Here is a 55,221-nt window from a genome sequence, read left to right on the forward strand (position 1 = left end):
TCGCGTCATCCGATGCTGGCCTCCACTCCAGCCAGCATCTTGAATCACAAAACCGACTGATCCGGAATCCCCTTCGATTCCGTCAAATCAGGAACCGCTCTAGCGCGCCGATCCACCTTCTCCCACAGGGGGAGAAGGGGACGCGCTCCTATCGCCGGGTCTGATAATCCGCCGGTGCGGCGCATGGCCGGCGCCCGGACGTGCACATCCGTCTTGACGCAAGCCCGAACTGCGCCGCACAATCGCTCGCAGCAGGCGAAGGGAGGCCAGTCGCCTGCGGGAGGATATACCCATGACGGAAGCGATCAGGCTCTACTGGGGCCGGTTCGGACATGTTTCTGTCCTGAACGTCGCCAGCGACTTCGTCACCCACGCCCATGTCGAGGCGCATATCATCATCTGGCTGGAAGGCACCGCCGGCGAGATGACCATCGGCCGCGAGACGGTACGGCTTGGACCGGGCACCGCCGCCGGCATCAATTCCTTCCAGCCGCACAGCCACGCTCTGTCCCGCGACGGCACGCCCGGCCTGTTCCTCGCCTTTTACATCGATCCGGACTGGGCACGGAAACGCCGCGAGCTGCCTTCCGCCGCGCCGCTGTTCTCCGCCCCGGCAATCACGCTCGAGCCTTGGCTGCACAAGGCAGCGGCTAACCTCCTCGACCATCTCAGCGACAATGAGAGGATCGACGACATCGCCAATTACGAGATCGAGCGCTTCATCGACAGCGTGCTCGATGCCGCCGATGCCTCCGCACCGCAGACCGTGCGCACCCGCGTCAGCACCATGCAGGATTTCCGCGTCCGCAAGGCGATCCAGCTGATGAAAGCCAATGTCTGCGAGCGTATCTGCTTCGACGACGTGGCGCGCAGCGTCGGCCTGTCGCGGCCGCATTTCTTCGCGCTGTTCAAGGAACAGACCAATCTGACGCCCAACGTCTATTGGAACACGCTGCGCATGGAGGAAGCCGTGCGGCAGTTGCAGTGGTCGCAGGAGCCGCTGATCTCGGTCGCCTGCAATCTCGGCTTCACCACGCAAGGCAATTTCTCGCGCTTCTTCCGCGACCATGTCGGCGTCCCGCCGACGCTTTACCGCGAGGCGGCGCGGGCGATCAGCTGAGCGCCCGTTTTTCAGACTATTTGATAGGCGTTCAAGACGCATTGATAAGCGCCGCCGAGCCTGCCGCCCTACCCTCCCAAGCAGCTGATGTGCAAGGGAACGATCATATGGCGAAAGTCACCATCTCCAGCGTCATCGACGCACCGGTCGAAAAGGTCTGGGCCCGCATACGCGACTTCAACGGTCTGCCGACCTGGCACCCGCGCATGGTCGAAAGCCATATCGAGGACGGCAAGGATGCCGGCATGATCGGCTGCGTGCGCAATTTCCAGCTCGCCAGCGGCGCCCGCCTCCGCGAAAAGCTGCTCGATTTCTCCGACGAGAATTTCCTCGTCAGCTACGCCATCCTGGAGACGCCGCAGCCGCTCACCAACCATAAGTCGACGCTGCAGTTGCGGCGGGTGACGGACGGCGACCGCACCTATGCCGAATGGACCGCCAGCTTTGACGCCGCTCCCGAGGAAGCCGATAAATTGGCCGAAGGCATGGGCGCCAACGTCTTTCAGGGCGGCTTCAACGCCCTGAAGGCCCATTTTGCCGGCCAGAGCCAGGCGTAAAGGGAGCGTTCCATGACGCTTGCATTGCAGACTTTCCCGACGGTGAAGGACGCCGGCGCGGCGCTGAAAGCCGCCGGCACCCGCTATCTCGGTGGCGGCACGTTGGTGGTGCGCGCCGTCAATGAAGGCGACGTGTCGATCTCCGGTTTCGTCAGGTCGACCGACCCGGCGCTGTCGGCCGTCGCCGTTTCCGATAACGAGGTCCGCATTGGCGCTTCGGTGACCATGGCGGCGATCGCCCGCCATCCGGATCTCGCCCCGCTGGCCCACGCCGCGCGCGCCGTCGGCGGCCCGGCGATCCGCAACATGGCAACGGTCGGCGGCAATCTCTTCGCGCCAGCGCCTTACGGTGATTTCACCGTTGCGCTGCTGGCTTTGGGCGCAACGGTCAGCACCAGCGACGGCGAGCTGCCGATTGAGACATTCCTGGCAAAGCGCGAGAGCAATGACGCCATCGTCACTGCGGTTGGCTTCACGCTTCCGAAGGAAGGCGGCTTTCGCTTCCTGAAAGTGTCGCGGGTCAAGCCAAAGGGCGTCTCGGTGCTGAGCATCGCCACCGTGCTGGAACAGGCGCCGGACGGCACCGTGTCGTCCGCGCGGATCGCGCTCGGCTGCACGGCCGACCGGCCGATCCGTGCCAGGGCGGCGGAGAAAGCCTTGATTGGCCGGAAACTCACCAGCGACGGCATCGCACCGGCACTGGCTGTTGCCCGCGACGGCACTTCGCCGCCAACCGATCCGGTCGCCAGCGCCTGGTATCGCAACGAAGTCCTGCCGGTCCATCTCGGCCGGCTGCTGCTCGCCTGAAAGACCGTGGCGCGTATGTCCGCCTGGCTGCGGCGCAAGGAGTAAAAAGATGGCAAAGGTCCCGATTCAGTTCACGCTCAATGGTGCGGAGAAAGCCGAGTTCATCGACAGCGGCACGACGCTGCTTCATGCGTTGCGCGACAAGATCGGCGACACCTCGCCGAAGGGCGGCTGCCACCAAGGCACCTGCGGCGCCTGCTCGGTCATCATCGACGGCGAGCTCAGGCTGTCCTGCCTGACGCTGGCCGAGACCTGCAATGGCGCAACTATCGCCACGACCACGGGGCTTTCGGAAGGCGGCGTGCTGCATCCGCTGCAACGCGCTTTCCTCGATGCTTTCGCCACGCAATGCGGTTTCTGCACGCCGGGCATGATCATGGCCGCCAAGGTGCTGCTGGATCACACGCCGAACCCCAGCCGCGAGGATGTGGTCGAGGCACTGTCCGGCAATATTTGCCGCTGCACCGGCTACGAACCGATCATCCAGGCGGTGCTGAGCGCCGCGCGCTCCAATTCGCAGAACGCGGCTTGAGGGAGTCAAAAAGATGGAACTCCGCAAGAGCTACTTTGCCGACCAGCGCAAGGACGATCTGCACGAGATCGGCCAGCCGCGGCCGCGTTCGGATTCGCCCGGCCATGTCACCGGCAAGACCGCCTATTTCGCCGACCGCAATTTTCCCGGCATGCTGCACCTGAAGATGGTGCGCAGCCCGCATCATCACGCCCGCATCCGCAGCATCGATACGTCAGAGGCGGAAAAGCACCCCGGCGTCGTCAAGGTGCTGACCGCCAAGGATGTGCCGCACAATGTCTACACCATCCTGATCCTGATCCAGATCGGGCCGGAGGACGAGACGGTGCTGGCCGACGGCAAGGTGCGCTGGAAGGGCGAGGCCGTGGTGGCGGTGCTGGCCGAGACCGAGCGCGCTGCGCAGGAAGCCGCCGCCAAGGTCAAGGTCGATTACGAGGTGCTGCCGGCCGTCTTCGACATGGACGAAGCGCTGAAGCCCGGCGCGCCGATCGTCAACGAATATCACGGCCGGAATTATTACCTCTACGACAGCGGCGAATGCCGCAAGGTGCGCTTCGGCGATGTCGAGGCAGGCTTTACAGGAGCCGACCACGTGCTCGAACAGACCTACCAGTCTTCACCGATCGAGCATGCGCCGACCGAGACGACAGGCTGCATCGTCGCACCCGAGGGTAACGACCGCTTCACCTGCTACACCAACACGCAGGCGATGTTCTTCACCCTCGATAACGCCTCGATCATCCTGCAGATGCCCGGCAACAAGCTGCATTTCGTCGGCGGCACTGTCGGCGGCGGCTTTGGCGGCAAGGTCGACGTCATCGTCGAGCCGATCGCCATCCTTGGCGCCAAAATAACAGGACGACCGGTCTGTTTTATCTACAGCCGCGAGGAAGAGATGCAGATTTCCTCGCCGCGCGCCGCCGAGAAAGTCGTCATCAAGGACGGCGTCATGAACGACGGCCGCATCGTCGCGCGCAAAGTGAACGGCTACACCGACGCCGGCGCCTATTCGCGCCATTCGCCCTACGGCGCGCAGAAGGGCGCCGGCCATTATCCCGGCCCCTATACGATCCCGAACGTCTGGATCGACACCTACTGCGTCTACACCAACCGCACCCCGTCCTCGGCGATGCGCGGCTTCGGCGTCACCATTGGCGATTTCGCGCTGGAAGTGCAGATGGACAAGCTCGCCCGGCTGATCGGCATGGACCCGCTCGAATTCCGTTTCATCAACGCCTATCGCGATGGCGACATGAAAGCACATCGGCAGCCGACCGAGGGTGCTGCGCTGATCGAGTGCATGCAGGAAGCCTCGCGCGCCGCCAACTGGCCGGTAGCGGAAAAATTCATGGCGATGTCGTCTTACGCGAAGGGAGCTTGAGATGGCGATCAGGCGCGGACGCGGCGTCGCCGCGATCAACTATCCGACCGGCATGAATCTCGGCGGCGACCCGACCCAGGCGCTGGTCCATTCGACGCCGACCGGCAATTTCATGGTGACGCTGTCGAGCGTCGATCTCGGCCAGGGCATGAAGCAGATCATGGCGCAGATCTGCGCCGAGACGATCGGCGTGCCGACCGACCGCGTCGTCGTCGACACCGCCGACACCGACACCGGCCCGCATTGCATGGGCACCTTCGCCTCGCGCGGCACGCACCGCGCCGGCAATGCGGTTATCCAGGCGGCCAGGGAAGCCCGCCAGGTGATGCTGGAAGTGGCGGCCGAGGAGCTGGAGGTGAATGCGTCCGACCTTGAGACCGACGGCCAGGGCAACATCCTGGTCAAGGGCGCGCCGCAGAAATCGATCTCGATCTTCGATGTCGCGCTGTCGGCGCATTTCAAGCGCGGCCGTTCGATTTCCGGCCGCGGCATGTTTTTGATCCCGCGCTCCTATCCGGAAAGGGAAACCGGCGCGATGAAGCCGTCGACCTGCTACGCCCACGCCTGCACGGTTGCCGAGGTCGAGGTCGACGACGAGACCGGCGAGGTCACCGTGCTGACCGTGAAGAACGTCTTTGAGATCGGCCGCGCGCTGAACCCGAAAATGGTCGAGCAGCAGCTCGTCGGAGGCTCGTGGATGGGCATCAGCCATGCGCTCTACGAAACGACCGAACCCTATTATCCCAATCGCGACCATGGCGGCACCGACTTCAACCAATATCTGATGCCGGGTCCTGGGGATCTCGCTCAAACCGATATCATCGTGCTGGAGAGGCCCTCGGCGGACGGGCCGTATGGCGCCAAGGGGCCGGGCGAAATGTGCGCCAACCCGCAGATCCCGGCGGTCGCCAATGCCGTCTTCGACGCCGTCGGTGTGCGCATCGATACACTGCCGATCACGCCGGAGCGCATTCTGCGGGCGCTGAAGGCGCAAGCCCCGAACTGAGTGCCGGAAATGCCCAAGAGAAGCGCCCGGACTTCAAGCGCAGAGACAGTCGCGACCTCGCCGGAGGCGGTGGCGTCCCGGCTCGCCACCTCGCGCTATCTCGCCGATGAAAGCCTGGCCACCGCAATCTTCCTGGCAATCAGGCTGGGTAAGCCGCTGCTGCTCGAAGGCGCGCCCGGCGTCGGCAAGACCGAAGCGGCGAAGGCGATAGCCGAACTGCTCGGGCGCGATCTGGTGCGGCTGCAATGCTATGAAGGCATCGACGCCGCACATGCGCTATACGAGTGGAACTACCAGCGCCAGCTGCTCGCCATCCGCCATGCCGGCGAGCACGAGGTCGACATCTATGACGACCGTTTCCTGATCGCGCGGCCGCTGCTGCAGGTGCTGAAGGCGCCGGAAAAGCGCGTGCTGCTGGTCGACGAAATCGACCGTTCCGACCATGAATTCGAAGCGCTGCTGCTGGAGTTCCTGTCCGATTTCCAGATCAGCATTCCCGAGCGCGGCACCATTCGCGCGACGGCGCAGCCGATCGTCATCCTGACCTCGAACCGCACCCGTGAACTGGCAGAAGCGCTGCGGCGGCGCTGCGTCTATCACTGGATCACCTATCCCGACGCCATTCGCGAGGCCGAGATCATCATGCTGCGCGCCGGCGACGTCGCCGAGGCCACGGCCCGCGCCGTGGCTTCCGCCGTGCGCGACATCCGCGCGCGTCCGCTGGCCAAGCCGCCAGGAATCGCCGAGTCGGTCGAATGGGCCAACGCCGCCACCATCCTCGAAAAGGGCGGCAGCCCCTGGCCGGAAGCCTTCCGCCGCGCCATCGGCGTGCTGATCAAAGACGAGGAGGATCTATCCTGCATCGCGCCGGAGCTCGGCAAGATTGTCGAGGAGGCGCTGGCGTGATGCACGATCGAAGCGCGCTAGCGCGATACCCCAGGGCTAGTGCGCGACGCTGGCGGGACAGCGCCCCCCTCTGTCCTGCCGGACATCTCCCCCTCAAGGGGGGAGATTGGCAGCTTGGGCGCTCCGCTCAATTCTGCAACGTTGAAGATTGGCGAAAGCCGGCGAGATGTCTGATCTCCCCCCTTGAGGGGGAGATGTCCGGCAGGACAGAGGGGGGCGCGAAGGAATGATGCGTCCGGAAAGTTTGCCCCGTGCGACCACGCCGTTCCTCGGCTTCGGCCGGCTGCTGCGCCGCTACGGCTTCCCGGTGGCGCCCGAACAGGTCTCCGGTTTCATGCAGGCCGTAACCCTGCTCGGGCCCCGCTCGATGGCCGACATCCGCGAGGCCGCCCTCGCCACGCTGGCGCCGCCGCCCGACCGCCGCGACGAATTCGAGGCGCATTTCCGGAGCCATTTCTATGGGGACGCCGCGGCGCTGGTCGAAGGCGAGGCCGACGAGGAAACCCCCATCAAGGACGATGGTGCAACGAGCGAAGAGGAAATCGAAGTGCTCCGCCAAGAGGAAGGCGGCGAACTGTCTTCGGCAAGCGAACAGTTGAGCGTCCGCGAGTTCCATCGCGACAGCGACGGGCTTGCCGCCTTCCGCCGCAAGCTCGCCACCGCTTTGCCCGCGCGCCGCTCCTTCCGCACCGTACGCACGCATGCGCGCGGCAAGCTCGATCTGCGCCGTTCGCTTAGGGAGATCGTCAGTGCCGACGGCGATATCCCCTCGCCGCTGCTGCGCCGGCGGCAGACAGTGCCGCGCAAGCTTCTCATGCTGATCGACGTGTCCGGCTCGATGAAGCTCTACACATCGGACTATCTCAAGCTGGCGCACGCGGCGGTGCAAGGCGCCGACCGGGCGGAGGTCTTCACTTTCGGCACACGGCTGACCCGTATCACCTCGGCGCTGCGCATTCGCGACCGCAATCAGGCGCTGGCCCGCGCCGCTGCCCAGGTCGACGACTGGGACGGCGGCACCCGTATGGGACCGACGCTGCTCGCGTTTCTATCGGTGCCGCGCTTCTCCGCCTTTGCGCGCGGGGCGGCAATCGTCATCCTGTCGGATGCGCTGGAGCGCGGCGACCATACCGAGCTGGAGACCGCGATACGCCGGCTGAGCGCCCGCGCCTTTCGGCTTTCGCTGGCGACGCCATTGGCCGGCGATCCGCGTTTTCGGCCGGCCACGGCAGCACTTCGCACCATCCTGCCGGTGCTCGACGATCTGGTCGACGGCTCCTCGATCGCCGGCCTCACCGATTTCATCCTGTCGCTCGCCCGCCCAGCCCCGGCGGCCGCGGCAATCTGGAAAAGGGTTTTGTGATGCAGAAAGCGATCGACGCGCATTTCCACATCTGGCGCCGAGAGGACCAGCCCTGGCTGGTCGGACCGATGGTGCCGCGCATCTTTGGCCCTTACGAGCCGATCCGCCGCGATTATCCGATCGAGGAATTCCTCGCCGACCAGCAAGGCTCGGGCGTCGAGAAGGCGGTCTATGTCCAGACCAACTGGGCCAAGGAGGATTTCGAGAACGAGGTCGCGTTCGTGCAGAAGACCGCGGAAGAAACCGGCTGGCCGCACGCCATCGTCGGCTATGCCGACATGACCGTGGACGACGTGCGTTCCCAGATCGACCGGCTGATCAAATACCCGCTGCTGCGCGGCGTGCGCATGCAGCTGCACTGGCACCAAACGTCGGCCTTCCGCTTCGCCGCCTCGGCCGATCAGGTCATCGACCCCAAAGTGCGGGCCAATGTCGCGCGGCTCAAGCATTACGGCCTGTCCTTCGACCTGCAGCTTTTCCCCGCCCAGATGAAGGATGGGCTGACGCTCGTCGGCGAGAACCCCGAGACCAATTTCATTCTCACCCACGCCGGCATGCTGACCGACATGGAGCCCGAAACCACCGAGGCCTGGAAGGCAGGCCTGCGCACGCTGTCAGCGGCGCCCAACCTCTATGCAAAGCTGTCCGGCCTCGGCACCTTCGTCCACCACAACGACCCGGCGCTGATCGCCTATATCGTCGACAACGCCATCGACATCCTCGGCAGCGGCCACCTGATGTTCGGCTCGAACTTCCCGATCGAGAAGCTGTGGACCAGCCATGCCGAGCTGATCAGGGCGCACCGGGAGGCGGTGGCGAAACACGGCGCGGCCGCCGAGGCCGATATTTTCTGGAACACGGCGGAGAAGGTATATCGGCCGGTGTAGCGCGCATCCCTTCTCCCCTTGTGGGAGAAGGTGGATCGGCGCGTAGCGCCGAGACGGATGAGGGGTGCTGGAAGAAACTCGGCGGAGAAAATCCCAGCGATTTGAAGCACTTACGTCTCCAAGGCCGCGATCCGTCCAGCACCCCTCATCCGACCGAGCTTCGCTCGGCCACCTTCTCCCACAAGGGGAGAAGGGAAGGCGCCGCGCCGCGCCTCACCTCACTTGACCTCGAACTGCGGATCGACCGGGATCTGCAGCGCGGTGACCATCTGGTTGGTCTGCCCGGCCAGCCCGATGATCGAGACCAGCTCGCCATGCTGCGCGTCGGTCATGCCCTTGGCGCGGGCGGCAGCCGTATGCGAATGGACGCAATAGGAGCAGCCATTGGCGGTCGAGACGGCGATGTAGATCATCTCCTTGGTCAGCGGATCGATGGCGCTGTCGGCGACCATCACCGCCTTGAGCTGTTCCCAGACCCGCTTCAGCGACGCCGGATCATTGGCCAGCCCGCGCCAGAAATTGTTGACGAAGTCGGATTTGCGCGTCGCGCGGATGTCGTCGAATACCGCCTTGACCGCCGGGATTTTTTCCACCTCGGCATCGCTCAGAAGTTTCGTCGTGGCCATGGCTTGGTCCTTTCGTTTGGATCGTTATGCGAGGTCGTTGAATCAGGTCGGGAGAAAAGGCGGCTAACCGCCTTGGATGAATCAGCAATTGACGCGCTGAGGCAAGACCGTAAGGCTGGCCGAGGCCCCTCACCTTCGTCATCCCTGGGCGAAGCAGGAGCGAAGCTCCGTCGCGGAGACCCTGGGATGACGAAACGACGGGCGCCTCGGCCAATCTCCAAAGTGTACGATCCGCCGGCGCAAAACCGTCCAAATGTCGACCTTCCGCGCCCGGGAACCTAATGCACCGCCGCGTACATGATCTTCTCCTCCGTCGCTTCCACCGGCGAGAACTCCTCGACGATGCGGCCTTGCCGGCAGACCAGGATGCGGTCGGACAGGTTCATGATCTCCGGCAGGTAGGACGAGATGACGACGACGGCGAGGCCCTCGTCGGCCAGGCGGTTGATGATCTGGTGGATTTCGGCGATGGCGCCGACATCGACGCCGCGCGTCGGCTCGTCGAAGATGACGATGCGCGGCTTCTGCACCAGCCCCTTGCCGATCACCACCTTCTGCTGGTTGCCTCCGGAAAGCTCGATCACGCGCGCATTATCGTTGATCGCCTTGACGTTCAGCGTCCTGGTCCATTCGGCAGACAGCGCCCGCATCTCCTGCGCGTTGATGACCCAGCTCTTTTCCCGCCCCGCCGCCAAAAAGCCGCCGAACAGGTTCTCGGCGACGTCCATCGTCTCGAAAATCCCCTCGCTCTTGCGATCTTCGGTGACATAGACGATGCCGTCCGCCACCGCCTCGCTCGGCACGAGATAGCGCACCGGCCGGTCGTCCAGCTCGATGGTGCCGCCGCGCAGGAAATCGCGCTTGTAGATGCCGGAGACGATCTTGAATGTCTCGGTGCGGCCTGAGCCGATCAGCCCGAAGACGCCGGTGATCTGGCCCTCGAAGATCGAGAAGGAATTGTTGCGCACGACATTGCTCATCGAGATGTCCTGCACCGACAGCACCTTCTTGCCGGCCTTGCGCAGCCTGGTCTCGTCGCGCTGGCTGTAGAGCTGCCCCGAAAGCGTGCGCCCGACCATCGCCGCGACGATCCTGTCGCGATCGAAAGCGGCGGTATCGTCGGTGATCACCAGCTCGCCGTCGCGCAGGATGGTGATGCGGTCGGCGATATCAAGCGCCTCCTCGAGCGCATGGCTGATGAAGACGATCGACACGCCCCTTGCCTTAAGCCGGCGGATCAGCGCGAAGAAGTGCCGCTTTTCCTCTGGCGTCAGCGTCGCCGTCGGCTCGTCGAAGATGATGATCTCGGCATTGTGGTGGACTGCGCGCGCGATCTCGACCATCTGCCGCTTGGCCGCGCCCAGCGTCGCTACCATGGCATTGGGGTCGACGGGAAAATTCAGCGACTGCAGGAACTGCTGCGCCGAGATATAGGTGCCGCGCAGCCGGTTGAGAAAGCGCTCCGTGCCGAGGTAGAGGTTCTGCGCCACCGTCATCGACGGCACCAGGCTGGTTTCCTGGAACACCATGGCGATGCCGGCTTCAAGTGCCGCATGCGGCGAGGCGTAGGCGATCTCCTGACCCTTGTGGAACATCGTTCCCGATGTCGCGTCGACAACGCCGGCGATGATCTTGGTCAGCGTCGATTTTCCAGCACCATTCTCGCCGAGCAGCGCGTGGATCTCGCCCTTGCGCAGCTCGAAGCTGACATTCTTCACTGCGGGAACACCGCGATAGGTCTTGGTCACGTTCTCCAGGCGGACGATCGGTTCCATCAGCGATGCCCTCCTGAAGTCAGATCGATGGCCAGCAGGCAATCGCCGCCTTTCGAGGCGATGAACAGGCGACCGTCTGTCTCCGCCACGCTGCAGATGCCGTGGCGCGTGCCGTTGGCGCGGCTGTGCAGGCTGAATTGCGGCCGCATCTCCCGATCGAGCCTGACCACCAGCCCGTAGGAGCGGCTCGGCGACCACGGCTTGTGGATGCCCATAGTGCGGATGCCGCCGCATTGCAGCGGCTCGAGGAAGCTGCGGTTGGAGGCGAGTGCCGGCGCGATCCAGTGTTGCGGAGACACTTGCGCCAGCATGTCGTTCCGATAGTGCGTTTCCTGCAGCACGAATTCGATCAGACGGTTGCGGGGCGCAAACAGCGCCAGCCAGGCACCGCCATCGGCGGCGGGCGATAGCCGCGCGGGATAGCCGGGCAGATGCGCCAGCACCGTCGAGCGGCTGCCTGTCGCGCCGTCGAAGCGGACGAGTTGGTGCCGCCAGCTCTCGCCGACCAGCACGTCCTTGCCGGTTGGATGCAGCCCATAGGGAAAGGCGATGTCACCGGCGAGCTTGCGGAATTCGCTGCCTGCCGGATCGCGCTTCCACAGCGAACCCGACGCACCCTTCTTCATCAGATCGGCGGCCCATTCCGACGGCACGTGTTCGGCCGAGCCATTGGCCAGCCAAAGCGTGCCGTCTTCCGCGTAGGCGAGTGCTGTTATGCAGCGGATCTCGGCCGGCAGGGCGGCCTCGTTGCCTGCAATCAGCAGCCTGCCGCTTTCGAGCCCGACCGTCAGTTCGCCGGCGGGCGAGCGCGCGAGCGCGGTGACGGCGGCCGGAAATGTCTCGACCAGAACAGGCGCGCCACCGGCGGCGAGCGCGTAGAGGGCATTGCCGCTGGACGCCAGCAGCCGGCCGTCGGCGACCAGCAGATTGTCGGGCTCGGGCAGTTCGGCGAAGGCCGCAACATCGTCCAGCAGCGTGTTCGGCCTGAAGGCACCGTCGAGCGGCGGGATGGTCACTGCCTTGCCGCGGAAGATGTCGAGGATCGGGTCCAGCATCATGGCTTGGCACCCCAGTAGGAAGCGGGGCTGGTCCAGTTCGGGTCGGCGTCGGCAATCCGGTAGCGGCCGATGCGGTTGTTGAGGATGCCGCCGACGAACAGAAAACCCTTGTGCTCGCGCATCGAAGTCACCATCGGATGCGCGGCGCCCGACAGGTCGCCCATCGCCTCGACGATGCCGCCCTTCTCGTTGAATTTCACCACGCCACCGGTGTTGATGTTGGGGAACAGCCATTCGTCCTGCGGCAGCCGGCGCGTCATGCGCTTGCGCATGTCGGGATGGCGCAGCGACAGGTCGAAGCTCGGCGTGCGCATGCCGAGCCAGGCCATCCAGTAATTGCCGTCTGACGCTCGGTTGATGTTGTCGGGGTAGCCAGGCATGTCGCGGATGACGCATTCGGCAACGCCCGCCTTCGGCCCTTCCAGCCAGTAGCGGTGCACGCGGCAGGCCCAGCTTTCGGCGAAGAACAGCGACTTGCCGTCATGCGCCATGCACACGCCGTTGGTGTAACGGTAGCCGTCGAGCAATGTCTTGGTCGAACCGTCCGTCGGATCATAGACGAGCAGCCGCCCGGTGGCGCGGTTCTCGATCGAGTCCAGCGCCCAGTCGTGCGCGTCATAGCGCTTGGTGGAATCGGTGAAGTAGATGCGGCCGTCCGGCGCGATGTCGCAATCATTTGGGTCGCGCAGCCGCGCATCGTCGACGATCGAGGTCCAGGAGCGCGACGTTTCCGCCGAAAGCCGCTTCACCTCCCGCTCCGGTGAGACCGAATAGAGGCCCATCGCGCCGACGCAGCTGATCAGATTGCCTGTCTTGTCGAAGGCCAGGCCGAGCGGAAAGCCGCCAATATGCGCAAAGACCTCCGAACGTTTGTAGTCCGGCGCGAAGAAGCGGACGATCTCGCCATGCCTGGTGCCGCAATAGAGATTGTCGTCGCGGTCGAGGATGACGTCTTCCGGCCCTTCCAGCTCGCCGAGCCCGATATGGTCAGCCCCAGACAGCCGGTTGTCGAGCTCGTAAGGCGTGCCGGAGCCCGGTGCGGCCGACTGCGTTGCGCCCATTTTCAGATAGACCGGTGCGACATAGACCTCGTCCAGAACCTTGTGGCGGTTCTTCAGCCAGCGAATGTCGATGGTGACGGCGACGGCCAGCATGATGCCCAGCACCATCTGGTTGGTGCCGGTGCCATAGCCCAGCCGGATCAGCCCGTTGGTCATGGTCAGCACGATGATCGCGCCCATCAGCCCCTTGATCACCGAACCGCGGCCGCCGCCCAGGCTGACGCCGCCGACGACCGCCGCTGTCAGCGCCATGACCTCGAGGTTGAGGCCTGTGCCCGGCCCTGCCCCGCTCAGCCGGCAAGCGATGAGGAAGCCGCCGAGCGAGGCGCAGAAGCCGGAGAACACATAAGTCATGAACACGGTGCGGCGCACGCGGATGCCGGCATTGTGGGCCGAGCGCCGCGACCCGCCTACCGCCTGCACATGCCAGCCGGGCCGCGAGCGCGTCAGCGCGACGTGGGTAATGATGGCTAGGATAATCGCCGCCCACACCGCAACCGACAGGCCCCAGAAGGTATCGTCGCCGATGAAGTCCAGCACATCCGATGTGGCATCGGAAAGCTGGACGTCGGCGGCATAGGTGGTGACCAGTATGTCGAACAGCGCCCGCCCGAAGATAAAGGTGACCAGTGTCGTCAGGAAAGCGCGCAGCCTGAAATAGCCGATCAGGTAACCGTTGATCGCGCCGAACAGCAGGCCGGTGGCGATCGAGGCGGCCAGCGCCAGCCACACCGATTGTTCGAGGATGAAGAAGACGAAGACGGCGGAAAAGCAGGACAGCGCGAAGATCGAGCCGACCGAAAGGTCGATGCCGCCGCCAAGCATGACCACCGTCATGCCGGTGACGACCAGCGAGAACTCGCCGAGCTGGCGGGTCGATTCCTGTAGCGACATCGGCTTGAAGAAGCCGGGAATGATCGAACCGAACACGCCGAGCGTCGCCACCAGCGCCAGGAAGGGAATGGCGTTGTCGGTCCAGCGTTTGCTCAATATCTCGCCGACGAGATGGTCGGGCACGAGATTGTAGCGCCAGGACTGGAGGCGTTCGCGAAAGGACATCGGTTGCTGCTATTCGAGAGAAAAGGGAAAAAGGGGCCGGGCTATCCGCAGAACAATCGCCTCAGGTTTGCGCTGCCCCTCACCCTTACCCTCTCCCCGTATAGAGACGGGGAGAGGGGGTCGCCAGCGTTGGAGCGTATCCCTTCTCACCGTCACTATACGGGGAGAAGGTGCCGGCAGGCGGATGAGGGGCAGCGCGAAGCTCAGGAAAGCCGGCCTACTTGGCCGCAGCTTGGGCTTGCAGTGCTTTCAAGTCCCAGCAGCTGTCCGGCTTGAGGTCGGCCTTGGTCGTCGCCTTCTCCAGCGTGTAGATATAGGTGTGCGAGGTGCCGGCCGGCTGGCCGCTCTGCAACAGGAATTTTATGACGGCGTTCATGTCACCCGACTGGCGGGCAAGGTCGGTCATCACCACCGCGCCATAGGTGCCGTCCTGCAGCTTGTCGCAGTCGGCGGTTTTCTCGCCGCCACCGGTGGTGACCAGGAACACCTTGCCCTCGAGCTTGGCATCGCGGATCGCAGCCGATGCGCCGGTCGCGTCACCATCCCAGAAATCGATGATGGCGCAGATGTCGGGGTTCTGCTGCAGCATTGTCGTCGTCACGTTGCGCGAGGTCGTCGCATCCCAGTTGGAGTCCGGCTTGGCCACGACCTTGAAGTCGGGGTTCTTGTCCAGCACCTTCATGATGCCGGCATACTGGTAGAGGCTCGATGAGTTGGCCTGGTCGCCCTGCACCAGCCCGATCTTCTTGGAGGAGTTCGGCCCACAACCCTTGATCGCCGCTTCGGCTTCCAGCTGGCCGAGGCGATCCCAGTCGCTGCCGACAAAGGCATCGGCCGGGAAGTTCGCCGGATTGTCGACCAAAAGCACATAGGTGCCGGCCGCCTGCGCCTTCTTCATCAGCTTGGCATAGGAATTGAGGTCCGGCGAATGGATGATCAGCACGTCCGGCCTGGCGTCCGACGAGATTGCGTCGGTTATCGCCTGCGCGCCGGCATCGACCACCCAGTTCGGGTCACGCGTCTCGAACACGCCACCCCAGGCCTCGACCTCCGTCTTCAGGTAATGCGCCCAGCCCTGTGCCAGGTCGAAGCCCATCGCCATCGGCACCAGCATCACACGCTTGCCCTTGAGCGCTTGCGAATAGGCGGCCGGACCCGGATCTTCTGCAGCGAAGCCCGGCGCTACGAAGGCGGAGACGGCAAGCGCTGCCGCGGCAGCCATAAATGTCCTGATGATTTTCATGTCACATCCTCTGGTTTGGTATGTCGTTCGCGGCCGGCCCCAACCGTTCGCGTCAGTTTAAATGTCGCCTTGCTGCGCGGTCTGCTCGTCGCGCGGATTGATGAACCCGTCGACGATGATCGCCGCCAGCAGGATCGCGGCCTTGATCAGGTTCTGATAGAGCAGCGGAATGTCGATGATGGTCATGGCGTTGAGCAGGATGCCGATCAGCGCGGCACCCACCAGCACGTTGCGCACCCCGCCCCGCCCGCCAGACAGACCGATGCCGCCGATCACCGCAACCAGCACGATGTCGTAGAGCAGCGTGGAATTGACGATGCGGGTGTTGATCGAATGCAGGCTGGCCGCAGTGAGCAGGCCGGCCACCAGCGAGACCAGGGCCGACAGCACGTAGCGCAGCACCAGCATCGGGCGCACTGGAATGCCGATATTGCGCGCCGCGACCGGGTTGTCGCCGGCGAAATAGACGTAGCGGCCCCATTTGGTGTAGCGCAGGAACAGGAAGAAGGCGAAAGCCAGCCCGGCGAAGACAAACACCTCGACCGGGATGTCGAGGAGACGCAGCCCGCCCAGAAGCTCGACCCAATGGCCGGGCGGCACCGGCACGGCGTCCTGCGTGATCAGTTGTGAACGCACATAGCCGAAGACGAAGGACGCGGTCGCCAGCGTCACGAAGATCGCCGGGACCTCGGCGTAGGCGACCAGGATTCCGTTCAACAGCCCGATGGCGAGAACACCGGCGAGCACGTAGGCGAAGGCCAGCCCGTCGGGCATCCCCGAATTCAGCAGTTGCAGATACCACGCGACCGACATCGCCATGATCGCCACCGCCGAGAGATCGATGCCCCTGCCGATGATGACGACCGCCATGCCGAGCGCCAATATGCCCAGCACCGAGACCGAGCGCACGATGGCAACGAGATTGTTCGAATTGATAAACCCAGGCAGTCCGATGGCGGCGGCAATGAACAGCACAACCGCGATGGCAAAGACAATGCCCTCCTGGTTCAGGCTTCTCCAGTTTAGCCAGCCGGTCGCGTTCATTGCCCGCTTTCACCCGCGATGGCTACGCCCTGCTCCCTCTGCGGCCATCGGAACGAAAGCTAATCGGCTCAAGACCAATTCGTCAAATGAATCCGCGCATTGCCGGCCGGCTTGCGAGGAAATTCCGCAGTTGGACAAACCGATTGGCGAGGCTGGCGCAATGCCGGGAACTCAAGCTGTTTTGCAATTGATCGCGCCGATCGGACCGCCGGCAAAGGTTTGCTCCGGAACGAGCGAAGCAGGCATAATTTATGTCCGCGATTGCCGCTGGATTCCTGCGTCAAATCCGCAAAACATGGCCCGAGACCTCGGCGCCGGCAGCCTTCGGCAATGCCAGGAAGCGACACGAGGCGACGAGCCCGATTGCGCCGATCGCCACGAAGGCAAGTCGGAAGTCGACGAGATCGAGCGCCGCAGCGCCCCTGGCGATCTGCGACAGGTTGAGCAGTGCCGCGGCGACCGCTACGCCGAACAGCATCGCCATCTGCTGCAGCATGCTGGACAACGTCGCCGCCGAGCTGCGCTGCGGTGAGGCCACATCGGCGAAGGCCAGTGTGTTGAGCGCGGTGAACTGCATCGAGCGCGAAAGGCCGGCGATCAGCATCAGCACCACCACCAACGCTTGCGGCGTCTGCGGCGAAAGCGCCGCGCAGGCCATGATCGATAAAGAGGCGATCACCCCGTTGACGATCAGCACCGAACGGAAGCCGAAGCGCCTCAGCATCGGCGTCGTCACCGCCTTCATGCCGAGATTGCCGAGGAAATAGGCCAGGATCATCATGCCCGCATCGACCGGGCTCAGGCCGAAGCCGACCTGGAACAAAAGCGGCAGCAGGAATGGCGTGGCGTTGATGGCGATGCGGAAGATCGTGCCGGCCGAAAGCGTCGAGATGGCAAAGGTCTGCACCTTGAAAGCTGTGAGGTCGAGCAGCGGATGGTTGGCGCGTTGCAGATGCCGCACCGCCAGCCAGCCGACCAAAATGCCCGTGCCGAGCAGTGCCACGGTCGGCAACACACCCTCTTCCGGATGCGCGATGCGCTCGAGGCCATAGAGCATCGCGGCGAGCCCCACCGAGGTCAGCAGGAAGCCCGGCCAGTCGAGCGGCTTGGCTCCGGCTTCGCGGTCGCCGGGAATGAAGCGGGCGACCAGTGCCAAACCGGCAACGCCAAGCGGGATGTTGATGAAGAAATTCCAGTGCCAGGAGAGATAAGTGGTGATGAAGCCGCCAAGCACCGGCCCGACCACCGGCGCAAACAGCGCCGGCCAGGTGATCAGCGCCGTGGCGTTGAGAAGCTCGGATTTCGGCGCGTTGCGCAGCACCAGGATGCGGCCGACCGGCGTCATCAGCGCGCTGCCCAGGCCCTGAACCGCGCGTGCGGCGACGAACTCGGCCAGGTTCTGTGAGATGCCGCAAACGAGCGAGGCCAATGTGAACAGGGCGATCGCCACGAGGAAGATGTTGCGCGCGCCAAAACGGTCGGCAAGCCAGCCGGACAGCGGCACGAACACCGCCATGGTCAGCATATAGACGGTGATGCCGATGCTCATCGCCACCGCCGGCACGCCGAAGGATTCTCCCATCTGCGGCAGCGATGTCGAGATGATGGTCGAATCCAGAAGCTGCATGAAGAAGGCGACGGCGACGATCAGCGCCACCCGCCGGGCTTGCCGCGCCGCCGGCGCGGTTTCGGGCAAGGCTTTGTTTTCGGGAATGGCGGTCATGCACAGAACTGTCCGAAGGGGAATTTTTACCCGCTCCATCGGCAACCGCACAATTGTCCGGCAAACCGATGACGCACCGGTTTCAACAGCATCTGGCCGGTGCCGTCCAGACCTGGTCCAACAAACTTTCGTGTGGCATCGCAGCCGGCCATGCGATGACCTGGCCCTGGCGCCGAACCGGCCTTTTACGATCCGCGATGCCGCTTTGTGCCGCAGCCGGCGTATCTTAAGCGGCTTCGATCTTCTCCAGGAACAGGCTGAGCTGCTCCGGGTCCATGTGCACGACGTGCCTGTCTTCGGGATACGCCAGGCTGTTCACATCGGCGACATATTCGGAGAAGGCAGCGATGCGTTCGGCCTGCAGGCGATCGTATTCGGCGGCGAAATTGCGATAGACCTTGGAATGCCGAGGCATGTGGCCGCGGTTCTGGCCGAGAATGTCGTCGGCGAACAGATATTGCGCGTCGCAGCCGGTGCCCGCCCCCATCGACAGCATGATCAGCGACGTGCGTTCCGAAATCGCCTTGGCCACCTCGACCGGCACCACCTCGATCTCGGCGCCGATCGCGCCGGCGGCCTCCAGTTGCTTCACCGCCTCGAACACCTGTATGGCGGTGTCGGCGGTCTTGCCGACAGCCTTGAAGCCGCCGGTCCAGGTGGCGCGTGACGGGATGAGGCCGACATGGCCGATTACCGGAATGGCGTCGTCGGCCATCCGCTTGATGGTGGCGTAGCCGGCGCTGCAATAGACCGCATCGGCGCTGGCCTTGTAGAGCCGGAACGCCCAGCGGACGAAATCATCGGCGGTGCCGATCTCGAAGAAATTCTCGCCCGGCATGGTGAACAGGCTGGGTGCCGCATCGCGGTATTGCGGATTGAGCACCAACTCCGGCGGCACCGAGACGATATCGACGCCGGCGCGTTCGGCGGCCTCGGCCTCGTCCATCGTCAGCACGCGCAGCATCGTCAGCTGCCGCTTGCCCTTCATGGCACGCAGATCTGCGACGGTCGGTCTTTTCCGGCTCATGGATTTTGGTCCCCTTTGCTACGTGACAGAAGGCCGGTCAGGCGATCTGGATCATCACCTTGCCAGCTTCGACCTTGACTGGATAGGTCGCGAGATTGACGCAAACGGGAGCGCCCTTCGCCTGCCCGGTCTTATAATTGAAGCGGCCATTGTGCTTGGGGCATTCGATGATGTCGTCCATCACAAGCCCATCGGCCAGATGCGCCTTCTCATGCGTACAAAACCCATCGGTGGCGAAGAATTCATCGTCCGGCGAACGGTAGATCGCGAAGGTGCGGCCGCCATGGTCGAAGCGGATGACATCTTCCTCTTCGACATCGTCCACGGCGCACGCTTCGACCCAATCGGCCATCTCTGCTTCTCCCGAAATTTCTGCGTTGCGCTGGTGCGCAGTACCTACTCAGCCGCTGCCGACATGTTCACTTCGTGGAATTCGCCACGATAGGGCCGTGCGGTTGGCGGCAGTTCGCGCTTGAGGAAATAATCCTCGTATTTGAGCTGCCTGAGCAGGACAGGCCAGACCTCGCGATAGGCATGCCATATCGACGGGTTCGGCTCCGGCAGATCGTGCTTGATCAATTCATGCAGCCTGGGCAGCGCGTGATAGGGCACCATCGGAAACATGTGGTGCTCGACGTGGTAGTTCATGTTCCAGTAGATGAACCGGCTGATCGGGTTCATGTACACGGTACGGGTGTTGAGCCGGTGATCGACGACGTTGTCGGCCAGACCGATGTGCTGCAGCAGGCCGGTCATCACCATGTGCCAGGTGCCGTAAAGGCGCGGCACGCCGATGAGCACCACCGGCACCCACGACTGCATGGTGAGGGCGAGTGCTATTGTGGCGATGTAGATGGCAATATGCCAGCGCGCCGCGATGACGGCCTTGTGCTGTTCCATCTCGGGAACGTAGCTTTTCTCGTCGGGCGTCAGCTTGCCGAACGCCTGGCGTACCAGTGCCGGAAGCGAATAGCGAAAATCGAGGATGCCGGTGAAAGCCAGCGCCGCACGCAAAAGGTCCGGCGGGCGCATCACGGCGATCTCGGCGTCGCGGCCGACGATGATGGTGTCGGTGTGGTGGCGGGCATGGCTCCAGCGCCAGGTCACCGGGTTGCGCATCAGCATGAAGCTGGCGATCTGGTAGACGACATCGTTCATCCAGCGCGTGCGGAAGGCAGTGCCGTGGCCGCATTCGTGCCAGCGCGAGTCGCTGGACGAGCCGTAGAGCACGCCGTAGACGAAGAAGAACGGCACGCACCACCAGGTACCCCAGAAATAGATGGCGCCGGCGGCGGAGCCGAGGATGGCGACGATCCAGATGATCGTGTCGCGGATCGCCGGACCGTCTGAGCGCTGCATCAACTCCTTGATCGCCTTGCGGGGGACATCCGTGTGGTACCACTCCGCCGAGGCCAGTCCCGTCTCGATCGCCCTGCGCGTGCTTTCGCCGACCAGGCTGTAATCGCGCTTTACCGTGCCAGCCATTGTGACCTCCAATTCCCGATCGGCCGCGAACCCTCCCCGCTCCGGCCGGAACCAGCCTCCCAACTGGTGTCCCGTATCGTCTTCGCCATTATCACGACCTGCCTCCAAGAACAGGAAAACGGCCCGACGGCTGGGGATAATCCTGCTGCGGCTGCCTGGCGATTGCAGCGATCCGGCTTTCGGCGGCGGCGATCTCGCCGGCGCCGTCGAGGACCCGGAACGCCGCATCGTAGGAGCGGCTCTCGCCATGCTCCAGCCAGATCATCTCGCCGCGTTCGCGCGCCGCCAGATTTCCCAGCACATGATGCGTCGACGGCTCGATGCCCAGCGCGTACTGCCCGGCCTGGAAATTCTGCCATTCATAGGCGCAAGGCAACTGGTCCTTGCGCGTGACCACCTCGAAGCCAAGGCCGAGCCTGTCGTTGACCACCGCCACCGGGACTTCGCCGGTGCTGTCGGCGCCGAGTTCATGCTGCCAGACCTGTTCCTTGAATCCCGGTTGCGGCGCCGGCACCGTGCGGTAGCCGACCTTCTGCGCTTCATAGCGCTCGCCGGCATGGCCTGCCCAGATGACGTCGCGGATCGGCGCCAGGTAGCGCGCGCCCTCGTCGAGCACCGGATGGCTGACATTGATGTGGTAGAAATACATATGCGGCGTAAGGTTGAAACCGTGATTGACGACACGGTCCGAAAGCCGGATCTCGTTGCCGCCGACATCGGCCTCGATCCGCCGCAGCAGGTGCAGATCCTCGCCGAATACAGTCGATTGCTGGACGATGCCTTCGGCCCACAACACGCAGCGGTCGCCGTCCCAGGTCTCGCCATAGCCGGTCAGCCGCGCCGGAATGGTGCTGACGCGGCCGTGCAGCGAATGGCGTACCGTCGTCTTCGGCGGGTAGTTGTAGGTGTCGGCGGGTACCTCGTTCATGAACAATATATGGTCGAGGCCGCAGGTCAGCAGAAGGCCGGAAAACGACCGCGCCCAGGCCAGCCCCTCCTCGCCTTCGTATTCGTGCAGGCCGGGATGGCGAAAGCCGCTCGGCGAATGCCAGCCGATCGCCTGGCCCCTGAAGTCGCAATCGGCGATATCGAGCGCCCGGTCGACCAGCGCGGTGAAGCGCAGGCCGGAGCCGGTGCGGAATTCGAGCATGCGGATGCCGCGCTCGACGCCGTCGCCAAGCGTCATCAGCCGCACGCCGGCGAACTGCGACAGCATGCCCGAGCGTTCCGAGACCTGCCGGCGCGACAGCGTTTTGCCGTAAAGCTCTACCATGTGACGGCCAGTTCTTTCACTTTGCTCCCGTCCTTCACTTCGCTCTCGTCTCCTTGAGCAGGGCCGACATGTCGGCACCGGTGATGATGCTTTCCACGGTCAGCAGATCGGTATCGGCGACCGTCTGCTCGGCGACGATCTCGCCGCGGCGCATGACGATGATGCGATCGGCGACCTGGAAGACGTGATGGATGTTGTGGGTGATCAAAAGCACCGAGTGACCGGCGTCGCGCACTTCCTTGACGAAGCGCAGCACGCCGTGCGTTTCCTCGACGCCGAGATTGTTGGTCGGCTCGTCGAGGATGATGACCTTGGCGGCAAATTGCATGGCACGCGAAATGGCGATCGATTGGCGCTCGCCGCCCGACAGCGTGCTGACCAGTGCATCGGCGTCGAGTTTCTTCGAGATGCCGACGCGCTTCAAAAGCGCCGAGGCGGCATCGCGCAATTTGGCAAGATCGAGCGGCGCGAACACGCCCAGCCATTTGAGATTGACCGGCTCGCGGCCGAGGAAAAGATTGCGCGCGATGCTGAGGTCGGGCGCCAGCGAGGTGTCCTGGTGGATGGTCTCGATGCCGAGATCCATCGCGTCGCGCGTCGAGCGGATGGAGACCTTCTGGCCGCGCACATAGATCTCGCCGCGATCGACCGGAAACACGCCCGAGATCGCCTTGATCAGCGTCGATTTCCCGGCGCCGTTGTCGCCGAGCAAGGCCACCACTTCGCCCTCGTTGAGCGCGAAGGACGCGTTCTTCAGGGCGCGGACGCTGCCGAAGGATTTTTGCAAATTCTGCAGCCGAAGCACTTCCATGATCAGCTCCTGGCGGCGTTCTTCTGCAGCAAAGCGTGCAGGATGAGCATGGCAAGGATGATGACCCCGACGAAGATGTTGTAGGCGAGCCCAGGCACGCCGATCAGCACGATGCCGTTGCGGATGCTGCGCAGCATCAGCGCGCCGACGATGGTGCCTAAAATGGTGCCGCGTCCACCGGTCAGCGCGGTGCCGCCAACCACCACCATGGCGATCACTTCGAGCTCGTACCCGGTGCCGGCCACCGGCGAGGCGGCAGAGATGCGGAAGGCGCTGATCATGCCGGCGAGACCGGCAAGCACCGAGGTCAGGATAAACAGCCAGATCTTGACCGCATCGGCCGGCACACCACGCGCCACGGCAGCGTTACGGTTCGAGCCGATAGCACTGATCCAGTTGCCGAGCTTGGCGTAGCGCAGCACATAGATCGCCAGTAGCGACAGGCCGATGAACCACCACAGCGAGGTATAGAAACGGAACGTTCCGATATTGAAGCTGCCGGCCAGCAGCGTTACGAAGAAGCCCGGCTGGTCCCAGGATTTCAGCGGAAATCCTTGCGTGATGTAAAGCGCTGCCCCGCGCACCACCAGTAGCATCGACAGCGTCACCAGGAAGGAGGAGATGCCGATCTTGGTGACGATCAGCCCGTTGATCGCACCGATCGCTATGCAGAGCAGCAGGCCGGCCAGCAGCGCGACACCAATATCAAAGCCGCCGTTCTGCACCAGCAGCATGACGACGACCGGCGCCAGCCCGAACACGGCACCGACCGAAAGGTCGAACTCGCCCGCCGTCAGAAGCAGCGTCATGCCGAGGGCGATGATCCCGAGCTCGGGCAGGAACGCCATCATGTTGGAGATGTTGAGCGGCGACAGGAAATTGGCGTCGGCGATCGCGAACACCGCCAGCAGGACAATCAGGATGACGAGCGAAGAGAACTGCGGCGAGCGCATCAGGCTCGACCTGCGTTTGGCACGCGGCATTTCCTCTTCTGCGGCAATTGTCATGACTGTTTCGACCATATCTCAAGGTGACGCCCGCCGCCTGCGCGGCGAGCGTCAGTTCCAATCACTTGTTGTAGAGTTTCAGGATCGGTTCGACGCTCGAGGCGTCGTAGAGACTGAACGTGTGGATGTCGTAGCCGATCGGTTCGCCAGCGGCGGCCAACCCGAGCAGCGCCACCGGCATGAAGCCCTGCGCCGATGGGAACTGCCAGGCAGCCGCGTTGATGAACCCAGACTTCACTGACTCGGCCGTTTCCTTCGAATTGCCCCAGCCGACGACCGGGATCTTGCCGGCCGGCACGCCGGCGCCGTCGAACACCCGCTTGACGCTGGCCGCGACGGAATCGCCGAGCGCGATGATTGCCGGCGGGTTGTTGGCGACCATGTAGTCGGTCATCTTGGCGATGATGCCGGCCGGATCGGTGCCGCAATCGACCACATCATATTTGATGCCGAGCGGATCGAAGACGCTGGCGATGCCTTCGGTCTCGAGCTGCTGGTAGCTGGCGCCCGGCACTTCGACCGGCAGGAACACTTTGTCGCCCTGCTTCACCATCTTGTGGTCGACCAGATATTTCGCCCAGATGACACCGGCTTCCTTAAGGTCGGCGCCGACATAGGCCTGACGGCCGGTTGCCGGATCGTCGGTGTTGAAGAACACGATCGGGATACCGGCCGCCTTCGCTGCCTTGACCTCCTCGGTCCACAGGCCGGGCTGCGCCGAGGTCGTGGCGATGCCGTCCGGCTTGGCGGCAAGTGCGGAGTTGAAGGCCTCCTTCTGCGCCGCCATGTCGCCACCGCTGAACGAGATCTTGCAGGTCACCTTGAGCTGGTCGCAGGCCTTGGTGGCGCCGGCATTCCAGTCGATCCAGAAGGCATCCGACGGGCCGCCATGCGACAGCAGATAGAACGTCTTCTGGGCGTCCTGCGCCAGCGCCGGCGTACCCAGCGCAACACCGGCGAGAACGGTCGCCGCGGCAGCGATTTTCAACGCGAATTTCAACATTTCTCTTCCTCCCTTGTTTCGTAGCCGAACCGCGCCATCACAGTCCGTTGGCGCGGAATTTCCCGTCGAGGAATTTCTTGGCGCGCGGCACGTCGTCTTCCGAAAGATGTTCGATGATGACCGGGATGTTCGGGTGCTTTTCGGCCAGCCGCTTGAGATAGAGGTCGTAGTTCAGCGAACCGAGACCGGGCGCCGGCAGCTCGATCTCGCCGACGCCGCGGAAAGTGTGGCTCTCCAGCGCATCGTCGTCGCCGATATCTGCGTGCTTTTCCGACTTGTCGCCGCCGGAACGCTTGACGTCCTTGGCGTGGGCTATCTTGATCTTGTCGGTCAACGTGTCGAACACCTGGTTCAGGATCTGGTCCATCCTGTCGATGTTGTGCGTTTCGAAATAGTTGGTCGGGTCCATCAGCAGGCCGAGGCCTGGGTGGTCGACCTGCGCGAACATCCTCACCGTCTCTTCGACCGAGCCGACGACATTGTTGACATAGGTTTCGAGCAGGAAGACCGCGCCGTGGTCATAGGCGGTCTGGGCAAGGTCGGCGATGACCTTGCGGCATTCCTCAAAACCTTCCTCGGTCTTGTTCTTCGGGTGATGCACCCAGTCGGACTCGGTGTTGTAGGTACCGGTTTCCGAGATCACGTAAGGGGTGCCGAAATGGCGTGCGTTGCGGATGATCTCCTTCAAATAGCCGACGCGCCTCTCGCGCTCGCCCATATCCGGATGGATGATGTTGGTGTAGCCCGATACGCAGCAGATCGGCAGATTGTGATCGCGAAACGTATCGCGGACGGTCTTGGCCTTGTCCCTGGTGATCTGCCCGGCCGACAGATCTATGTCCTTGAAATGCAGGTCGAGCTGCACGGTGTTGAAATCGAGCGCACGGATCTTCTGCGCGGTTTCCTTGAGGCTATACGGGAAATAACCCGTGAAAATACCTGCCTGCATCATGGTGTGAAGTCCTCCCTGTAAGTAATTCAGTCAGTTGATATTTCGGAAAGTTTGACTGTCCGGCCCTTGTCGATCGAACGATAGCCGGCTTCGACCAGCGCCATAGTCTTGACGTTGTCGGCGACCGACAGCGCCGGCGGCTCGCCCGTCTTGACCGCGTGCTGGAGCTGCTCCATGACGCCGATGAAAGCATGCGGGAACCACATCGTGTCCCAGCTGGGCGTCACCCATTCACCACCGGTGGTCTCGGTCGAGGCATAGGTCAGCGTCGAGGCAGAACCTGTCGGCCAGCCGATGGTGCCCTTGGCGACGCCCTTGGTGCCGTCGACGCGCCAATTGATGTGCTGGTCGTCCTTGTAGCCCTCCTGGCGCGGCCCGGACCAGACATCCTCCAGCGATACGGCGAGCACGCCGGACGGGAACTTGATCGTCGACACGGTGATGCCGTCCGAATGGTCGAAGCGGGTGCGCGGGTCCTTGCGGGTCAGGGTGGTGATCTCCAGGGGATCGCCGAACAGGAAGCGCAATACGTCGAGATGGTGGACGCTCATATTGGCGAGCGTCAGCCGGTCATAGTCCTCGAGGAAGCTCTGCCAGTGCGGGATCGCATGCATGTCGATCTGGGCGAAAACGATGTCGCCGAGCGCGCCGCTGTCGATGATCTGCTTCAAGACGCGCATCGACTGGTCGTAACGCATGTTCTGGTTGACCGAGAGGATCTTGTCGGCCTTGGCCGCCTCGTCGCGGAGTTTGACGGCCTCTTCAAGGGACAGCGCCAATGGCTTCTGCGCCAGGATCGCCTTGATATGTGCTTGCTTCAGCGCATGGCGGATCAGCGCCGGCTGCTGGTCGGGCGGAAAGGCAAGGTCGATGATCTCGACGTTCTTGTCCTCGATGAGCTGTTCCGGCGTGTCGTGGACGGTTGGGATATCCCAGCGTTTGGCGACCTTCTCGGCGCTGGCCTTGGTCCGCGAGGCAATCGCCACCACGGGGAAACCGGCTTCCTTATAGGCGGCAAGGTGACATTCGGCCATGATCATGCCGGCGCCGACGCAGCCGATCCTGTATTCCCTGGTGCGGACTTTAACGTCCGGCTCGAAGCCGTTGCCCGCCATTTCTTGGCTTGCCATATGTTCCTCCCGAAGCTCGTTCCTTGCCGCCGCCGTCATCGTGCCAGCGCTCCGCCGCCTTGCCCGAAATAATGCACCCTGCCCGGCTCGCAGGATATCGCCACCATCGCGTCCGGCCTGATGTCCGGCTGGCCGCGCAACAGCGCCCGCAGACGCGCCGGCCCGGCGGCGAGCGTCACAACGGTGTAGCCGCCGAGCGGCTCGACCTCGAACACTCGCGCCGGGCGGCCCGCGCCCCCCTCCGACCAGGCCCTAACTTTGATGTCTTCCGGCCTGAGTCCAATTTCCACGGCATCGGCCGGGGCGCCGGCATCCGCGATGCGGACTGTGCCTTCCGCCGCCTCCACGCCTTCAGCGCCGTGCACCGACTTCAATATGTTCATCATCGGCGACCCGAGCAGCCGCGCCACATAGGTGCTGGCCGGCCGGTCATAGATCTCGGCCGGCGCGCCGATCTGCCTGATCTTGCCGTTCTCCAGAATGGCCATTCGGTCGGCGACCGACATCGCTTCTTCCTGGTCGTGCGTGACATAGATCAGCGTCTTGCCGAGCTCGCGCTGGATGCGCTTCAGCTCGACCCGCGTCTCCTCGCGCAGCCGGGCGTCGAGCGCCGAAATCGGGTCGTCCATCAGATAGGCGGCCGGGTCGCGCACCAGCGCGCGGGCAATCGCCACGCGCTGCCGCTCGCCGCCTGAAAGCTGTGCCGGCGGCTTGTGCAGGATATGGCCGATATGCAGCTTGGCCGCGACGTCGGCGACGCGCTTTTCGATCTCGGCTTCGGCGACCCGGCGTTCGACCAGCGGAAAGCGGATGTTGTCGCGCGCGCTCATATGTGGAAACAGCGCCAAATTCTGGAACACCATGGCGACGTTGCGCTCGGCCGGCGACACCGTGTTGACCGGCTTTCCGCCGATCAGGATCTCGCCCGCGTCCGGGGTTTCCAGCCCGAGCACCAGACGGAGTATCGTCGACTTGCCCGACAGCGGCGGCCCGAAGAAGCAGAAGAACTCATTGTCGTTGACAGTGAACGAGGCGTCGTCGACGGCGAGCGTGTTGCCGTAGCGTTTGGTCACATTGCGGAAGGCGATATCGGCCATGGTCTCAGCCCGCTCTCAAGGCAAGGCCGGTGACGGCGTCGAAGACGCGCACCGCCTCCACCGCAGGTGCGACGACGGCTGTCTGCCCGATCGCCAGCCCGACATCATTGTCGAACACCGCCTTAACCGCGGTCTCGCCGTCGCCAAGGTGGATGATGGTGCGCGCGCCGATCCGCTCGACGAAACTCACCGGCATCGACAGGCCACGGCCGTCTTCAGCCAGCGTCACCTGCTCCGGTCGAAAGCCATAAAACACCTCGCCGCGCATCAGGCGTGCCGCATCGGCGATCTCGACCGGCAGCGGCGGTGTCACGCCGAGTGGCCCGAGATCGACGACCAGGCCACGGTCGCTTTCCGCCGGCCAGCCCTTGAGCAGGTTCATGCCCGGCGCGCCGATGAAGCGGGCGACGAAGACATTGGCCGGATCGTTGTAGACTTCCAGCGGCGTGCCGACTTGCTGCAGCACGCCATGGTCCATCACCGCGATGCGGTCGGCCATGGTCATCGCTTCGAGCTGGTCGTGGGTGACGTAGACCATGGTCTGCCGGAACTGCCGCTGCAGCTGCTTCAGTTCGGTCCGCATCACCGCCCGGAAGGCGGCATCGACATTGGAAAGCGGCTCGTCGAGCAGGAAGATCGCCGGCTCCATAATCGCCGAACGGCCGATCGCCACCCGCTGCAATATGTTTACCGACAGCCTGTCGGCCTTGCGGTCGAGCAGCGGCGTCAGTTGCAGCATCTCGGCAATGGCGCCGACACGGCGGTCGATCTCGGCCTTTGGTGCGCCGCGCATTTTCGGCCCGTAGGCGAGGTTCTGCCGCACGCTCATATGAGTGAAGATCGCATAGTTCTGGAAGACGAAGCCGACGCCGCGCCGCCCCATCGGCACGCCGGCCATGTCGCGCTCGCCGAACAGGATCTTGCCGCTGGTCGGCTCTTCCATGCCGGCGATCATGTTCATCGTCGTCGACTTGCCGCAGCCGGACGGCCCCAGCAGCGCCATGAACTCGCCGTCGGCAATGGCCAGGTCCATCGTCTTCAGCGCGGTGAAATCGCCAAATTTCTTGACCAGGTTCTGCAGATGGATGGTGCTCATCAGGCCGCCACCTCGCGAACCCGAGCCATGCGTTTCATGGCAAACACCGCGGCGATGGACAGCACGATCAATATGGCCAGCGCGATTGCCGCCACATAGCCCCAGATCAGGTCCTGGGTGGTGAGCTTGTAGATGTAAACGGAGATGGTTTCGGTAGCGACGCCGGGACCGCCGCCGGTCATGATGTAGAGCGTGTCGAATATCTTGAAGTTCTCGATCACCCTGATCGCCAGCGCGATGATGATGATCGTCTTCATCTTCGGCAGCACGATGGTGACGAAGCGCTGCCAGGGGTTGGCGCCGAGCAGCGTCGCCGCCTTGATCTGGTCCTCAGGCACGCCGACCAGGCCGGCAAGCAGGATCAGGAACATCAGCGGCGTCCACTGCCAGATATCGGCGACCATGACGGCGATGAGCGCCAGCGTCGGGTCTGACAGCCAGGCGATGGTGACGGGAAAGCCTGAGATCGCCGACAGGATGTCGTTGACCGGGCCGCCCGACTGAAACAGCATGAAGAACATGTAGCCGGCCACCGCCGGCACCACCATCATCGGCATCAAGAGGATCGAGTAGAAGATCCGCTTGCCGGGGAACTCGTCCGCAAACAGTGTCGCGAGCGCCAAGCCGAGCAGGAACTCCGCCGGCACGCAGACGATCATGACGATGGCCGTGCGCTTCAGCGCGCTCCAGAAGCGCGCATCGGCGGCAAGGTCGGTGTAGTTGGCGAAACTGTTCCACATCGACCAGGCGTTCCACCAGCCGGTGCCCGACAGCGGCGACCAGTCGGTCAGGCTGATGTAGAGCTGCATCAGGAGCGGGAAGACGGCGATGAACAGCACCAGGATCTGCGCCGGCAGCGTCAGCCGGAAGCCGAGCTTTGCGCCCTCGTCCGGCAGCACCGACGCCGCTTTGGAGACTTGCATGTCGCCCTCCGAAATCGTCGCAGTCACCGCGCTCATTGCTTGAGCGCCCCGAAGGTCAGCCCGCGCACCAGATGGCGCTGGATGGCGATGCCCATGATGACAGGCGGCACTGCGGCTATCAGGCCGAGGGCTGCCTTGGCGCCGTAGAGTTGGCCGGTCATCGAGGAGGACAGCGAGGCCATGTAGACAGGGACCGTCACCCATTCGCGCGTCGTCAGAAGCAGCGCAATCAGATAGTCCGACCAGTTGAGGATGAAGACGAACAGCGCGGCACTGGCCAGCGGCGCGCGCATCATCGGCAGCGTGATGCGGATGAAGACGCGCCACCGCGAACAGCCCTCGACCAGTGCCGCCTCCTCGATCTCGCGCGGCATGTCGTCGAAGAAGGTCTTCATCAGCCAGAAGGCGAAAGGCAGCGTGACGATGCCGTAGATCAACGACAGCCCCCACCAGCTGTCGGTGAAATTGAGGAAGGCCCACATGATCATCACCGGGGTCATGACCGCCATCGGCGGAAACAGGCGAAGCTGGATCAGCGCCAGCGGCAGGTTCTGGCCCGAGCCGAAGCGCGACAGCCCGTAGGCCGCCGCGGTGCCCGCCGACATGGCGATTGCCGTACCGAATGTGGCCGACAGCAGCGACGACAGGATCGGCTTCAAAGCTGTGCGGTCGAGGGCGACGATCAGATTGTTGGTCGATTCACCGAAGACGAAGCGGAAATTGCTGAGTGTCGGGTTCTTCGGCCACCATGTCAGGTCGGCGCCGGTCGCCGACCATTCGGCGATCGGCTTGAACGCCATCGACACCATCCACAGGATCGGCACCAGCGTCACCGCCATCGCCGCAAGGATCGCGGCATAGCGGAATATCTCGAAAGGAACTGAACGCTTCATCTTGCGGCTTTGCTGGGCCCTTCGTTGCCGAGGGGAAGAGCGACCGCTCCTCCCCTTCTTGGTAGGATCCTGGAAGGATCAGGCGATCGGATCGAGGACGGTCGGCCAGGCCTCCTTGTTGGTCTTGATGGCTTCGAGAAGCTTCTCCTCGCCGGTGCGGCGGGCAATCTTCTTCCACTCGGCCTCGGTGTCGGCCATCGCCTGCTCGGCTGTCTTGGCCTTGGTCAGCGCGGCGACGAGGTTCTCGTCCAGCGCGTTGTGGAAGGCGGTAGCGCCGGGATAGTTGATGGTGGGCACGGTGCGGGCGACCGTCTCTCGCACCACGTCCATGTGGTAGGCGTGATAGGTCTGGCGAACCAGCGGATCCGAGAAATCCGATAGCCGGAACGGATCGAAGTAGCCGCCCGGATTGGCAGTCATCCAGGCGTAGATGCGGCTTGAGCCCAGCCACTGCAGGAACAGGTAGCAGGCCTCCGGATTCTTGGCTTGCGAGGACACCGACGCCGACAGATTGAGCCACAGCACCGACCGGCTGACCAGCTTGCCGTCGATTTCGCGGCCGGGCGGCAGCATCGAGCCGATCTTGCCGGTGACAGCTGAATCCTTGTTGCCGGCATTGTCGAGGAATTTCGGCAGATTGGAGAAGGCACAGGTCATGGCCGCGCCGCCCTTGGCGAAATTGCCGTACTGCTCCGGCCAGCCCCAGGAGATCGCATCCGGCGAATGGTGCGAAAGCGACGCGATGTACTCGCTGGTCGCCGCGATACCTTGCTCCGAATTGATCAGCGGCTTGCCGGTGTCGTCGAACAAGAACTGATTGGGCGAAGCCATTGAGACATAACGCTGATACCAGTTGGTGTAGCCCCAGCCCTGGTTGCGCAGATCGGTCGAGCCGAACAGGCCCTTGTCCGGGCGCTGGAAGAAAGCCGCGATCTCGTCATGCTGCTTCCAGGTCTTCGGCGCCGCCAGTTCATAGCCGTATTTGTCGGAGAAAGCCTTCTTCTCGGCTGCGTCGCCGAACAGATCGGTGCGGTAGACCCAGGTCTGGAAATCGCCATCCAGCGACACGCCGTAGGTCGAGCCGCGATACTGGTTGAGCAGCGAGACGCCCTTGGCGCCGTCGACATAGCCGCGCTCGGGATCGTCCCATTCCGGCTTGTATTGCGCGACGAAGTCGTCGAGCTTGAGGATGCCGCCGGTTTCGGCGAGGTCGCCAAGACGGTTCCATTCGACCGCGTAGATGTCATACGCCCCACCCTTGGTGGAGATGTCCTGCATCGTCTTGGTGAATTCCTGGCCGTTTGGCACACCGACGATTTCCAACGGAATGCCGGTTTCCTTCTCCCAGAGATCCTTGATCGACGGCGCGCCGGCCGGAAACGGCTGGGTCAACTGGCCGATCGAGCCGTCGGACAGGCCAAGTACGATCTTGGCCGGCGCCTTGCCGGCGCCCTTCATCGCCTTGGCCGCCTCGATGGCGCGGCCCTCCGGCGTATCGGCACCATATTGATAGCGCTCCGAACCGTCGAAACCCGTCGGGCCACCGATCATGCCGGGCGCCAGGGCATCGGCCGCATAGGCACGGCTCGGGCGAATGAATTTCGGTGCAATACCTGCGGCGGCAACAAGGACTGCCGCCTTTCCACCGGACGCCAGCAAACGGCGCCGCGACACGCGGACCAAATTCGACATTGGAACTCCTCCCTCAGGGCCTTGTTTCCTCCACGGCCCTTATGATGGATATTGACGGCACTATACGAAGCCTGTCAACATCATAAATAATCAAAATGCATCATAACATCTCACGGGAGGGGAAGAATGGCGTTTGTAAGGGCTCTCATACTGAAGCCGGTGCTTGAATTTGAGGGAGCCCGGCTGCCCACCTCCCCGCTTTGGTCTGCTTGGGCACTCTGGTGTAGCGCAACGGCTTGCGCATCGGCCAAGGCCGGTTACATCATTTCCCATCAGAATCGCGGACGGCGATGAAGCCGCTCTCCGACGGTGGACCCATGAAATGCGTGATCTCGATGCGCCCCTGGCGCGTTTTGGAATGAGGTGATCGACAGTGCGGTCCACCCTGACAGACATAGCCCGGGAGGCCGGCGTTTCGGCCGCCACGGTCGACCGTGTGCTCAACAACCGCGCCGGGGTCAGGGCGCGCACCCGAGAGGTCGTGCTCGAAACGGCACAGCGGCTTGGCTATATCGCTGAAAATTCGAATAATCCGAGCTCGCTCAACGCGGTTACTGGCGAGGTCATACGGCTGGATTTCGCCCTGCCCGCCGGCACCAATTCCTTCATCAAGATGCTGCACCGCCAGATCGAGGCGCAGGCGCAGGCGCGGCCCGACCTCGACGTCCGTGTCGCTACTATCGAAGGCTTCAATCCGGACCGGCTTGCGCGTCTGCTGCAGGAACTGCACGGGCAGACGCAGGGCGTCGGTGTGATCGCGCTCGACCATCCGACGGTCCGCGAGGCGATCCGCTCGCTTTCGGCCAGCGGCGTCAAGGTCGTCACCATCGCTTCCGACATCCTGCATGTGCCGAGGGTTGCCTATATCGGCATCGACAACCGCGCCGCCGGCCGGCTCGCCGGCTATCTGCTCAACCGCTTCATGGGTGCCGGGCGTCCGGGCAAGGTCGCGCTGTTCGCAGGTTCGCTCTCCTATCGCGGCCACGAGGAGCGCGAGATGGGCTTCCGCCACATACTGACGGAAGAATCGCCCAATCTGCAGATCGTCGAGATGCGCGAAATGCTCGACGACCGGGAAAAAGCCTATTCGGAGGCCTCCGCCCTGCTCGACCGGCACCCGGACCTGGCCGCCATCTACAATGTCGGCGCCGGCAACACCGGCATCGCCCGCGCCCTCAAGGAGCGCGGGCGTGCGCTGTCGACGGTCTTTCTCGGCCATGAGGTGACGGAAGGCACCAAGGAGCTTCTGCTCGACGGCACGCTCGACGCGGTCATCGACCAGAACCCGCGCGTAGAGGCCCGCGAGGCGCTCAACACCTTGACCCATGCGGTCAGGGGCTTGCCTTACGAACTGCACCAGCCACGGCTGCAAGTGATCTTCAGGGAAAGCATCCCGGAGATCTGAACCAGGTGAAGCACGGGATGCGTCACAAATTCATAATCGCTCGGGCGAGATTTTGGCGGCCAGATCAAGGGTCCGACCGAGAATCTTCGATCAGGCTCAGACCTGCAAAATTAAATTGACTATTATCATCATGTTTTAATAAGTATCCCTGCCCGGCCCGTGTCTCGAGGCTTCTCCATCATGCCAGCCAGGGCCAACGGCCGCCGCCAGCAATCTTTGCTTTTCCCGGGGCTGCACGCATGAAACAGACAAGCAACAAGACCTTGATGGCGAGCACCGCGCTCGCCTTCGCGCTCGGCCTGTGTGCCGCGCCGCTGGCCGCCGCGCAGAAGCCGGAGAAGAACGGCGCCGCCGCCAAGGCCAACCGGCCGGTCAAGGTCGCCCAGCAGGCTAGAACTGGGCAGAACGAGCCGACCGTGCTCGACCTGATCACCATCTCGGCGACGATGATCAAGACGGCGATTATCGAATCGATGGCCGCCATCAGCGCCGTCGATCAGGAAGAGCTCGAACGCATCCAGCCTGACACCGCCGCCGACATGTTCCGCACCACGCCCGGCGTTGCCGCTTCGATGAACGGCGACGATCCGGCAACCGCCATCAACATTCGCGGCCTCGAACAATATGGCCGCGTGGTGGTGACGCTCGACGGCGCCCGCCAGGATTACTGGCGCGTCGGCCACGGCTCGGGCTCGTTCTATGTCGAGCCGGAACTAATCAAGGAAGCGACCGTCATTCGCGGCCCGGTCTCGAACGCCTATGGCTCGGGCGGCATCGGCGGCGTTGTCTCCTTCGAAACCAGGGATGCCGGCGATTTCCTCAAGCAGGACGAGCGCTGGGCGCTGAGCGAGAAGCTGGGCTATGAGGATAATGGCGACGGCTTCACCACCAGCACCACCGGCGCCTACCGTTTCAGCGACGACGCCGACATCATCGGCAACCTCATTTATCACGACCGCGACAGCTACACCAATGGCAATGGCGACGCCGTGCCATGGACCGGCGAGAGCATCACCAGCGGCTATATGAAGGCGACCCTGCGGCCGACCGACGGCCACGAGCTCAAGCTCGGCGCGATCCTGCAGCGCTACAATGACCAGATCACCGGATCGAGCGGCTCGACCTCGCCAACGCTGAGCCGCTACGACACCGACACGACCAACCAGACCTACACGGCTGCTTATATGTGGAGGCCGGACGACAACGAACTGATCGACCTCAGTGTCAACGCATACCACAACCGCACGCGCGCCGAGCAGACGCAGGTCTGGCCGGCAACGGCGATCGGCAACTTCCGCTATTACGACGTCGCCACGACCGGCTTCAACCTGAAGAACTCCTCGCGTTTCGACGCCTGGGAGTTGGCACATACCCTCACCTACGGCCTCGACTACTACTATCTGGAGGCCACGTCGGAGGCCGCGCATTTCGGTTCGGGCGAGCAGCAGGGTTATGGCGGCTTCCTGCAATGGCAGGGCGACTACAGCGACTGGCTGCAGCTCATCGCCGCCATGCGCTATGACGGCTACCAGCTCGACGGCAAAACGAAGACCGTGCCGCCGGCGGAAGCCTCGATTTCGGGCGATCGCTGGTCGCCTCGCCTCACCGTCGGCGTGATGCCGTTGGATGGCTTCCAGCTCTACGGCACCTATTCGGAAGGCTACCGGGCACCAGGCCTGCAGGACGTCTATCGCGGCGGCGGCGCGCATGGCGGCGGCGACAGTTACCAGCCTAACCTGCTTCTGCAGCCCGAAACGGCGAAGAACTGGGAAGCCGGGATCAATCTGAGATATGACGATGTGCTGGCCGCGGGCGACCTGTTTCGTGCCAAGGTCAACGTCTTCCACACCGCCGTCGAAGACTACATCGACGTCGACCTCACCGTGTTGCCGCGCATGGCGATCAACATCGGCGACGCGCGGCTGAAGGGCATCGAGGCCGAAGCCGTCTACGACTATGGCTGGGGGTTCGCGAACCTCGCCGGCGCCCTGATCGACGCCAAGGTCGTCAGCGGCGTCTATTCCGGCCAGACGCTGAACAACACGCCGCTCGACCGCTTCTCGGCGACCGTCGGCTTCCGCATGCTGGAAGACCAGCTCACCGTCGGTGCGCAATATCTCAGCGTCGGCAAGATCACCCGGACAAGCCGCACCAATCCCGACGCGCCGGTCGTGGTCGATGACGGCTTCGACCTGGTCAACGTCTTTGCCAACTGGCGCATCAACGACCACGCCAAGCTCGATTTCAGCGTCGATAACGTCTTCAACACCGCCTACACCGACCCGCAAAGCGCCTGGTCGACGACGGCGGCGACGGAACAGGGCAAGGGCCGCACCTTCAAGGTGGCTCTCACAGGCCGGATCGGAGGTTGAGAATGAGGGAAGCAGAGGCGAGCGGACTGGCCTGCGAAGCGCGCTTGAACCTGCGCAACCTGCCGCATTACATCGACCGCATCAGCGACAGGCTGCAGAGCTTCGATGCCGATGCCTCGCGGGAGGGGCAGCGGCTCGACTTCCGCTTCGCCTTCGGCGACGCGTCCCTTGACATGGAGCGGCTGGTGATGCGGGCCAACGCCGCCGACCGCGATGGGCTGGCCCGCATCAAGGACCTGCTGGCCACCGCCGTAGAGGTATATGCCAAGGAAGAAAGTCCCGAGATCGTCTGGACCGGCGATCTCGCCGAAGAAACCCGCCTCGCGCCGTTCCGTGAGATGGTCGTCACCCAAGTCGGCGACCTGACGCGGCATATGCGCCGCATCCGCTTCGCCGGCGAGGATCTCTCTCGTTTTGCGAAGTTCGGCGGCATGCATATCCGCATGCTGTTTCCGACCAGGGACGTCCCCGATCCGCTCTGGCCCGTGCTCGGCAGCAATGGCCTCCCGGCATGGCCCTCGGACGACAGGCGCCCGGCAGCGCGCGTCTACACCATCCGGGCCCTCGACGTCGAAATGGGCATCATCGAGGTCGACTTCCTCATCCACCCCGGCGACAGCGTCGGCGCCCGCTGGGCCATGCAGGCGGCGCCCGGCATGAAGATCGGCATGATGGGGCCGGTCGGCCGTCGGGTGCGACCGGCGTCCTGGTATCTCATGGGCGCCGACGAAACCGGCCTGCCGGCGCTGGCTCGCATGCTGGAGACTCTGCCCGCCGAGACCAAAGGCGTGGCCTTCATAGAGATCGCCGACGATGGCGAACGGCAGGTCGTCGACAACGCAACCGGAATAGAGGTGCACTGGCTGCCGAGAAATGGGGTGCCAGCCGGGCTCGACGACAGGCTGGCGCGCGCCATCCGGTCAGTCGCATGGCCGACCGGTTCGGCATTCGGCTGGTTTGCGGCCGAAGCGGCAGCCGCCACGACGGTGCGCGAACACTGGCGCGGCACGCTGGCGCTCGGCCGCAACGAAACACTGGCGGCAGCCTACTGGCGGCGGGGCGCGGCGGGACTGATGGCCGGCTAGAGCTTGCTCACCATCGCTTGCGCATCTTCGCCCAGACCGATTGCGATCCGGTCGCCGGAGACAATGCCTGACACGTCGCAGACAACCAGCGGCATGCTGATTTCGTAGAGGAATTCGGCAACGATGGCGCCGACGGCAAGGATCGGGTCCGGCCGCTCCAGGATAATGCCGGCCGGCGCCGTGCCTCTGCGGATCGCTTCGGCCAGAACCGAAGACGAGGACGACGACCCTCGCCCGCTCGGCATCACCAGGATCTTGCCAGCGATATTGCCGCCCAGGTCCGGATGCGAATGGTCGATGATGTCGCCCGTTTCGACGTCGATCCCGCCCCAGAAGCTGAGCGCCTGCCAAAGCACCAGCGCTGGGCCTTGTGCCGAGCCGGAAAGGTGGAATGTACCGGTTCTGGCCGGCGTCTTCATGGCGCGCCTCGCACGACGCGGCCGGCCGCAGCCGAGCGGACGCAGTCTTCCATGTCACCGAAGGCCACCGAGACACCGATATTGCCAGGTGCGTAATGCGCCCATTTGCCCGAATTGGTCATCACCGCGCCATCGAGACGCTCGAGGATCGACGTGACATAGGTGCAGGTGTCGGTGACCGGAACCAGGCCGAAGGCTTCCATGCCGGCCAGTGCGCCTTCGTCCTGCAGCCGCGTCAGCGTCGCGCGCCCTGTGTTGACATAGATCGGGACACCTTTGCCTGGACCGACTTCGCGCAGCAGCGGCAACAGGCGCATCCACTCTTCATGGGAGAAATGCGGCGTGCCTAACGACACGGCTGCGAGCTGCACGCCGTCGGGAACGCTCGACAGCCTGGCCAGCGCATGGTGGATGTCAGCGCGAGAGATCCGGATTTTTTCCTCCGGCGCCAGGCCGTGCAACGCCTCATCCGGCGTCTCCGCCTCCGGCGTGATGCCGACGGCATGAAACAGCGCCACGGCACCAGTCGTTGCCGCCGCCGCCCCCAGCGCCTTCAATTGGTCCTCGTCGCGCGGCTGCGGCAGGCCCGATATGACAGGGATGCGGTCGCCAGCCCTTTGCCCGATGATCAGCCCGACGCCGACAAACAGAGCGTCGCTTGGCTCGAAAGCAGCGTCAGTCAGCTCGAACAGGACCTGGCCTCGTCGATTTTCACTCAGATGCAGCCCCCATGCCGGCGCGCGCCCGGTCATTGCGCAGCACAAATCGATAAAATCGCCATAGCGGTTGGTCCGCGCGCCGATCACCGAATTGGCAAAGACGATGGCGTTGGATTCACCCCAGGCGATCTGCTCGCCGAACCTTGGCCGGAACCGGGTCTGATAGGGTGCGCAGGTGAAGGTCGCCTGGCAGCCGAGTTCCAGATGCGCCTTCATCAGGCGTCGCGCCGGCGTTTCTTGCGACACCGGCATCTTCACCAATCCGGGATGGATGAGGTCGAACGAACCGACATTCAGCGTCGTCGGCACCCGAACGCGGCCGCCGCCCTCGATCAGCCTTTCGACGAAATCGAGGCTGGCCTGGCCGTGATAGAGGCAGCCGTCGATATGGGCACCGGCAATGTTCAGCAACTTGCGCGCGCCGACCGCCTTGGAAAAGGCAACCAGGATCGTCATGGCGGCAGCCGCTGCCGAGCCTTGCTCGCCATGCAGCATCGACTGGTCGCCCGCCGTCAATTCCAGCGTCATCGGCAATATTCCCGAGCGCGCACTATGCCGATCAAGCACTCCCTGATTACGGAGCGTCTGGCAAGACAGAGCTTTGGATCTCTTCTACTTCGCAGCCGTCAGCAGACCAGACGTTCACAGCTCATCGCGAAGCAAGAGAGACGCGAAGCACGGTCGCAGAGCGGGCGATCCGCGGCGGAAACGGCGCTATTCCTTCGGCGCTATTCCTTCTGGGACGGTCCGTCGGCCGCGCTGCGGTCACCATCTGCAGAATGCGGCAGAATGCCGAAATCGCGCGACTTGGTCCCATGCGCCGCCGTCAGGAAACCATCGGCTGTGAGACCTCGCCTCAAAAGCTCACGTACCGCGGCCGACCGGCTCGGCATGTGCTTGTCGAAGCGCCAGTTCTCCAACGCCGCCAGTTCATCGACGGTCAGCATGATCTGCAATCGTTCCGGGCGTTCCAGTTCGGACATCTCGGCCTCCTGTCACACCAGCCTAAATGCAGCTGAGTTAGTGTGTTCCTAATTTTCTGTAGAGTTAGGTACGTGAGCAGAATGCGTCAAGGCCTTCGGATCAGCGAGTCATGCAGAAGTCAGATGAAGCGGATCAAGCGTCAGATAGGCAATCAACAAAATACGCTAACTATTTGACATAAAACGAGTTTTTAAGGAATTTCGCTTGCCAATCGCGAATCCTGGGCGCATCGTGGAACATGAGGGACAAACCGCTCCTGAAGGGAAGGTTTTCCATGCGCTACGGATTTTCGGTTCGCCTGCACGAAGACGTCAGTTCCCGAGTTCGGGCTGTATTGCGGTCCGGGATTGCCATCAATCTGACTGCTGTCGCCGAAGCCGCGCGACTGCAGAACCTCGCCGAGAATGTTGCGCGCGAGGACATCGAATGGCTCGTCATGCAAGCAGCCCAGCTCTACGGGGCGGCTATCGAGTTCGACGGCTTCGCGGAAACCGATCTGGCGGAGTTTGCGTGCCCTCAGCTGATGCAAAGCAGCCCCGCCGCGGGTTGGGACTCCCTGGAAGACGAAGCGTCCGCTTGGCCGGATCCTGGCCGTCAAACACACTGAGCGCGTGTGAGCCCCGCCATGCTGCCGCCACGTGCTCGGAAAAAAGCCCGCCGCAATGGCGGGCTTTGGACTGCTGGAGCTTTGGTGGACGAAGGCCTCTCGGCCCGGTCCGACATTCATCCGATGTATTCGCCTTAGCGGCGGGCGATCAGCAGGCACAATTGGCGCAGATCGCTGTCGTAAGTGCCTTCGCTGCTGAGCACGTCAACGCAGCGCTTCTTCATCCTGGCCAACTTGTCGCCCGACATGTCGGCAACGACCTGGGGCAAGCTGGGATTGCTGGGATTGCTGGGGTTGCTGGGATTGGACGGGCTGCCCGGGTTGGACGGATTGCTCGGATTGGTGCCACCACCGATCCCGACACCGGCGCCGACATTGATGCCGCTGCCGATCCCGACCCCCGCGCCAGCCCTAACGCCGCTGCCGATACCTACCCCCGCGCCGGCAGCAATGCCACCGGAACCGCCGATCGTCGCGCCGGCACCGGCGTTGATGCCGCTTCTGCCCCCGACCGATGCGCCGGCGCCCGCCGCGATTCCGCTGGAACCGCCAACCGTCGCGCCGGCACCGGCGTTGATGCCGCTACTGCCGCCCAACGACGCACCGAGGCCTGCCTTGATGCCGCCGCTGCCGCCAACCGTCGCGCCGGCACCGGCGTTGATGCCGCCGCGACCGCCAACCGTCGCGCCGAGGCCGGCTTTGATGCCGCCGTTGCCGCCGATGGATGTTCCAACACCAACGGCAATTCCGTCCGCGGCATTCACGGGCATCGAGAGCATGAAAATAACTGCGCTGCCTGCCACCGCATCGGTGATTGTTTTGATTAAGGTGGTCATAACACTCTCCTTGCTGTAGTTGCGCTGAACAGCCCGCGACGTCGCCGGTTGCATACCTACTAATTTGCAAGAAGATGATCGGTTTCGTTGCCGATCAGCTCGCTGGCCTCATGGTATATTTTCAAATAACAGCCGCGTGAAATTTGTACTGAAATTTTCCGAAAGTTTTACTTTGGGATGGCCTCTACCAATTGAAGCGATGCGAGACTCAGCTGATGGCGCCGCAACAGACGAACGTTGCGACGGTCGGCGGCCAAAGAAGGCGAATTCCTAATCAGCAAACCACAACATCAAACCTACCTACGGTAATAGAACAAGGGGCCGAGAAGATCCGCGCTGCGCGGGTTTGCTTCACTGTGCTGCGTCATTTTTGCCGGAACCTTTCCATCACCCGAGTTGTTTTTTCTGTAGTCGCCACATGATGATAACTCAATGATGGAGATCAACATGCTTACGAAAATCGTGACAGCTTCCATACTTGCAGCCGGTCTGGCGACCGCGGCGATGGCCCAGAACGCCGGGTCGGACAACAATGCGCCTGGCAGCGAGAAGAGCATCGTCGTCCAGCCCAAGCCGAACGGTATTGACCCTGGCACGACCCGCAGCACGATGGGCACGACGGGTACCATGAACTCCAATGCGGATGAAAACTGCCCTGCAACCCCGCAAGGAGCTCAACCCGATGCATCCAACAAGCCTGCCGGGACGGTTTCACCGACTGTCAACGACAACAATTGCGGTAAGTAGTTAGCCGCGCCAATCGGGCTTGCCATCGCGGGCTTGCGGACAGCAGGACCGGTCAGGACTGGTTTTGCTGCCGATCATGGAACGATGTATGGGCCGACCACCCGCGAGATCCAGCGTTGGAATCAAATCCGCTTGCGTTCACGCTTTACGTGGTCGCGCCTTGGATTTGCTTCCGTCCTTGCTGGCGGCCGGCTTAGGCTGGCGTGCTTTCGGCTTCGGTCGGCTGGCGGTCTCCGGCGCGGCGGTTTCTGCGTCGATTTCGGCGGTAGCCTGATCCCAATGCTGCTGATGCGCCCCGTCGGGCCTGCCTGCCTGTTCCCAGATCGCGTGTGCTCGCTGGCGAATCCGTTCCTGCCTGTCCGTCACTGATACCTCCGTCGGCTCGGTTGATGCGTAAGCAACCTTGTTCTAGCTGAAATTTCGACCGGCGTCTTGAGCGGCAGGCGACACCGTCATTGAACCTCTCTGTCACACAGGACGGCGACCCCGAGGAGCGCCGCCTTCTTGATGATCAGCCCTTCAAGGTCCGCGTCCGAGCGCTCGGTTCCGGTGCGTTCGCGCAACAGTGCTATCGCCGCCTTCATCGACAGCAGGCCATCGCCTCGTTCAGCAAGCAGTTTGTCGACGGCTGCGGCCACGTTGACCGGCTCGACATGCGGCAGCATGGGAATGGCTCCTTTCCTTGTTTCGAGACGACAGCGGCTCCATCCCGATCCCTCGGGATGGAGCTCTCATTTGATAATTTAGGCCATGACCTTCCAAATCCGGTTCGCGGTTTGGCAACGCCGATCACTCGATGACCTGCACGATCTTGCGGGTGTCTGGGTCGACGAGCACGGTGCGATTGCCGACGACGACGTATCTGTACCGCACGTCTGGAACATCGATCGGTTGCAGCTCGACCGTATCGGGCAACGTGGAACCGATATTGAGCTCCACCCCCAGAAGACTGATCGACGCCAGCGGGTGCTTGTGGACGTATTCGCGGATGACCGTCTGCTGTTTGGGCGTGACAATCACCTGGTCCGCGGTGGCCACGCCGACGCCGGCAAGCAACGCCAATCCCGCCGCAGCAGGAACAAGGTGGATTTTCATCGTCTACTCCTGTTGTTACGGGCCTCGCCCTTACAATTGCGACGCGGCATTCCGGTCGAAGCGGCGAACCCTCTAGGCAAACGCCCACGCCACCTTGTTGTTCCGTAAGTGGCGGCTAATCGAACAGCGGTGAAGTGCCCGCGCGATGCGGCGAATGGACTGCGAATGAGCTTGCGGTGGCCCGCGTCGCAAGACGCGGGCCGATCGGTTTCCCGATCAGCAGCGATACCGGAGGGGGGTGATATCTACTGCGTCTGAAATAACATTTAGGACAAGCTAATGTTCCTCAGCGAGTGCAACAAACCTGCCGGCGCGAGCGGCGCGAAGTTGCCGCTCGTCGCTGCTACTGCTTTGGCGGCTGTGGCGGCACCTCGCCGGGCTTGATCACCGGGGTCTTGCCCTCATCCGGCGGTGGCGCCGCCATGCCCTGATCGCCCGTTGGCGGCGGCTTCAGGACCCCACCGCATGGCTCGAGCGTATCGGACAAATTGTTGCCGGCCGGCTTCTGCTGTTGGCTGTTCTGGTCCGGCGGCTCGACTTTGCAGCGGTCGGATTGCGCCTGTTCGCCCGGCTGCGCGGCCGCCGGCACCGCCAGCAGCAGCGCACCTAGCATATACGGCAAGAAAATGAGCGGTCTCATATCGAGCTCCTTTCGCGCCAGTATCTTCTGAATGTGAAGGCGGGCAGGCGCGATTGGTTCCGTCGTGCGGCAATGCGCCCGGACCGCAGCGGCACGGAACCGGCCGCCAGACTTATGAGTTCAACCACTGAGCCAATTCAGGGCCGCTGACATTATGGAGAACCGGCGATGGAACCGCGCAGCAAAGAACGAACCGACGACGAGACGGAGAGCCCGACGATCCAGCAGCAGGACTGGGATGCCATCCGGAGCGGGAGAATCCTCCCTGACGGCGTGCCGCAAAACGGCGATATTCGCTATGACGTCGAGAAGAGCGGCGAACTGCCGGAGGAGGACGACGATAACGCTTACCAGGACAGCGACGAGGCCTTGCCGGACGATACGGATGAACGTGTCATTTCGCGCGATCTCGCACGCGAAGGTGGCCCTTTCGACGAGGAATGAGCCGCCGCCTGCTTTCAATTCGGGAGGTCGAAGAGCGGCTCCTGGCAGCGATAGACCAGACATTGACCGTCACGCGTCTTGATATACGCGGCGCGCGGCACCTGCGGCCAGTCGCATTCATTGCCGAATTGGCGGACGTAACGGTCGTAGGTGTTCTGGCCGGTGGTGAGCACGACAGAGCGATGCCTCTGGATCAGAAGCTGCGTCTGTTCGCATGTCATCGCGCGGCTGTCCGGCCGCGCGTCGGCCGTTGCGGCAAACAGAAGCGCCCCGGCTGTCAGGACTGCCGCTTGTGTCTGGACCTTGGCAAGCATGACACCATCTCCCATGCCTAACGCGCATCTTGGTCGGGCAGCGCCGGATCGAGCCGCCCTGTCGCGAAAGAAAGATCGTACAGAATGCGAGCAAAAATGCAAAAAGCCCGCCGCACCTTTCGGCGCGGCGGGCTCCAACTGAACGTCACTATTTCGTCGGGCTTGGGCGGCTTATTCCCCCTTCACCGGCCCGAACCGGCGCACGATAACCTCGAAGACGATGTCCGAGATCCACATCGCCGAGACGCCGATGAGGAACGCCGCGGCCAGCGTCGTGGTGTCGTCGTCCGGAGAAGGAATGGGCAGGCCGGCGGCGCGGAAATAATGCACGACCGGCAGCGTCAGATAGGCCGCCGCCAGCGCGCCGCAGATCGGCGAGGCCACCATCTCGCGGACCTTGTAGCGGTGGCGCGACAAGGCCCGCAAAATGCCGCCAGAAAGGCCGGCGACCAACACCGGCGCCTTGATGCCCAGGACGTCGAGCAATTCGTGCATCATGGCGTCCACCCGCACCATCTGGCGCCCTGCCCGTTGAAGGCGTTCATCTCGTCGAGCTCGGGCCGGCTCATGGCGGCAACGACCGGGGAGGATGGCCGGCGCGGCTGGTTGTGGTCGCACCAGACCTGGCGCGGATTGCCGGCCGGCGCGGTTGTCGTGCAGCCGGCGAGCACCACGCAGAGGATCAGCGCCTTGCCCATTTCTCAGCCTCCGCTCTTGCTGCCGCATCGGCCATGCCGGCGGCCTTGCGCTCTTCGGCGGCGGCCTCGCGCCTCATTTCCAGACGATCCTCGGCGGCCGCGACTTTTGCCTCTGCCTGTTTGACCGCCTCCTTCCTCGCCCGGTTGATGCCGCCGGCAACGTAAAGGCCGATGCCGCCCGCCACGGCAGCGAATACCGTCATGACGAGCTTGTTGCCGATGATGGCGCTGAGAATGCTGAGAAGCGCTGCCATCACAAGTCCTCCGCGCGGCGGCGGCGCAGGAACTCGGTCAAAACGCCGTTGATCACAAGAAACCAGGGGAACCATTCCCCCGGAACGACCGGCGAAAGAACCTGCGGGTCGACATAGGTGACGATAGTCGCGATGACGCCGATGGCCGCCTGAAGCCGCGCCCAGAATATTGTCTCGCTGTCGCGGAAAAAGCTCTTGATCCGGGTCCACATGTCATTTCCTTCCGAATAGCTTGAGGATGGCTGATAATTTGAGGATGGCGGCGATCAGCGCTGCCCAGAAGCCGGGCCTGGCGACAGCCACGGGAGGCCCAGAGGGCGTAGCGGTCGCTTGTGGAACGGCAATTGGCTTGGCGGGCTCTGGCGGGACTGCAGGGGTGACCGCCGATGACACCGGACCGGCAGACGGCCAGGGCGTGTCCTTGATGCGCGACCATTTGCGATAGGCCTCGGCAAGCCTGGTATCGTAGGCGTTCTTGCGATAGCCGGCGCCGTTGTAGCCCTTGGCGAATCCCGACCAGTCATGATTGCGCAGATTGTCGTCGAGCCGCTTCTCGACGATGAAATCGATCGCCGCGCCGAGCTGCAGCGCCTCGTCCGCCATCATCGCCTCGGCCATCGCCTGCACGGTAAGGAAGCCTGCCGCCATGAAATTCTCGCCGAGAACCTGGCCCAAGCCCCACGAAGCGGATTTGAGCGCCGCGGTTTCGTCGATCGCACAAGCTGCCCTGAGCCGTGGGTAGCTATCCCTGGGATAGGGCTTTGCGCCCCACTTCGGATAAGCGAGGCCGGCGGCTACCGCTTGTGCCCGCTTGGCACCCGACAGGTTGCGGTAGAAGACGTGCGGTTCGAACAGGATGACCGGCCGGCCAACGGCGTCGAAGCCATGCCCGCTGGTCTCGACATCGAGGAACGCGTGCATCTCGTCCTCGCCGACGCCGATCCGGGCACCGAGTTTCGGCAAGTCTATATCATCGAGGCGCCTGGCGGCGCCCCTGAACGTCATGTCCATGGGCAGTCCTTTCCGCCCTCGCGGGCAAGGTTTTGAGGTTGAAAAAGCAGATGCGCGGCGGCAAAGCAGAATTTGGCGGCAGCCCGCGCCGATGTGGCAAGGAAGGTTGATGTTTTCGACCCGCCGTGTGAAATGGCCGCGGGATGGTGCACATGTCTGATGATGAACAAACCACTGCGGCACGCTGGTCGGTGAAGTCCGAGCTCCGCGCCGTCGCTCGCGACAAGCCGTTGCTCGCGGTGCTGGCGGCGATCCTTTGTCTCTATTGTGCGTTTATCGCCGGACCGATCGTCTATGCGGTGCTGGCCATCAACGGCATTGCGGATTTCTTCAAATGAAGCCGGTTCCGGCGATATCGCTGCGGTCCGGCGCGCTGCGTCTACCGGCCCCGAAATTGCTTGGGCTGAATGAAATTGTCTAGCCGGGATGAAACTGTTCCCATCTATCGTTCGTAGCTGTAGCGGGAGGACACGTGACGATAAGAATCAGGCTTCCGGGCGGCACCTTGAAGATCAAGAAAAGGAACGAGCTGCGGCGCCGCGAGCAGAACCGCGAGGTGCCGGTTTGGCAGGTCGGCAATTACTTCGTCATCTGGTGGCCGAGCGGCATGTCCGATCGCCCATCCTCGCCCAACAACTCCTCGCCCAGGAAATAGCCCGCGCACCAGACGATCCCGACTGGCACTGGCGCCCCCGTGCGGGATCGGGAACCGCCGCGTGCGCCCAAACCTCAAGACCGCTCGACTAGTCCCAGAAATAGTCAGCGGGCAGGCATTGACTCTTCCGCAGCGGAAGGTCTCTGATGCTGCATTGCACAATGGGGTGGCGGAATCGATGGCGGTGCGTATCAGGATGCCTGGCGGCACACTGAAGGTGAAGGTGTACCGCGAATTGCGCGACCGCGAACGCGCCCGCCGCATACCCGTCGTCAAGATCGGCCGGATCTATTTCACCTGGTGGTCGAACCGCCAGCGCCTGATTGATGATCAGTCGCCAGGATGAAGCTCCTTCGGCCGGCCCTGCCCGCCTGGCACCGCGAAGCCTCCGCAGCTCGCAAAATAAGTTGATGATCCTGCTGTTGACTCTTCCGCAACGGAAGGTCTCTACTTACCGCATTGCACACAATTGCTGCGTTGCACAACGGGAGTTGAACCGATGGCAGTGCGTATCAGGTTGCCTGGCGGCACTCTGAAGATGAAGACCTATCGTGAGTTGCGGGCCAGGGAACGCGACCGCCGCGTGCCTGTGATGAAGATGGGCTCGCTGTATTTTGTCTGGTGGTCGAAAAGCCAGGACCCTCACCAGAAGCCGCAGGACAGCAGACGGTAGCCCGCCGGCGCGGTGGGTCTGCGTCGGCGATGAACCCTGACAATTCCGAAATACCGCCCAGTTGTAGGATTTCTGGTCGGCTTGCTGTGCCATTGTTGGTGCGCACAGCATCCCGAGCGGCCCTCGCAGAGCAATTCTTCTGACGAACTTTTCGGCGATTTTCAAATGGCCTCCAGACTGGCGGACACGCGCGTTTGCAAGCTTGCAAACCGCCGCCGCTTGTCGCAAATAATTGTCCGCGGGCGGGCGATCAGGAGTCATCCATTGATGAATGTCCAATCGCGCATGCATGCTTTCCTTCGCTCAAGCCCCCTCCGATATTATTTTCACCTCGCAAAGGCTCGCCTTGCCGGGTCTCCGCAATCAGACGAAAGTGTAATCCTGTCGCAGATTGTTGGCCAAAGCCCGAAAACGTTCTTGGAATTTGGTTTCCATCCGACGGAGTACAACTGCATTGGGCTTAGTGAATTCAGCGGTCTGCTCGTCGACGGCGACGCAACGACCGTGCGGTTGGCGCGCTCGCTGCTTCCAAAGCGGATTGAAGTGCGCCAGAGCTTCATTGATCTCAACAACATCGAAAGTCTCGCCACGCATTTTCCGCAACTTGGAGTGCTTTCCGTCGATGTCGATGGAAACGACTACTGGTTTCTGCAAGCCTTGCTGCCAGTGCGCCCGGCCGTCATTGTCGCGGAGTACAATGCCAGCTTCGGGCTCAACCCCGTCACCGTGCCATACGATCCGTCGTTCGATAGGGCCGCAAAGCACGAAAGCGGTTGGTATCACGGCGCCTCGATCACCGCTCTGACGCAGCTCTGCAATAGTCACGGCTACAAACTCGTCGCTGTCTCGGCGGCTGGCGGCAACCTGTTCTTCTTGCCGCAGACTGTGGCCTTGCCCGGACTAGAGCCTGTGGAGGCGTACCGCGAGAGTGCACTTCGCAACGGCTGGTCAGGAACCACGGCGAGGGAGCAATGGGAGCGGATCAAGCACATGCCCTTCGTGACAGTGAGCTAACCGTGTGATGAGCATTAACCCAAAGGCATCATTTCACGACCCGGTCAGGCCGCACCAGGGCGTCAGCAGGGACGTCGGTTCGCACTATGGAACCGGCGGAGATAATCGCCCGATCGCCGATCGTGACACCCTTCATGATCATGGCACTGTTCCCAATCCAGACATCGTCTCCAATCACGATCGGAGCGGAGCGGATGCCAGGGTCGACTCTAGGATGGCCCCGCTTGAAGATGGCTTGCATCTGCGCGAAGCGCTTCTTCGGGTCCATAGGATGCGAGTTGGTGTCGTGGATCGCCACACCCCATGAGACGTGTACCCGCTTTCCGATCTTGATCCCCACCGGGTCTGACGACCAAATCGTCGAGCTTGGGCCAAGATAGAACCAATCATCAATCTTGATCCGACCCTCGTGGGCAAAGACCTGCAAATGCCCATCCAAATGGCTGTCCGCGCCGATTGAGACGCGAGACCGGTCGCCGTGGATATTAAAGATCTCTGCCCCGGCGCCGAACTTCGTGCGCGGCCCGATGACGGCATTCTCCCTAGCGGCGCCCGTGGCGATCCACGACCAAAAGCGGCGGCGAAGAGTGAGAACGGTGGAGAAGACGCGCATTCGCGAACATCTGCCACACAGGACCATTCCAGTCTAGGCTCCGAAGAAGCCCCGGCGCGACAGACAACGGAGTTCCTCAGCGTCGAAAGTTCCGTGACGCAGACTGCCCGCAGCATTCGGATGGAGCTCATCGCCCATGTAAAGCAACGAGGTCAGGTAGCCGATGCCACTCTCACCACCTACGTCGATTAACGGTATGGACAGCAGCTTCGCCACTTCGCGCTCGGCGTTGAAGAACTGGTCCATGGTGTTGCCCTGGCTATTCACCCGACCTATCCGGTGCGTCGCGTGTCCAGGGCCGCCGCTGTAGGTGCCAATCATGACGATCTTGGCGTTCGGCGCACGCGCTCGGATGGCGGCGCACGCCGCCCACAGCGAACCATAGTGAGTGGCGTAGGTCGTGTCGCCGAGAGCGCCCAGGGGCGTCTCCTGCGCGCCAAAGGCGTTCGGGCCCGGCTCCAGGATTACCAATTCCGCGTCGACCGGAATGTTGGTGATCGCATTGGACATTCCGTAGCTCGGATAGGCGGTCGTGCTCAGCCCCAAGGCCGAGCCACTGACGGCTAGATTGGTAGGGACCATACCGGTCAGACCGGCGAGGACGGGAACGTAGTAGGCTCCGGCCGAAATACTAGAGCCGATCAGCGTCAATTTCTTACCAACCAGGGCGGCCGAGCCGTCGTCATATGGATCGCCGCCGATGTTGGCCGGATCCGACAGTAGGCCAAGATACAGAGCGCCATTGGCGACTGCCGTCACGCCGGCGCTTTTGGTCCAGGCCGAGTTGGAGAGGTTTTCCGAAGACGAGAAGACATTCGGCCCACCATTGATGCTTAGAGCCGACCTTTGGACATAGAATCCAGACACACCATCGCCGACATACGGGTGACCGCCAGCAGACGGGAAAATACGCTGTTGCCAGTTCGTCGCGGCCGTGGCCGTTGCCGTCTTCGTGACCGTGCATTCGTACCAGCCGTTGCCAAGAGCGACGATGCTCGCGCCCGTGCCGGTCGCAGTCCCGGTGTCGAGATTGAAGGTGCAGTCGAAGATGACGGCGTTGTTGGAGTAGAGATTGAGACGATTGCGTTCGGCCTTTTTGGCGGTGACTTTCCAGACGATATTGTCGCCATTGACCACGGACCTGCCCTGATAAACGGAAGGATTGCCAGAGCCGACCATTTCGACAAGCTTCGATGCCGTCATTCGGCCTCTGACGGTCACGTCGAGGCCATCGACAAGCGGAGGCAGGGAGATCAGCACCGGTTCATAAGGGCTGACCGTGGTGGTAACCGTCACGTTCTGCTTCGTGAAGGCGGCGTTGGCGGGGTCGCTGCTCGGGAACAGGTTAGCCGGCAGGCCCTGCTTGCGCAGCACGATACTGCGAATGTACATACCGCTGGTTCCATCGCCGGTGAACGGAAAAACGCCAGCAGCCGACATGCGTGCCTGCACATTGTTCGTAATATTTGCCGCAGCCAGGACGACAGCCTTGCACTCGTACCAGCCGGAGCCAATATCCGTGATGGCAGCGCTGACGAGGTTCGCGCCAGAACTGCTTGAGACGATACCCTCCTCAAGATTGAAGTTGGCTGTATAGGCCGCACCAGCCCCCGCGTGAATAAGCTGCAGAATGCTTCGCTCTCCAGCTTTGGCAATGGCAATGTGCTCGATCGTGTCGCCCGACACAAAAGAGTAGGATCGATATACAGATGGGCTGACTGATCCGGCCGCCTCAGTTAGCCTGGCGGTCGGAACGCTAAGGCCTTCGATCATTGCAAGGCTATCGACGCTCGAAAGGAGAGCAGCCGTTGCCGCGCGAACGCCCGTATCGGCCGCCACAGGCCCGGCCGTGACATTGTACAGCCCAAGCACACCAGTCGAAACTTCCGTCCAGAAATACTCGCCGACATCGACATTCCTGCCCAGCACCGCCGCTGCGGCTGCGCCGGCGAGCCCTGCCGACGCCGCAAAACTGAACGTCGGCGCCACTGTGTAGGAGCCCGGCGCCGTGATCAGTATCTGCGTCAGCGCCCCGCCCGCCACCACGAAGCGGCCGGCGGCGCCCGAACCGGTCCCGCCGGTAAACACCAGGTCGAACGTGCCGTTGGCGCCGCCGGAGCCGGCGGTGATCGCACCGTTGCCGGCGACGCCGAAGCCGATTGCCGCCGCCGTCGTCGGGAAAATGCCCTTGCCGTAGAGCGAAGCGTCGCGTGCGGCCTGGGCGCTGATGACGGCCGCCGCGGCGGCGACGGCATCGGAATTGGTCGCAGCCCGGTCGGCAGCGGTTTGTCCGGCATTCGCGGCGGAAGCGGCGGCACTGTCGGATGCCTGGCCGGCGCTGGCTGCGGCAGCATCCTTCAGCGCCTGGGTTTCATCGCGCAGCGCTTCAACCTCTTCGGCCACGTCGGCGATGTCGGGCGGAACGGATGCGGCGACGGTGATGGCATCGGCGCCGACGGCCGGCTCGTCGGCCGTGAACTCGAACACGCGGTCGGCGTTGACCGACCCGATCTGGGTATGGACGGTCGTTCCCTTCAGCAGGGTGCGCGTGGTGCGGGCGTCGGCGGCGCGGAACCAGTCGCCTTCGCTCGCCGTGTAGATGCCGTTCTGCGTCGGGTCGGCCTGGTCCTTGACCAGCACGCGGTCGCCGATTTCGGCCGGCACGCCGTCGATGGCCTGCAGGCCGTGCAGGAGGATGTCGGCCGTGGTTGCGAGGCGCACGGGTTCGCGTTCGCCGGTCAGGAGACGAACGGCGGCAGTTGCAGGTCGGGACATGAGGGCTTGCTCCATAAAAAAAGCCCCGCATAAGCGAGGCTGGAAGGGGGTTCGGTGCTGTCGGTGGGAGACTTAAGCTACGCGGCCGGACACCGCGCTATCCGGCGCAGCCGGCGATTTACATTTTCCGGACGGAGAGCGGCAACGCGGTCGAGACTACAGCAGCCCGCCAATGAGCCTTCTTGTGCCCCTCATGGCCGCCAGCCCGCAGGCCATGCCGGCGCAGTCGGCGACCCAGTCGAGGATATCCATATCGCGCGCGATCAGCTGCACGCCCTGAAGCAGCTCGATCGCCGCGCCGGTAATGGCAAGGAGCACGACCAGCCTCGTCTTGTGTTCCGGCCAGCCGAGGCTTCCAAGCGCCGCCAGCACCGCGAACGCCGCGGCGTGGTTGAGCTTGTCGTGCTGGAAGGTGAAGCCCATGTCCAACTCCTGCAGGAAGCGCACCGGCGAAAGCGCGAGCAGGAGGACGCCGGCCAAGGTGAGCAGAAAAACGATCCTTGCCATGGTCGAAAAAGAGTCCGTGCGCAACAGGTCAATCCTTCATCTGAAACAGGAGGCGATCCAGGAGGCACCGCCAAACTGACCGCTCGGCGGTTAGCAGGCCATAAGCCAGGATCGTGACCACAATCAGACCGCCGGCACGTTGCCATCGCCGGCGGGGCGTACTCACCGGTGATCGCGCCAGCACTGATCTGGTCGAGCCGTGCATCACTTTGGGAGCAACGGAAGCACGTTCTCGTCAAGAAACTTCAGACGGCTGCCCAACATTTCGGCGTAGGCAGGGGTCGCCGGCACGTTGACGGGGATAATGTCCGCGACCGACTTTCCCTCTCGCGCGGCTTCGACCCACTCTTCCATGGCGCCTATCTAACCGTCCAGGGCAACATGGGGTGGACGCTGTCTAGATTCGGAGCGGCGTCATTCATGTTGTTCGCCTTCTGCTTTTGCCATCTTCTATTAGCCCAGCGCGCATAATCTCCAGCATCGCTGTGACGCTGTATATGATCGGCCCTGGTAGGGGTAGTATGTTTTGATACATGATCTGCCCCACCGTCGTCTCATCTCGAACATTAGCCTATAATCCTTGCGCACGCCAAAACCGTCGTGACTCGTCTATGCGTTCACTTCCAACCGGGTCAAAGCAGAGTAAACTCCGCTACCATTCAGAATGTGTTTAGGTGATTTTGTCGCGCTTCCATGGCGAAGACTTTGTATCGCGCCACGCACGCCAGCCTAACGGCAAATCCGCCAACTGTGCAACAGTTCCATCAAGCTCGACCACCTCGACCAAGGCCACTAAAATTAGGTCATCTTGATCAACTTCAGCTTCATTTCCGTAGAATTGCCACGACTCATTATCGTCGCCGTCATCATCATGTGACACATACGCAATCCAGCCGCCCCCCTAAATATCTTCCGAGTCGAAATAACGGCTGTGTTTTTTGGGTTTTCGAACTTCCATTCGGTCATATGTCACCTATTTGTTCGATTTTTCTATATTCTCAAACCCAGCCGTAAGACGAAGATTTTTATGGCTATTTGATCCTGACGATTTTGTCTTGTCAGCGGGATTAACCGGATCTATGTGATCGATATGAGCTTCGTTTTTTGGAGGAGTTACGCCTCTTTTGCTTTTCTTTGCTGGAATTATTTCTATACCACTCTCATCCGATCTCAAAATTCCATCATTCACCCTTTTATTTTCCTCGAAAATAGCTATCCTCTGCTTCTTTGTTGGATCCTTGCCGGACGCAACGTTGGGAGGATCTTCCAAATGCGTATAGGGCCTCCTTATTTCTCGGGCCTTGCCGGTCGAGATCGGAATCTCTTCTGCATTGACAGAAACCGGGGGAGCCCCACTATCCAGTACGATATCAGGTTTAGCATTCGCAGAACGCCCGGCAAGCCTTGCCAACACCTGGCTGCCAACTGCACTGAGCCCTTCGGCAAGGACATTGCCGCCCGCCCCCCAAAGCGCGCCGTTGGCAATTCCCCAGGGGACGCTCTGTCCTGTGTTGAAGGCGTATGCCCCGCCATAAGTGCCACCCGCCACACCCCCGACGCCAGTTCGGGCAGCAAGACCGATCAAGCCGTTCTCTGCCGCCGCGCCAACGCTTGCCCGGCCCAGCAAACCGAACAAACTCTCCGCCAGGCCATATCCGCTTAAGCCGGTGCCGAGGGCTTCCGCCGCCCAACCGGCCGAACCGGCCCGGTCCTCGGCGTCCTCGGTCTTGGCCTGTTCATCTTCGAGGAGGTTCTGGTAGTTTCCTCCGGACCAAGCGGAGTCCAGCCCGGCGGAGATCGCATCCGCACCGCCGGCGGCCGCGCCCTTAGCCGTGAGGCGGCCGACATCCGAGAACGCCAAGCCGAATTGCTGTAGCCACGGCATGGTGCTGTACTGGGCTTGGGCCGGATGTTCCCCGATCCACGCCAGCCTGTTCTTGAGCACTGCAACCTGGGCTTCCAACGACTCTGGCGCGACGTTCGGATCTTGGGCGGCCTTGGCTCGCCACTGGGCTTCCGCCGCCACAGAAATCTGTTGGGTTGTCGCCTTGCGGGCATCAGGATCGCGAACCGCCAGGACGATCGAACTCAACTTGGCAAGGCGCTTTTCGAACGGCACGCCTTGGTCGATGTATTTCGCCGCCTGCTGGCCAGCTACAGCCCAGGGCATTGGCAGTATTCGGTCGAAGCCCAACTCCTGCTGAGCAGCGACGGCCCAGGTGACGGCAGCCTTATAATCCTCAGGAGCTGTGATCTTATCCCAGTCCGGAGCATGGTTCGGGAACAGTTGGCCGACGTAACCGGCGGGATCGGCGCGCCTGGCACCCAGCACCAATTGCGCGGCGCCGGCCCTTATCTCATACTGCTCCCGCTCTTCCGGCGAGCCGTAGGGGCCGGGTTCAAAATCCCGAATCTGGGCGTGTATCGCCTGGTTCGGGACGGGTCGCATGTCGAAAACCGCGCGGCCGATATCAGCCGTTATGTCGAAGGCTTGGAGACGCTTGCCGCCATCTTCGGCGCCGTACACGGCAGTGAAGTCTTCGGCACCCGGTGTCTTGCCAGAATAGCTGCCGGTATTGGCAATGGCAGCCGGCGCGTTCTGCAAGGCGATGTCGATGCTCGTGCGCGCATCGACCAGGCTTGCCACAGTCGCTACCTGCACCTTCTGGCCGAGATCCTGAACCGTGTCCGGCGACAAGTCGGCAATCCAGGGTCCTGCGGCAGCCCAAGCCGTATTTCCGACGGGCCCCACGGAACCCGTGCGGATAGGTGTTTCGTCGGACGCAAGGCCACCTACGGGCGCTTCGCGCGTCGCCA

The 55,221-nt window shown here is 63.0% G+C and carries 60 protein-coding genes; 20 read left to right on the forward strand and 40 right to left on the reverse strand.

What is annotated here, in order from left to right:
* The first annotated feature begins 292 nt into the window (after positions 1-292).
* From NKH28_RS27465 to NKH28_RS27505, 9 genes are all read left to right on the forward strand, one after another.
* A complete protein-coding gene (locus NKH28_RS27465; protein WP_352980866.1) occupies positions 293-1,120 on the forward strand; it encodes a helix-turn-helix domain-containing protein in 828 nt (275 codons plus the stop codon).
* A 107-nt stretch (positions 1,121-1,227) separates the two neighbouring features.
* Positions 1,228-1,677 (forward strand): SRPBCC family protein, encoded by a 450-nt coding sequence (locus NKH28_RS27470; protein WP_352980867.1) that lies wholly within the window; start codon positions 1,228-1,230, stop codon positions 1,675-1,677.
* Positions 1,678-1,689: 12 nt separating this feature from the next.
* Positions 1,690-2,484, forward strand: coding sequence for an FAD binding domain-containing protein (locus NKH28_RS27475; RefSeq protein ID WP_352980868.1), 795 nt, complete (start codon positions 1,690-1,692; stop codon positions 2,482-2,484).
* Positions 2,485-2,533: 49 nt separating this feature from the next.
* Complete coding sequence (locus NKH28_RS27480) at positions 2,534-3,016, forward strand: (2Fe-2S)-binding protein (protein WP_352684799.1); 483 nt, start codon at positions 2,534-2,536, stop codon at positions 3,014-3,016.
* A gap of 13 nt (positions 3,017-3,029) precedes the next feature.
* The gene (locus NKH28_RS27485) at positions 3,030-4,397 is read left to right on the forward strand and encodes a xanthine dehydrogenase family protein molybdopterin-binding subunit (protein ID WP_352980869.1); all 1,368 of its coding nucleotides are present in this window, start codon (positions 3,030-3,032) and stop codon (positions 4,395-4,397) included.
* Between the two features lies 1 nt (position 4,398).
* A complete protein-coding gene (locus tag NKH28_RS27490; protein WP_352980870.1) occupies positions 4,399-5,403 on the forward strand; it encodes a xanthine dehydrogenase family protein molybdopterin-binding subunit in 1,005 nt (334 codons plus the stop codon).
* A gap of 9 nt (positions 5,404-5,412) precedes the next feature.
* Entirely contained in the window at positions 5,413-6,309 is an 897-nt protein-coding gene (locus tag NKH28_RS27495; protein ID WP_352980871.1) for an AAA family ATPase, read from the forward strand.
* A 226-nt stretch (positions 6,310-6,535) separates the two neighbouring features.
* Positions 6,536-7,672: a vWA domain-containing protein gene (locus NKH28_RS27500; RefSeq protein ID WP_352774446.1), complete on the forward strand. Its 1,137-nt coding sequence runs from the start codon at positions 6,536-6,538 to the stop codon at positions 7,670-7,672.
* Positions 7,672-8,559 carry an amidohydrolase family protein gene (locus NKH28_RS27505; RefSeq protein ID WP_352503855.1) on the forward strand — a complete coding sequence of 296 codons (888 nt, stop codon included), beginning with the start codon at positions 7,672-7,674 and terminating at the stop codon, positions 8,557-8,559. Before NKH28_RS27500 ends, NKH28_RS27505 begins: the two co-directional genes overlap by 1 nt.
* 218 nt (positions 8,560-8,777) lie before the next feature.
* Here NKH28_RS27505 and NKH28_RS27510 read toward each other — a convergent pair whose 3' ends face one another.
* The 21 genes from NKH28_RS27510 to NKH28_RS27610 all read right to left on the reverse strand — a co-directional run bounded on the left by NKH28_RS27510 (position 8,778) and on the right by NKH28_RS27610 (position 32,537).
* A complete protein-coding gene (locus tag NKH28_RS27510) occupies positions 8,778-9,185 on the reverse strand; it encodes a carboxymuconolactone decarboxylase family protein (RefSeq protein WP_352503856.1) in 408 nt (135 codons plus the stop codon).
* 278 nt (positions 9,186-9,463) lie between these two features.
* Positions 9,464-10,960 (reverse strand): sugar ABC transporter ATP-binding protein, encoded by a 1,497-nt coding sequence (locus tag NKH28_RS27515; protein ID WP_352503660.1) that lies wholly within the window; start codon positions 10,958-10,960, stop codon positions 9,464-9,466.
* Positions 10,960-12,018, reverse strand: coding sequence for a hypothetical protein (locus NKH28_RS27520; protein ID WP_352980872.1), 1,059 nt, complete (start codon positions 12,016-12,018; stop codon positions 10,960-10,962). The genes NKH28_RS27515 and NKH28_RS27520 overlap by 1 nt, the downstream gene beginning before the upstream one ends.
* Complete coding sequence (locus tag NKH28_RS27525; RefSeq protein WP_352686232.1) at positions 12,015-14,138, reverse strand: ABC transporter permease; 2,124 nt, start codon at positions 14,136-14,138, stop codon at positions 12,015-12,017. The genes NKH28_RS27520 and NKH28_RS27525 overlap by 4 nt, the downstream gene beginning before the upstream one ends.
* Positions 14,139-14,355: 217 nt before the next feature.
* A complete protein-coding gene (locus NKH28_RS27530) occupies positions 14,356-15,381 on the reverse strand; it encodes a sugar ABC transporter substrate-binding protein (RefSeq protein WP_352571250.1) in 1,026 nt (341 codons plus the stop codon).
* Between the two features lie 57 nt (positions 15,382-15,438).
* Positions 15,439-16,425 carry an ABC transporter permease gene (locus NKH28_RS27535; protein WP_352980873.1) on the reverse strand — a complete coding sequence of 329 codons (987 nt, stop codon included), beginning with the start codon at positions 16,423-16,425 and terminating at the stop codon, positions 15,439-15,441.
* 280 nt (positions 16,426-16,705) lie between these two features.
* A complete protein-coding gene (locus NKH28_RS27540; RefSeq protein WP_352819967.1) occupies positions 16,706-18,148 on the reverse strand; it encodes a DHA2 family efflux MFS transporter permease subunit in 1,443 nt (480 codons plus the stop codon).
* A gap of 226 nt (positions 18,149-18,374) precedes the next feature.
* Positions 18,375-19,175 carry a 3-methyl-2-oxobutanoate hydroxymethyltransferase gene (locus tag NKH28_RS27545; RefSeq protein WP_352980874.1) on the reverse strand — a complete coding sequence of 267 codons (801 nt, stop codon included), beginning with the start codon at positions 19,173-19,175 and terminating at the stop codon, positions 18,375-18,377.
* Positions 19,176-19,212: 37 nt separating this feature from the next.
* Complete coding sequence (locus NKH28_RS27550; RefSeq protein WP_023675786.1) at positions 19,213-19,527, reverse strand: MocE family 2Fe-2S type ferredoxin; 315 nt, start codon at positions 19,525-19,527, stop codon at positions 19,213-19,215.
* Positions 19,528-19,571: 44 nt separating this feature from the next.
* Complete coding sequence (locus tag NKH28_RS27555) at positions 19,572-20,660, reverse strand: fatty acid desaturase family protein (RefSeq protein ID WP_352980875.1); 1,089 nt, start codon at positions 20,658-20,660, stop codon at positions 19,572-19,574.
* Positions 20,661-20,751: 91 nt separating this feature from the next.
* Positions 20,752-21,933: an aldose 1-epimerase family protein gene (locus NKH28_RS27560; RefSeq protein ID WP_352980876.1), complete on the reverse strand. Its 1,182-nt coding sequence runs from the start codon at positions 21,931-21,933 to the stop codon at positions 20,752-20,754.
* 34 nt (positions 21,934-21,967) lie between these two features.
* Positions 21,968-22,750: an ATP-binding cassette domain-containing protein gene (locus tag NKH28_RS27565; protein WP_352474248.1), complete on the reverse strand. Its 783-nt coding sequence runs from the start codon at positions 22,748-22,750 to the stop codon at positions 21,968-21,970.
* Entirely contained in the window at positions 22,747-23,751 is a 1,005-nt protein-coding gene (locus NKH28_RS27570) for an ABC transporter permease (protein WP_352452735.1), read from the reverse strand. Before NKH28_RS27570 ends, NKH28_RS27565 begins: the two co-directional genes overlap by 4 nt.
* A gap of 61 nt (positions 23,752-23,812) precedes the next feature.
* Positions 23,813-24,754, reverse strand: coding sequence for a sugar ABC transporter substrate-binding protein (locus NKH28_RS27575; RefSeq protein ID WP_023675781.1), 942 nt, complete (start codon positions 24,752-24,754; stop codon positions 23,813-23,815).
* Between the two features lie 37 nt (positions 24,755-24,791).
* Positions 24,792-25,706 carry a sugar phosphate isomerase/epimerase family protein gene (locus NKH28_RS27580; protein WP_352541111.1) on the reverse strand — a complete coding sequence of 305 codons (915 nt, stop codon included), beginning with the start codon at positions 25,704-25,706 and terminating at the stop codon, positions 24,792-24,794.
* 26 nt (positions 25,707-25,732) lie between these two features.
* Positions 25,733-26,821 (reverse strand): Gfo/Idh/MocA family protein, encoded by a 1,089-nt coding sequence (locus NKH28_RS27585; RefSeq protein WP_352980895.1) that lies wholly within the window; start codon positions 26,819-26,821, stop codon positions 25,733-25,735.
* 50 nt (positions 26,822-26,871) lie between these two features.
* The gene (locus tag NKH28_RS27590) at positions 26,872-27,933 is read right to left on the reverse strand and encodes an ABC transporter ATP-binding protein (protein WP_352980877.1); all 1,062 of its coding nucleotides are present in this window, start codon (positions 27,931-27,933) and stop codon (positions 26,872-26,874) included.
* A 4-nt stretch (positions 27,934-27,937) separates the two neighbouring features.
* Positions 27,938-29,029, reverse strand: coding sequence for an ABC transporter ATP-binding protein (locus tag NKH28_RS27595; RefSeq protein ID WP_352980878.1), 1,092 nt, complete (start codon positions 29,027-29,029; stop codon positions 27,938-27,940).
* Positions 29,029-29,988, reverse strand: coding sequence for a carbohydrate ABC transporter permease (locus NKH28_RS27600; protein WP_352980879.1), 960 nt, complete (start codon positions 29,986-29,988; stop codon positions 29,029-29,031). Before NKH28_RS27600 ends, NKH28_RS27595 begins: the two co-directional genes overlap by 1 nt.
* The gene (locus tag NKH28_RS27605; protein ID WP_352541114.1) at positions 29,985-30,845 is read right to left on the reverse strand and encodes a carbohydrate ABC transporter permease; all 861 of its coding nucleotides are present in this window, start codon (positions 30,843-30,845) and stop codon (positions 29,985-29,987) included. The genes NKH28_RS27600 and NKH28_RS27605 overlap by 4 nt, the downstream gene beginning before the upstream one ends.
* A gap of 78 nt (positions 30,846-30,923) precedes the next feature.
* Positions 30,924-32,537, reverse strand: a complete 1,614-nt coding sequence (locus NKH28_RS27610) for an extracellular solute-binding protein (RefSeq protein WP_352474231.1) — start codon at positions 32,535-32,537, stop codon at positions 30,924-30,926.
* 373 nt (positions 32,538-32,910) lie between these two features.
* Here NKH28_RS27610 and NKH28_RS27615 point away from each other — a divergent pair, with 373 nt between their 5' ends.
* From NKH28_RS27615 to NKH28_RS27625, 3 genes are all read left to right on the forward strand, one after another.
* Entirely contained in the window at positions 32,911-33,942 is a 1,032-nt protein-coding gene (locus NKH28_RS27615; RefSeq protein WP_352772999.1) for a LacI family DNA-binding transcriptional regulator, read from the forward strand.
* Positions 33,943-34,181: 239 nt separating this feature from the next.
* Entirely contained in the window at positions 34,182-36,314 is a 2,133-nt protein-coding gene (locus NKH28_RS27620) for a TonB-dependent hemoglobin/transferrin/lactoferrin family receptor (RefSeq protein WP_352980880.1), read from the forward strand.
* Positions 36,315-36,316: 2 nt separating this feature from the next.
* On the forward strand, positions 36,317-37,399 hold the full coding sequence (locus NKH28_RS27625; protein WP_352980881.1) for an SIP domain-containing protein: 1,083 nt from the start codon (positions 36,317-36,319) through the stop codon (positions 37,397-37,399).
* Here the strand turns inward: NKH28_RS27625 and NKH28_RS27630 are convergent.
* The 3 genes from NKH28_RS27630 to NKH28_RS27640 all read right to left on the reverse strand — a co-directional run bounded on the left by NKH28_RS27630 (position 37,396) and on the right by NKH28_RS27640 (position 39,520).
* Positions 37,396-37,818: an aconitase X swivel domain-containing protein gene (locus NKH28_RS27630; RefSeq protein ID WP_352686269.1), complete on the reverse strand. Its 423-nt coding sequence runs from the start codon at positions 37,816-37,818 to the stop codon at positions 37,396-37,398. The genes NKH28_RS27625 and NKH28_RS27630 overlap by 4 nt on opposite strands.
* Positions 37,815-39,065, reverse strand: a complete 1,251-nt coding sequence (locus NKH28_RS27635) for an aconitase X (protein ID WP_352980882.1) — start codon at positions 39,063-39,065, stop codon at positions 37,815-37,817. The genes NKH28_RS27630 and NKH28_RS27635 overlap by 4 nt, the downstream gene beginning before the upstream one ends.
* A 200-nt stretch (positions 39,066-39,265) precedes the next feature.
* Positions 39,266-39,520, reverse strand: a complete 255-nt coding sequence (locus NKH28_RS27640) for a hypothetical protein (RefSeq protein ID WP_352474222.1) — start codon at positions 39,518-39,520, stop codon at positions 39,266-39,268.
* A gap of 275 nt (positions 39,521-39,795) precedes the next feature.
* Here NKH28_RS27640 and NKH28_RS27645 point away from each other — a divergent pair, with 275 nt between their 5' ends.
* Complete coding sequence (locus NKH28_RS27645) at positions 39,796-40,128, forward strand: hypothetical protein (RefSeq protein ID WP_352980883.1); 333 nt, start codon at positions 39,796-39,798, stop codon at positions 40,126-40,128.
* Between the two features lie 134 nt (positions 40,129-40,262).
* Here the strand turns inward: NKH28_RS27645 and NKH28_RS27650 are convergent, their stop codons facing one another.
* Positions 40,263-40,964, reverse strand: a complete 702-nt coding sequence (locus NKH28_RS27650; RefSeq protein ID WP_352980896.1) for a hypothetical protein — start codon at positions 40,962-40,964, stop codon at positions 40,263-40,265.
* Between the two features lie 432 nt (positions 40,965-41,396).
* Between NKH28_RS27650 and NKH28_RS27655 the strand changes: the two genes are divergently transcribed.
* Positions 41,397-41,711, forward strand: coding sequence for a hypothetical protein (locus NKH28_RS27655; protein ID WP_352474216.1), 315 nt, complete (start codon positions 41,397-41,399; stop codon positions 41,709-41,711).
* Between the two features lie 138 nt (positions 41,712-41,849).
* On the opposite strand, the gene NKH28_RS27660 is transcribed toward NKH28_RS27655, so the two are convergent.
* The 4 genes from NKH28_RS27660 to NKH28_RS27675 all read right to left on the reverse strand — a co-directional run bounded on the left by NKH28_RS27660 (position 41,850) and on the right by NKH28_RS27675 (position 43,446).
* A complete protein-coding gene (locus tag NKH28_RS27660) occupies positions 41,850-42,077 on the reverse strand; it encodes a DUF2934 domain-containing protein (protein ID WP_352474214.1) in 228 nt (75 codons plus the stop codon).
* Positions 42,078-42,163: 86 nt separating this feature from the next.
* Positions 42,164-42,376 (reverse strand): hypothetical protein, encoded by a 213-nt coding sequence (locus NKH28_RS27665; RefSeq protein ID WP_352452715.1) that lies wholly within the window; start codon positions 42,374-42,376, stop codon positions 42,164-42,166.
* Between the two features lie 124 nt (positions 42,377-42,500).
* On the reverse strand, positions 42,501-42,806 hold the full coding sequence (locus NKH28_RS27670) for a DUF1236 domain-containing protein (protein WP_352474210.1): 306 nt from the start codon (positions 42,804-42,806) through the stop codon (positions 42,501-42,503).
* 343 nt (positions 42,807-43,149) lie between these two features.
* A complete protein-coding gene (locus NKH28_RS27675; protein ID WP_352474209.1) occupies positions 43,150-43,446 on the reverse strand; it encodes a hypothetical protein in 297 nt (98 codons plus the stop codon).
* Between the two features lie 168 nt (positions 43,447-43,614).
* Between NKH28_RS27675 and NKH28_RS27680 the strand changes: the two genes are divergently transcribed.
* A complete protein-coding gene (locus tag NKH28_RS27680; RefSeq protein ID WP_352474207.1) occupies positions 43,615-43,890 on the forward strand; it encodes a hypothetical protein in 276 nt (91 codons plus the stop codon).
* Positions 43,891-43,904: 14 nt separating this feature from the next.
* Here NKH28_RS27680 and NKH28_RS27685 read toward each other — a convergent pair whose 3' ends face one another.
* The 6 genes from NKH28_RS27685 to NKH28_RS27710 form a co-directional block, all read right to left on the reverse strand.
* A complete protein-coding gene (locus NKH28_RS27685) occupies positions 43,905-44,204 on the reverse strand; it encodes a hypothetical protein (protein WP_352474206.1) in 300 nt (99 codons plus the stop codon).
* A gap of 171 nt (positions 44,205-44,375) precedes the next feature.
* Complete coding sequence (locus NKH28_RS27690) at positions 44,376-44,699, reverse strand: hypothetical protein (protein ID WP_352819342.1); 324 nt, start codon at positions 44,697-44,699, stop codon at positions 44,376-44,378.
* The gene (locus tag NKH28_RS27695) at positions 44,699-44,902 is read right to left on the reverse strand and encodes a hypothetical protein (RefSeq protein ID WP_352491004.1); all 204 of its coding nucleotides are present in this window, start codon (positions 44,900-44,902) and stop codon (positions 44,699-44,701) included. The genes NKH28_RS27690 and NKH28_RS27695 overlap by 1 nt, the downstream gene beginning before the upstream one ends.
* On the reverse strand, positions 44,887-45,156 hold the full coding sequence (locus tag NKH28_RS27700; RefSeq protein WP_352980884.1) for a hypothetical protein: 270 nt from the start codon (positions 45,154-45,156) through the stop codon (positions 44,887-44,889). Before NKH28_RS27700 ends, NKH28_RS27695 begins: the two co-directional genes overlap by 16 nt.
* Positions 45,156-45,368 (reverse strand): hypothetical protein, encoded by a 213-nt coding sequence (locus tag NKH28_RS27705; protein ID WP_352474200.1) that lies wholly within the window; start codon positions 45,366-45,368, stop codon positions 45,156-45,158. The genes NKH28_RS27700 and NKH28_RS27705 overlap by 1 nt, the downstream gene beginning before the upstream one ends.
* Before the next feature lies 1 nt (position 45,369).
* Positions 45,370-46,167 carry an N-acetylmuramidase family protein gene (locus NKH28_RS27710; protein ID WP_352980885.1) on the reverse strand — a complete coding sequence of 266 codons (798 nt, stop codon included), beginning with the start codon at positions 46,165-46,167 and terminating at the stop codon, positions 45,370-45,372.
* Between the two features lie 152 nt (positions 46,168-46,319).
* On the opposite strand from NKH28_RS27710, the gene NKH28_RS27715 reads away from it, so the two are divergent.
* The 5 genes from NKH28_RS27715 to NKH28_RS27735 all read left to right on the forward strand — a co-directional run bounded on the left by NKH28_RS27715 (position 46,320) and on the right by NKH28_RS27735 (position 48,509).
* Positions 46,320-46,505: a hypothetical protein gene (locus NKH28_RS27715; RefSeq protein ID WP_352980886.1), complete on the forward strand. Its 186-nt coding sequence runs from the start codon at positions 46,320-46,322 to the stop codon at positions 46,503-46,505.
* Positions 46,506-46,639: 134 nt separating this feature from the next.
* Positions 46,640-46,822, forward strand: a complete 183-nt coding sequence (locus NKH28_RS27720; protein ID WP_352980887.1) for a hypothetical protein — start codon at positions 46,640-46,642, stop codon at positions 46,820-46,822.
* Between the two features lie 178 nt (positions 46,823-47,000).
* On the forward strand, positions 47,001-47,168 hold the full coding sequence (locus NKH28_RS27725; protein WP_023675755.1) for a hypothetical protein: 168 nt from the start codon (positions 47,001-47,003) through the stop codon (positions 47,166-47,168).
* Positions 47,169-47,321: 153 nt separating this feature from the next.
* A complete protein-coding gene (locus NKH28_RS27730; RefSeq protein WP_352452704.1) occupies positions 47,322-47,495 on the forward strand; it encodes a hypothetical protein in 174 nt (57 codons plus the stop codon).
* Positions 47,496-47,762: 267 nt separating this feature from the next.
* The gene (locus NKH28_RS27735; RefSeq protein WP_352980897.1) at positions 47,763-48,509 is read left to right on the forward strand and encodes a hypothetical protein; all 747 of its coding nucleotides are present in this window, start codon (positions 47,763-47,765) and stop codon (positions 48,507-48,509) included.
* A gap of 28 nt (positions 48,510-48,537) precedes the next feature.
* Here NKH28_RS27735 and NKH28_RS27740 read toward each other — a convergent pair whose 3' ends face one another.
* The 5 genes from NKH28_RS27740 to NKH28_RS27760 form a co-directional block, all read right to left on the reverse strand.
* The gene (locus NKH28_RS27740; RefSeq protein ID WP_352458146.1) at positions 48,538-49,122 is read right to left on the reverse strand and encodes an acyltransferase; all 585 of its coding nucleotides are present in this window, start codon (positions 49,120-49,122) and stop codon (positions 48,538-48,540) included.
* 33 nt (positions 49,123-49,155) lie between these two features.
* The gene (locus NKH28_RS27745) at positions 49,156-51,897 is read right to left on the reverse strand and encodes an SGNH/GDSL hydrolase family protein (protein WP_352980888.1); all 2,742 of its coding nucleotides are present in this window, start codon (positions 51,895-51,897) and stop codon (positions 49,156-49,158) included.
* Between the two features lie 156 nt (positions 51,898-52,053).
* Positions 52,054-52,404, reverse strand: coding sequence for a hypothetical protein (locus NKH28_RS27750; RefSeq protein WP_352541126.1), 351 nt, complete (start codon positions 52,402-52,404; stop codon positions 52,054-52,056).
* A 670-nt stretch (positions 52,405-53,074) separates the two neighbouring features.
* Entirely contained in the window at positions 53,075-53,284 is a 210-nt protein-coding gene (locus NKH28_RS27755; RefSeq protein ID WP_352541127.1) for a hypothetical protein, read from the reverse strand.
* A 93-nt stretch (positions 53,285-53,377) separates the two neighbouring features.
* Positions 53,378-55,102: a hypothetical protein gene (locus NKH28_RS27760; protein ID WP_352980889.1), complete on the reverse strand. Its 1,725-nt coding sequence runs from the start codon at positions 55,100-55,102 to the stop codon at positions 53,378-53,380.
* Positions 55,103-55,221: the final 119 nt, after the last annotated feature.

Origin of the sequence: Mesorhizobium sp. M1227 (genome assembly GCF_040318315.1) — a bacterium.
In the GTDB taxonomy this organism is placed as follows: domain Bacteria; phylum Pseudomonadota; class Alphaproteobacteria; order Rhizobiales; family Rhizobiaceae; genus Mesorhizobium.

Bases quoted from the DNA above. Each gene is read 5' to 3' on its own strand.
- NKH28_RS27465 (WP_352980866.1), top strand. From the start codon at position 293: ATGACGGAAGCGATCAGGCTCTACTGGGGCCGGTTCGGACATGTTTCT.
- NKH28_RS27470 (WP_352980867.1), top strand. From the start codon at position 1,228: ATGGCGAAAGTCACCATCTCCAGCGTCATCGACGCACCGGTCGAAAAG.
- NKH28_RS27475 (WP_352980868.1), top strand. From the start codon at position 1,690: ATGACGCTTGCATTGCAGACTTTCCCGACGGTGAAGGACGCCGGCGCG.
- NKH28_RS27480 (WP_352684799.1), top strand. From the start codon at position 2,534: ATGGCAAAGGTCCCGATTCAGTTCACGCTCAATGGTGCGGAGAAAGCC.
- NKH28_RS27485 (WP_352980869.1), top strand. From the start codon at position 3,030: ATGGAACTCCGCAAGAGCTACTTTGCCGACCAGCGCAAGGACGATCTG.
- NKH28_RS27490 (WP_352980870.1), top strand. From the start codon at position 4,399: ATGGCGATCAGGCGCGGACGCGGCGTCGCCGCGATCAACTATCCGACC.
- NKH28_RS27495 (WP_352980871.1), top strand. From the start codon at position 5,413: ATGCCCAAGAGAAGCGCCCGGACTTCAAGCGCAGAGACAGTCGCGACC.
- NKH28_RS27500 (WP_352774446.1), top strand. From the start codon at position 6,536: ATGATGCGTCCGGAAAGTTTGCCCCGTGCGACCACGCCGTTCCTCGGC.
- NKH28_RS27505 (WP_352503855.1), top strand. From the start codon at position 7,672: ATGCAGAAAGCGATCGACGCGCATTTCCACATCTGGCGCCGAGAGGAC.
- NKH28_RS27510 (WP_352503856.1), bottom strand. From the start codon at position 9,185: ATGGCCACGACGAAACTTCTGAGCGATGCCGAGGTGGAAAAAATCCCG.
- NKH28_RS27515 (WP_352503660.1), bottom strand. From the start codon at position 10,960: ATGGAACCGATCGTCCGCCTGGAGAACGTGACCAAGACCTATCGCGGT.
- NKH28_RS27520 (WP_352980872.1), bottom strand. From the start codon at position 12,018: ATGATGCTGGACCCGATCCTCGACATCTTCCGCGGCAAGGCAGTGACC.
- NKH28_RS27525 (WP_352686232.1), bottom strand. From the start codon at position 14,138: ATGTCCTTTCGCGAACGCCTCCAGTCCTGGCGCTACAATCTCGTGCCC.
- NKH28_RS27530 (WP_352571250.1), bottom strand. From the start codon at position 15,381: ATGAAAATCATCAGGACATTTATGGCTGCCGCGGCAGCGCTTGCCGTC.
- NKH28_RS27535 (WP_352980873.1), bottom strand. From the start codon at position 16,425: ATGAACGCGACCGGCTGGCTAAACTGGAGAAGCCTGAACCAGGAGGGC.
- NKH28_RS27540 (WP_352819967.1), bottom strand. From the start codon at position 18,148: ATGACCGCCATTCCCGAAAACAAAGCCTTGCCCGAAACCGCGCCGGCG.
- NKH28_RS27545 (WP_352980874.1), bottom strand. From the start codon at position 19,175: ATGAGCCGGAAAAGACCGACCGTCGCAGATCTGCGTGCCATGAAGGGC.
- NKH28_RS27550 (WP_023675786.1), bottom strand. From the start codon at position 19,527: ATGGCCGATTGGGTCGAAGCGTGCGCCGTGGACGATGTCGAAGAGGAA.
- NKH28_RS27555 (WP_352980875.1), bottom strand. From the start codon at position 20,660: ATGGCTGGCACGGTAAAGCGCGATTACAGCCTGGTCGGCGAAAGCACG.
- NKH28_RS27560 (WP_352980876.1), bottom strand. From the start codon at position 21,933: ATGGTAGAGCTTTACGGCAAAACGCTGTCGCGCCGGCAGGTCTCGGAA.
- NKH28_RS27570 (WP_352452735.1), bottom strand. From the start codon at position 23,751: ATGACAATTGCCGCAGAAGAGGAAATGCCGCGTGCCAAACGCAGGTCG.
- NKH28_RS27575 (WP_023675781.1), bottom strand. From the start codon at position 24,754: ATGTTGAAATTCGCGTTGAAAATCGCTGCCGCGGCGACCGTTCTCGCC.
- NKH28_RS27580 (WP_352541111.1), bottom strand. From the start codon at position 25,706: ATGATGCAGGCAGGTATTTTCACGGGTTATTTCCCGTATAGCCTCAAG.
- NKH28_RS27585 (WP_352980895.1), bottom strand. From the start codon at position 26,821: ATGGCGGGCAACGGCTTCGAGCCGGACGTTAAAGTCCGCACCAGGGAA.
- NKH28_RS27590 (WP_352980877.1), bottom strand. From the start codon at position 27,933: ATGGCCGATATCGCCTTCCGCAATGTGACCAAACGCTACGGCAACACG.
- NKH28_RS27595 (WP_352980878.1), bottom strand. From the start codon at position 29,029: ATGAGCACCATCCATCTGCAGAACCTGGTCAAGAAATTTGGCGATTTC.
- NKH28_RS27600 (WP_352980879.1), bottom strand. From the start codon at position 29,988: ATGAGCGCGGTGACTGCGACGATTTCGGAGGGCGACATGCAAGTCTCC.
- NKH28_RS27605 (WP_352541114.1), bottom strand. From the start codon at position 30,845: ATGAAGCGTTCAGTTCCTTTCGAGATATTCCGCTATGCCGCGATCCTT.
- NKH28_RS27610 (WP_352474231.1), bottom strand. From the start codon at position 32,537: ATGTCGAATTTGGTCCGCGTGTCGCGGCGCCGTTTGCTGGCGTCCGGT.
- NKH28_RS27620 (WP_352980880.1), top strand. From the start codon at position 34,182: ATGAAACAGACAAGCAACAAGACCTTGATGGCGAGCACCGCGCTCGCC.
- NKH28_RS27625 (WP_352980881.1), top strand. From the start codon at position 36,317: ATGAGGGAAGCAGAGGCGAGCGGACTGGCCTGCGAAGCGCGCTTGAAC.
- NKH28_RS27630 (WP_352686269.1), bottom strand. From the start codon at position 37,818: ATGAAGACGCCGGCCAGAACCGGTACATTCCACCTTTCCGGCTCGGCA.
- NKH28_RS27635 (WP_352980882.1), bottom strand. From the start codon at position 39,065: ATGACGCTGGAATTGACGGCGGGCGACCAGTCGATGCTGCATGGCGAG.
- NKH28_RS27640 (WP_352474222.1), bottom strand. From the start codon at position 39,520: ATGTCCGAACTGGAACGCCCGGAACGATTGCAGATCATGCTGACCGTC.
- NKH28_RS27645 (WP_352980883.1), top strand. From the start codon at position 39,796: ATGCGCTACGGATTTTCGGTTCGCCTGCACGAAGACGTCAGTTCCCGA.
- NKH28_RS27650 (WP_352980896.1), bottom strand. From the start codon at position 40,964: ATGACCACCTTAATCAAAACAATCACCGATGCGGTGGCAGGCAGCGCA.
- NKH28_RS27655 (WP_352474216.1), top strand. From the start codon at position 41,397: ATGATGGAGATCAACATGCTTACGAAAATCGTGACAGCTTCCATACTT.
- NKH28_RS27665 (WP_352452715.1), bottom strand. From the start codon at position 42,376: ATGCTGCCGCATGTCGAGCCGGTCAACGTGGCCGCAGCCGTCGACAAA.
- NKH28_RS27670 (WP_352474210.1), bottom strand. From the start codon at position 42,806: ATGAAAATCCACCTTGTTCCTGCTGCGGCGGGATTGGCGTTGCTTGCC.
- NKH28_RS27675 (WP_352474209.1), bottom strand. From the start codon at position 43,446: ATGAGACCGCTCATTTTCTTGCCGTATATGCTAGGTGCGCTGCTGCTG.
- NKH28_RS27680 (WP_352474207.1), top strand. From the start codon at position 43,615: ATGGAACCGCGCAGCAAAGAACGAACCGACGACGAGACGGAGAGCCCG.
- NKH28_RS27685 (WP_352474206.1), bottom strand. From the start codon at position 44,204: ATGCTTGCCAAGGTCCAGACACAAGCGGCAGTCCTGACAGCCGGGGCG.
- NKH28_RS27690 (WP_352819342.1), bottom strand. From the start codon at position 44,699: ATGCACGAATTGCTCGACGTCCTGGGCATCAAGGCGCCGGTGTTGGTC.
- NKH28_RS27695 (WP_352491004.1), bottom strand. From the start codon at position 44,902: ATGGGCAAGGCGCTGATCCTCTGCGTGGTGCTCGCCGGCTGCACGACA.
- NKH28_RS27700 (WP_352980884.1), bottom strand. From the start codon at position 45,156: ATGGCAGCGCTTCTCAGCATTCTCAGCGCCATCATCGGCAACAAGCTC.
- NKH28_RS27705 (WP_352474200.1), bottom strand. From the start codon at position 45,368: ATGTGGACCCGGATCAAGAGCTTTTTCCGCGACAGCGAGACAATATTC.
- NKH28_RS27710 (WP_352980885.1), bottom strand. From the start codon at position 46,167: ATGGACATGACGTTCAGGGGCGCCGCCAGGCGCCTCGATGATATAGAC.
- NKH28_RS27715 (WP_352980886.1), top strand. From the start codon at position 46,320: ATGTCTGATGATGAACAAACCACTGCGGCACGCTGGTCGGTGAAGTCC.
- NKH28_RS27725 (WP_023675755.1), top strand. From the start codon at position 47,001: ATGGCGGTGCGTATCAGGATGCCTGGCGGCACACTGAAGGTGAAGGTG.
- NKH28_RS27730 (WP_352452704.1), top strand. From the start codon at position 47,322: ATGGCAGTGCGTATCAGGTTGCCTGGCGGCACTCTGAAGATGAAGACC.
- NKH28_RS27735 (WP_352980897.1), top strand. From the start codon at position 47,763: ATGAATGTCCAATCGCGCATGCATGCTTTCCTTCGCTCAAGCCCCCTC.
- NKH28_RS27740 (WP_352458146.1), bottom strand. From the start codon at position 49,122: ATGCGCGTCTTCTCCACCGTTCTCACTCTTCGCCGCCGCTTTTGGTCG.
- NKH28_RS27745 (WP_352980888.1), bottom strand. From the start codon at position 51,897: ATGTCCCGACCTGCAACTGCCGCCGTTCGTCTCCTGACCGGCGAACGC.
- NKH28_RS27750 (WP_352541126.1), bottom strand. From the start codon at position 52,404: ATGGCAAGGATCGTTTTTCTGCTCACCTTGGCCGGCGTCCTCCTGCTC.